This is a genomic window from Paraburkholderia sp. GAS334 (assembly GCF_050436625.1).
In the GTDB taxonomy this organism is placed as follows: domain Bacteria; phylum Pseudomonadota; class Gammaproteobacteria; order Burkholderiales; family Burkholderiaceae; genus Paraburkholderia.
Genome location: NZ_JBNDMO010000035.1, coordinates 1 through 46,232, shown reverse-complemented (window position 1 = coordinate 46,232; position 46,232 = coordinate 1). Strand labels below are relative to the sequence as shown.

Annotated in this window: 43 protein-coding genes and 3 pseudogenes; 24 read left to right on the top strand and 22 right to left on the bottom strand. The window is 59.2% G+C overall.

Annotated elements, in window-relative coordinates:
* Positions 1-946: 946 nt before the first annotated feature.
* Positions 947-2,275 (top strand): LLM class flavin-dependent oxidoreductase, encoded by a 1,329-nt coding sequence (locus P3T21_RS33605; RefSeq protein ID WP_429260238.1) that lies wholly within the window; start codon positions 947-949, stop codon positions 2,273-2,275.
* Between the two features lie 131 nt (positions 2,276-2,406).
* Positions 2,407-3,161, top strand: a pseudogene (locus P3T21_RS33600) (SDR family NAD(P)-dependent oxidoreductase).
* Between the two features lie 367 nt (positions 3,162-3,528).
* Here P3T21_RS33600 and P3T21_RS33595 read toward each other — a convergent pair.
* Positions 3,529-4,446: a LysR family transcriptional regulator gene (locus P3T21_RS33595; protein ID WP_429260237.1), complete on the bottom strand. Its 918-nt coding sequence runs from the start codon at positions 4,444-4,446 to the stop codon at positions 3,529-3,531.
* 210 nt (positions 4,447-4,656) lie between these two features.
* Here P3T21_RS33595 and P3T21_RS33590 point away from each other — a divergent pair, with 210 nt between their 5' ends.
* The 4 genes from P3T21_RS33590 to P3T21_RS33575 all read left to right on the top strand — a co-directional run bounded on the left by P3T21_RS33590 (position 4,657) and on the right by P3T21_RS33575 (position 9,072).
* On the top strand, positions 4,657-5,727 hold the full coding sequence (locus P3T21_RS33590; RefSeq protein ID WP_429260236.1) for an alpha/beta fold hydrolase: 1,071 nt from the start codon (positions 4,657-4,659) through the stop codon (positions 5,725-5,727).
* Between the two features lie 557 nt (positions 5,728-6,284).
* Positions 6,285-7,133, top strand: a complete 849-nt coding sequence (locus P3T21_RS33585; protein WP_429260235.1) for an alpha/beta fold hydrolase — start codon at positions 6,285-6,287, stop codon at positions 7,131-7,133.
* A 210-nt stretch (positions 7,134-7,343) separates the two neighbouring features.
* A complete protein-coding gene (locus tag P3T21_RS33580; RefSeq protein ID WP_429260234.1) occupies positions 7,344-7,847 on the top strand; it encodes a DUF427 domain-containing protein in 504 nt (167 codons plus the stop codon).
* Positions 7,831-9,072 carry an MFS transporter gene (locus tag P3T21_RS33575; RefSeq protein WP_429260233.1) on the top strand — a complete coding sequence of 414 codons (1,242 nt, stop codon included), beginning with the start codon at positions 7,831-7,833 and terminating at the stop codon, positions 9,070-9,072. The genes P3T21_RS33580 and P3T21_RS33575 overlap by 17 nt, the downstream gene beginning before the upstream one ends.
* A 346-nt stretch (positions 9,073-9,418) precedes the next feature.
* On the opposite strand, the pseudogene P3T21_RS33570 reads toward P3T21_RS33575, so the two are convergent.
* Together P3T21_RS33570 and P3T21_RS33565 are read right to left on the bottom strand one after the other, a co-directional pair.
* Positions 9,419-10,207, bottom strand: a pseudogene (locus P3T21_RS33570) (methyl-accepting chemotaxis protein); the annotation flags it as partial.
* A 248-nt stretch (positions 10,208-10,455) separates the two neighbouring features.
* A complete protein-coding gene (locus P3T21_RS33565; protein WP_429260232.1) occupies positions 10,456-10,989 on the bottom strand; it encodes a cache domain-containing protein in 534 nt (177 codons plus the stop codon).
* 874 nt (positions 10,990-11,863) lie between these two features.
* Between P3T21_RS33565 and dmpE the strand changes: the two genes are divergently transcribed.
* The 5 genes from dmpE (at position 11,864) to P3T21_RS33540 (ending at position 15,819) form a co-directional block, all read left to right on the top strand.
* On the top strand, positions 11,864-12,649 hold the full coding sequence (gene dmpE / locus P3T21_RS33560; RefSeq protein WP_429260241.1) for a 2-oxopent-4-enoate hydratase: 786 nt from the start codon (positions 11,864-11,866) through the stop codon (positions 12,647-12,649).
* A 43-nt stretch (positions 12,650-12,692) separates the two neighbouring features.
* Complete coding sequence (locus P3T21_RS33555) at positions 12,693-13,616, top strand: acetaldehyde dehydrogenase (acetylating) (RefSeq protein ID WP_429260231.1); 924 nt, start codon at positions 12,693-12,695, stop codon at positions 13,614-13,616.
* A 19-nt stretch (positions 13,617-13,635) separates the two neighbouring features.
* On the top strand, positions 13,636-14,664 hold the full coding sequence (gene dmpG, locus P3T21_RS33550; RefSeq protein ID WP_429260230.1) for a 4-hydroxy-2-oxovalerate aldolase: 1,029 nt from the start codon (positions 13,636-13,638) through the stop codon (positions 14,662-14,664).
* 202 nt (positions 14,665-14,866) lie between these two features.
* Positions 14,867-15,181 (top strand): hypothetical protein, encoded by a 315-nt coding sequence (locus tag P3T21_RS33545; RefSeq protein ID WP_429260229.1) that lies wholly within the window; start codon positions 14,867-14,869, stop codon positions 15,179-15,181.
* A 197-nt stretch (positions 15,182-15,378) separates the two neighbouring features.
* Positions 15,379-15,819 carry a GlcG/HbpS family heme-binding protein gene (locus P3T21_RS33540; RefSeq protein ID WP_429260228.1) on the top strand — a complete coding sequence of 147 codons (441 nt, stop codon included), beginning with the start codon at positions 15,379-15,381 and terminating at the stop codon, positions 15,817-15,819.
* Between the two features lie 174 nt (positions 15,820-15,993).
* Here P3T21_RS33540 and P3T21_RS33535 read toward each other — a convergent pair whose 3' ends face one another.
* On the bottom strand, positions 15,994-16,941 hold the full coding sequence (locus tag P3T21_RS33535; RefSeq protein ID WP_429260227.1) for a helix-turn-helix domain-containing protein: 948 nt from the start codon (positions 16,939-16,941) through the stop codon (positions 15,994-15,996).
* A gap of 413 nt (positions 16,942-17,354) precedes the next feature.
* Between P3T21_RS33535 and P3T21_RS33530 the strand changes: the two genes are divergently transcribed.
* The 4 genes from P3T21_RS33530 (at position 17,355) to P3T21_RS33515 (ending at position 21,209) form a co-directional block, all read left to right on the top strand.
* Positions 17,355-18,383: an amidohydrolase family protein gene (locus tag P3T21_RS33530; protein WP_429260226.1), complete on the top strand. Its 1,029-nt coding sequence runs from the start codon at positions 17,355-17,357 to the stop codon at positions 18,381-18,383.
* Complete coding sequence (locus tag P3T21_RS33525) at positions 18,380-18,748, top strand: NifU family protein (protein WP_429260225.1); 369 nt, start codon at positions 18,380-18,382, stop codon at positions 18,746-18,748. Before P3T21_RS33530 ends, P3T21_RS33525 begins: the two co-directional genes overlap by 4 nt.
* Positions 18,749-18,854: 106 nt before the next feature.
* Positions 18,855-19,667, top strand: coding sequence for a transporter substrate-binding domain-containing protein (locus P3T21_RS33520; protein ID WP_429260224.1), 813 nt, complete (start codon positions 18,855-18,857; stop codon positions 19,665-19,667).
* 294 nt (positions 19,668-19,961) lie between these two features.
* Positions 19,962-21,209 (top strand): MFS transporter, encoded by a 1,248-nt coding sequence (locus P3T21_RS33515; RefSeq protein ID WP_429260223.1) that lies wholly within the window; start codon positions 19,962-19,964, stop codon positions 21,207-21,209.
* A 101-nt stretch (positions 21,210-21,310) separates the two neighbouring features.
* On the opposite strand, the gene P3T21_RS33510 is transcribed toward P3T21_RS33515, so the two are convergent.
* Complete coding sequence (locus P3T21_RS33510; RefSeq protein ID WP_429260222.1) at positions 21,311-22,249, bottom strand: LysR family transcriptional regulator; 939 nt, start codon at positions 22,247-22,249, stop codon at positions 21,311-21,313.
* Between the two features lie 318 nt (positions 22,250-22,567).
* On the opposite strand from P3T21_RS33510, the gene P3T21_RS33505 reads away from it, so the two are divergent.
* On the top strand, positions 22,568-26,065 hold the full coding sequence (locus P3T21_RS33505) for an indolepyruvate ferredoxin oxidoreductase family protein (protein ID WP_429260221.1): 3,498 nt from the start codon (positions 22,568-22,570) through the stop codon (positions 26,063-26,065).
* Positions 26,066-26,674: 609 nt separating this feature from the next.
* Entirely contained in the window at positions 26,675-28,333 is a 1,659-nt protein-coding gene (ilvB, locus tag P3T21_RS33500; protein ID WP_429260220.1) for a biosynthetic-type acetolactate synthase large subunit, read from the top strand.
* 181 nt (positions 28,334-28,514) lie between these two features.
* Here ilvB and P3T21_RS33495 read toward each other — a convergent pair whose 3' ends face one another.
* From P3T21_RS33495 to P3T21_RS33470, 6 genes are all read right to left on the bottom strand, one after another.
* The gene (locus tag P3T21_RS33495; protein ID WP_429260219.1) at positions 28,515-28,727 is read right to left on the bottom strand and encodes a Tn3 family transposase; all 213 of its coding nucleotides are present in this window, start codon (positions 28,725-28,727) and stop codon (positions 28,515-28,517) included.
* Positions 28,728-28,863: 136 nt separating this feature from the next.
* On the bottom strand, positions 28,864-29,685 hold the full coding sequence (locus P3T21_RS33490) for an amino acid ABC transporter ATP-binding protein (RefSeq protein ID WP_429260240.1): 822 nt from the start codon (positions 29,683-29,685) through the stop codon (positions 28,864-28,866).
* A 20-nt stretch (positions 29,686-29,705) separates the two neighbouring features.
* Positions 29,706-30,365, bottom strand: coding sequence for an amino acid ABC transporter permease (locus tag P3T21_RS33485; RefSeq protein ID WP_429260218.1), 660 nt, complete (start codon positions 30,363-30,365; stop codon positions 29,706-29,708).
* Complete coding sequence (locus P3T21_RS33480) at positions 30,362-31,006, bottom strand: amino acid ABC transporter permease (RefSeq protein WP_429260217.1); 645 nt, start codon at positions 31,004-31,006, stop codon at positions 30,362-30,364. Before P3T21_RS33480 ends, P3T21_RS33485 begins: the two co-directional genes overlap by 4 nt.
* Before the next feature lie 21 nt (positions 31,007-31,027).
* Positions 31,028-31,417: a transporter substrate-binding domain-containing protein gene (locus P3T21_RS33475; protein ID WP_429260216.1), complete on the bottom strand. Its 390-nt coding sequence runs from the start codon at positions 31,415-31,417 to the stop codon at positions 31,028-31,030.
* A 17-nt stretch (positions 31,418-31,434) separates the two neighbouring features.
* On the bottom strand, positions 31,435-31,986 hold the full coding sequence (locus tag P3T21_RS33470; protein ID WP_429260215.1) for a transporter substrate-binding domain-containing protein: 552 nt from the start codon (positions 31,984-31,986) through the stop codon (positions 31,435-31,437).
* 375 nt (positions 31,987-32,361) lie between these two features.
* On the opposite strand from P3T21_RS33470, the gene P3T21_RS33465 reads away from it, so the two are divergent.
* Positions 32,362-32,994, top strand: coding sequence for a DUF1989 domain-containing protein (locus P3T21_RS33465; protein WP_429260214.1), 633 nt, complete (start codon positions 32,362-32,364; stop codon positions 32,992-32,994).
* Positions 32,995-33,033: 39 nt separating this feature from the next.
* Positions 33,034-33,558 (top strand): MarR family winged helix-turn-helix transcriptional regulator, encoded by a 525-nt coding sequence (locus P3T21_RS33460; RefSeq protein WP_429260213.1) that lies wholly within the window; start codon positions 33,034-33,036, stop codon positions 33,556-33,558.
* A gap of 11 nt (positions 33,559-33,569) precedes the next feature.
* Here P3T21_RS33460 and P3T21_RS33455 read toward each other — a convergent pair whose 3' ends face one another.
* The 8 genes from P3T21_RS33455 to P3T21_RS33420 are packed head-to-tail and all read right to left on the bottom strand — an operon-like array spanning position 33,570 to position 42,078.
* Positions 33,570-34,769, bottom strand: coding sequence for an amidase (locus tag P3T21_RS33455; protein WP_429260212.1), 1,200 nt, complete (start codon positions 34,767-34,769; stop codon positions 33,570-33,572).
* A complete protein-coding gene (gene hpxZ, locus P3T21_RS33450) occupies positions 34,766-35,143 on the bottom strand; it encodes an oxalurate catabolism protein HpxZ (protein WP_429260211.1) in 378 nt (125 codons plus the stop codon). Before hpxZ ends, P3T21_RS33455 begins: the two co-directional genes overlap by 4 nt.
* Positions 35,143-36,315: a DUF1116 domain-containing protein gene (locus tag P3T21_RS33445; RefSeq protein WP_429260210.1), complete on the bottom strand. Its 1,173-nt coding sequence runs from the start codon at positions 36,313-36,315 to the stop codon at positions 35,143-35,145. Before P3T21_RS33445 ends, hpxZ begins: the two co-directional genes overlap by 1 nt.
* Complete coding sequence (locus P3T21_RS33440; protein WP_429260209.1) at positions 36,312-37,016, bottom strand: SRPBCC family protein; 705 nt, start codon at positions 37,014-37,016, stop codon at positions 36,312-36,314. The genes P3T21_RS33445 and P3T21_RS33440 overlap by 4 nt, the downstream gene beginning before the upstream one ends.
* A gap of 29 nt (positions 37,017-37,045) precedes the next feature.
* A complete protein-coding gene (locus tag P3T21_RS33435) occupies positions 37,046-37,564 on the bottom strand; it encodes a (2Fe-2S)-binding protein (RefSeq protein ID WP_429260208.1) in 519 nt (172 codons plus the stop codon).
* Positions 37,561-38,388: an FAD binding domain-containing protein gene (locus tag P3T21_RS33430; RefSeq protein ID WP_429260207.1), complete on the bottom strand. Its 828-nt coding sequence runs from the start codon at positions 38,386-38,388 to the stop codon at positions 37,561-37,563. The genes P3T21_RS33435 and P3T21_RS33430 overlap by 4 nt, the downstream gene beginning before the upstream one ends.
* Complete coding sequence (locus tag P3T21_RS33425) at positions 38,385-40,784, bottom strand: xanthine dehydrogenase family protein molybdopterin-binding subunit (protein ID WP_429260206.1); 2,400 nt, start codon at positions 40,782-40,784, stop codon at positions 38,385-38,387. The genes P3T21_RS33430 and P3T21_RS33425 overlap by 4 nt, the downstream gene beginning before the upstream one ends.
* 31 nt (positions 40,785-40,815) lie before the next feature.
* Positions 40,816-42,078, bottom strand: coding sequence for an amidohydrolase/deacetylase family metallohydrolase (locus tag P3T21_RS33420; RefSeq protein WP_429260205.1), 1,263 nt, complete (start codon positions 42,076-42,078; stop codon positions 40,816-40,818).
* A 342-nt stretch (positions 42,079-42,420) separates the two neighbouring features.
* Between P3T21_RS33420 and P3T21_RS33415 the strand changes: the two genes are divergently transcribed.
* Entirely contained in the window at positions 42,421-42,948 is a 528-nt protein-coding gene (locus P3T21_RS33415; protein ID WP_429260204.1) for a MarR family winged helix-turn-helix transcriptional regulator, read from the top strand.
* A gap of 86 nt (positions 42,949-43,034) precedes the next feature.
* Entirely contained in the window at positions 43,035-43,214 is a 180-nt protein-coding gene (locus P3T21_RS33410; protein WP_429260239.1) for a transposase, read from the top strand.
* 108 nt (positions 43,215-43,322) lie between these two features.
* Here the strand turns inward: P3T21_RS33410 and P3T21_RS33405 are convergent, their stop codons facing one another.
* The 3 genes from P3T21_RS33405 to P3T21_RS33395 form a co-directional block, all read right to left on the bottom strand.
* Positions 43,323-43,745, bottom strand: coding sequence for a transposase (locus tag P3T21_RS33405; RefSeq protein WP_429260203.1), 423 nt, complete (start codon positions 43,743-43,745; stop codon positions 43,323-43,325).
* The gene (locus P3T21_RS33400; protein WP_429260202.1) at positions 43,667-44,062 is read right to left on the bottom strand and encodes a hypothetical protein; all 396 of its coding nucleotides are present in this window, start codon (positions 44,060-44,062) and stop codon (positions 43,667-43,669) included. The genes P3T21_RS33405 and P3T21_RS33400 overlap by 79 nt, the downstream gene beginning before the upstream one ends.
* Positions 44,063-44,143: 81 nt before the next feature.
* Positions 44,144-44,290 (bottom strand): hypothetical protein, encoded by a 147-nt coding sequence (locus tag P3T21_RS33395; RefSeq protein WP_429260201.1) that lies wholly within the window; start codon positions 44,288-44,290, stop codon positions 44,144-44,146.
* 86 nt (positions 44,291-44,376) lie between these two features.
* Between P3T21_RS33395 and P3T21_RS33390 the strand changes: the two genes are divergently transcribed.
* The 3 genes and pseudogenes from P3T21_RS33390 to P3T21_RS33380 form a co-directional block, all read left to right on the top strand.
* Entirely contained in the window at positions 44,377-44,721 is a 345-nt protein-coding gene (locus P3T21_RS33390; protein ID WP_429260200.1) for a hypothetical protein, read from the top strand.
* Between the two features lie 53 nt (positions 44,722-44,774).
* Entirely contained in the window at positions 44,775-45,617 is an 843-nt protein-coding gene (locus tag P3T21_RS33385; protein WP_429260199.1) for a transposase, read from the top strand.
* A 474-nt stretch (positions 45,618-46,091) separates the two neighbouring features.
* Positions 46,092-46,232 (top strand): annotated as a pseudogene (locus P3T21_RS33380) (IS630 family transposase); the annotation flags it as partial.

Below are 46,232 nucleotides of genomic sequence, written 5' to 3'. Positions count from 1 at the left end.
CCGACGGTGGACAACCCGCGACTCATCGCTCAATGGAGGCTAAACCGCACATCGATCGCAACTGCAAATCTGTCCGTCGAAGCGGGTCAACCTCATTCATAGACCGTCCAAAAACGCTGGCGAATGGATTGCCGTGCCACCGTGACCATGTGGCAGACAGGGAATCAACCTCGGGCCCGGATCTACAGGGTGCCGATGCGACAACGAGGTTGTGATCGAAATCCTCGTTGCTGACGTGCACCTTGGTGAAAGCGCCCCGAGATCTGCCAAACCGGAGTGATTTGACTCAGAAGCGACTGCCCACAGTGAGCTGTCATTTCGCAACCAATGCACGTACCGCCGCCAGCAAGCACGCGTGTCGCACTGCCACCGATGCTGGTAAGCGCGCCGTTGATCAAACTAAGTGATTGGTCGATTTTCGACTCCACTGCCTTGCGCATAAAAGGTATCGAGGCGATGGCTAATCGGGTCCGTTCTGAGGATGGAGGGCGCCACGCAGCCGTTCGTTCGTAATCTAGCGGCCTATCGGGAAAAATAGAAAGACTTTGTAGGCTGGGAGGCATGCCTAATAGGCATGGGCGCTGATGAGGCGGCTATGGACCTTTGTCATCAGTGGTCTTTCGTTGCCGTCGCAGACAACCGGGTTTGCCGGGAGCGGCTTACACCCGCCGCGCATCCATGCATGTCAGCACCTGCAGGAACTGGGCAGAGGGCAGCGCCGGCTGACATTCGTAACGATGTCCGCCGCCTGACTTTCAACTGCTGAGAGCTTTGCCAGCGATGGACTTTTTTGCGCAACGCCTGGTTGATGCGCGGAAGTTGAGTCGTACGACAACGTGATTCGCATGACGAATCATTCGATATGTGCGTCAATTTAGACACGCAAGCAGGTCTGGCGAAACGTGATTAAACTGGCGCCACCAGAATTCCGAAGGAATTGAATCACATGACACGTCAGCTCCGCCTCGGCGCCTTCATGCGCCCCACGACGATCCATACAGGCGCGTGGCGCTATCCTGGCGCTTATCCTGACGCCAACTTTAATTTTGCGCACTTGAAGCATTTTGCCCAGACACTTGAACGAGGCCGGTTCGACGCATTCTTCATGGCGGATCACCTTGCGGTTCTTAATATGCCTGTAGATGCGCTCAAATACAGCCATACAGTTACGTCATTCGAACCATTAACACTGCTCCCGGCGCTTGCAGCAGTCACCGAAAGACTGGGCTTGATAGCTACGGGGTCCACGACGTTCGACGCGCCTTATCACCTAGCACGGCGCTTTGCGTCGCTCGACCATATCAGCGGCGGCCGTGCGGGATGGAATCTTGTGACGACGTCAAATCCGGATGCCGCACTTAATTTCGGCCTCGACGAACACGTCGAGCACGACGAGCGCTATCGGCGGGCCCGTGAGTTTTTCGATGTCGTAACCGGTCTATGGGACAGTTGGGCCGACGACGCATTTATCCGTGACAAAGAAGCGGGCATATTTTTCGATCCCCAAAAATTGCACGTTCTTAACTATAAGAGCGCGAACTTTTCAGTGCGCGGTCCACTCAATGTTGCGCGTCCGGTTCAGGGTTGGCCTGTGATCGTGCAAGCCGGATCGTCAGAAGCAGGGCGGCAGATCGCGGCAGAAACTGCTGAGGTGGTATTCAACGCACCAGCCACTCTGGAGGACGGCAAGCGCTTTTATGCCGATGTCAAAGGGCGTATGGTGAAACTCGGACGCGATCGCGATCATATGAAGGTGCTGCCTGCGGCGTTCGTGGTTGTCGGCGACACGTTGGAGCAGGCGCAGGAAACACGAGAGCGGCTTGATACGTTTGTGCACTACGAAAGCGGAATTGCGTCGTTGTCGATAGCAGTGGGGCACGACGTGTCCGGTTTCGATCCGGACGGCCCGCTGCCCGAGATTCCGGAAACCAATGCGAGCCGCTCGACGCGGCAACGGATTGTCGATTGGGCTCAGAGTGATGGGTTGACGATCCGCCAGCTTGCCCAGCGGATGGGCGGTTACTCGGGATTGCAGATGGTCGGTACAGCCACAATGATTGCCGATCAGATGGAGCAATGGTTGCTGGAAGAGGGCTCAGACGGATTCAACGTGATGTTTCCATACTTGCCGGGCGGTCTCGACGACTTCGTTGGAAAGGTCATTCCAGAGTTACAGAAACGCGGCTTATTCCGGCGCGAATACGAAGGTGCGACGCTGCGCGAGAACCTGGGGCTGCCTCGGCCTGGGAACCGATTTTTTGAGCGACGGGATTAGTCAAACCGCAAGGCTGAACACTTCAAGTCGCCCTCGAGCTGAAACATGGCCGATAGCGGAAAAGCCGGGTGAATCGACCTTAATCACGTAGTTGGCGTTGGTGATGGTGGTAACGGCAAATGGAGAATTCGATGACCGAGCTTTTCAGTGAGAAAGATGAACCCACGCGCCTCGCATGGGTTGCCGGGGTCGGTGCGAGTGCCGGACTTGGCGCAGCGCTTGCCCGCCGGTTCGCTCGCGGAGGTCTCACGGTGATTGTGACGGGGCGCTCTCCAGAGCGTCTCGACGCGCTTGTCGAAGAGATCCGTGGCGCGGGCGGCCATGCCGTCGCATTGCCGGGCGATGTCACTAGCGAAAGCGATCTGGCCGCTATCGCGCAGCAACTGACGAGGTTCGGCACGCTGGAAGTGGCAATCTTCAATGCCTCAGGTGCTACGAGCGTGCCGACGCTTGAACTTAGTGCCGAGCAGTTTGAAGCGGCTTGGCGAGTATCGACGCCTGGCGGCTTCCTGTTCGCCCGAGAGTCTCTGCCGCGGCTTCTGGCGTCCGATCGAGGTTCGCTGCTGTTACGGGTGCGACCGCATCCACGCGTGGCCGCCCGCCGTTTGCGGCGTTCGCATCCGCCAAAGCTGGTTTGCGCTCGCTCGCGCAAAGCCTCGCACGCGAGTTCGGCCCGCAGAATATCCACGTTGCGCATGTGGTGGTCGACGGTGGCATCGACGGCGAGCGCTTGCGCACTTTGGCGCCGAAGCGAGTTGCGCAGCGCGGTCCGGGCGGCTTGCTGAATCCCGACGATATCGCTGACACCTACTGGTTTCTCCATCAACAGCCGCCTAGTGCGTGGTCGCAGGAGATCGATCTGCGACCATTCAACGAACCTTTCTAGCGTGGCGCGGACATCAATATGAATTGATATTCCCGTCGAAAGGGGGCGTCAGCCGCGGCGGCAGGACAGCACCTGATTGCGTAGACGGCATTCTAAAATCCATTTTCCCGAACCGACGACACGGCTTTCGCAATGTCGTGTGCATGATTTTGACAGAATCGAGCGCGTCCAGTGGTGGTCATTGCTTCGACGGCCCGAGGTCAATGCAGTGAATCTTTTCACCGCACAACGGCTACGGTCCGGTCATTACTAACGTGTGTGTCAGGTCTAGTCCAGCGCGATCGCCGCATCGGCGCCAGCGCTACGATATTTGCGTTCCGCACGACGACGTGAGGTAAGCATCCCTATAAGCCTCAAGCGATGAGCCTCACGAAGCCGTCCCGGTCCCCCAGATGGTGTTGCACATTTGGGCAACAAGTGCTCTCATCCACCGGTGGGCCGCCTCGCGATCATTGCGAGCGTGCCATGCGATCTGACAGTGAAATGGCGACATGTCGAACGGTACCCTGCATGTGTGCACTTCGTCCCGGAGAGCATGTGTTCGGATAACACCAGCAGGCAGTACGCATATCAGATCCGACGCGAGCAGCAGCGGAGGCACGCCGCCGAAGTTGTTTAGCGTAACGGCGACTTTGCGGCGTTTGCCCAGGCGATCGAGCGTCGCATCCACGACACCGACGGGATTTCCCGACAGCGACACCAGCAGGTGGTCAGCGCTGAGGAATGCTTCCTCGGTAAGCGGCGACTTGGCCAACTGATGGTCCCGCCGCATCGCGCAGATCCAGTCCTCGACAAACACTCGTTGAAGCCTAATCTCATTCCCCATTTCCGACAGGCCACTAAAACAAATGTCGATTTCGTTGTCGGTGAGCTGCTTTTGCGCACTCCGGCTCGTGTAGGGCACGGCATATAGCGATATGCCCGGCGCCTGCGCTTCGATGTACCGACGAAGGGGCGGCCACAAAGCGCCCGAAAGATAGTCGGTTAGAGCGAGGCGAAACGTGTGAGTGGACGTCGAGGGGTCAAACTGGGTCGGCGCAGCCGCCATGCGGATCGAAGCCAACGGCCCTTCAATATCCCGCCATAGAGCCTCTGCTTTGGCAGAGGGCTTGATGCCGCGTCCCGCCCGAATGAACAGCGGGTCATTCCAGACCAGACGCATCCGTGCCACCGCGTTGCTTACAGCGGATTGCGTAATCGCCAACCGGGCCGCCGCTTTGGTTATGGATCCCTCGGTCATTACCGCATCGAAGATTGCAATCAAATGCAGATCGACGTTTTTCAAGGCTGTAGCTCCTCTGATTCATCATTTTCAGTGATATTGCTCTTATAAATCATTCGTTAGACGAATCAATGCGCGAGCCGTATTGTCGAGCCATGAGGTTCGCTTCGCCAACCCCGGATATCTGCCTGGGCGAATCAAGAAGCTGCTCCCCTCAACGCCTACGGTCGTGACACGGTGGCGACGCTCGCGGCTACAACGACTATCCGTTCTATGTGCAAACCGCAGTGGAAGCATGACTGCCCTGATGCCGCAACCATTCCCTTCGCAATTCTCTCGAATCGTTCGACCCAAGAGACAAACATGAATCACACATCACGCCTTCACAACTTTGCCAAGCGCGGCGCGCTAGTCGGAGCAACAGCACTCGCCTTGGCATTGCCCTCTTTGCCCTCCGTCGCGGCCGCTCCTGCCCACCAAGGCGGCAAGCATAGCGAGCAAACGGCGGTCACAGCGACGACCCGTTTTGTTGAAGCTAACGGCATCCGCTTCGCTTACCGCCGCTTCGGTAAGCCGGGCAAGTTGCCGCTGGTGTTCAATCAGCACTTCTCCGGTAATCTCGACAACTGGGACCCGGCTGTGTTGGACGGTCTGGCCAAGGAACGCGAAATCATCATTTTCGACAACGCTGGCATTGGCGCCTCTACGGGCGAGGTGCCAAACACTTTCGCTGGCATGGCGAAGAATGCCGAAGCGTTCATCGACGCACTCGGGTTGAAGAAAGTTGATCTCCTCGGCTTTTCCATCGGTGGTATGGTCGCGCAGCAAATCACACTTGACCGCCCCGAACTCATCGACACATTGATTCTCGTCGGTTCCGCACCACGCAACATGGACGCCGGCGATGGCAAAGGTCACGTTACGCCTGAGACCAGTGCCGTCTTCGGCGCTCAATACAATCCGCCCGAAAACATGTGGCTGAAGGTGTTCTTCACCGACTCGGAGAAGAGTCAGGCGGCGGGACGTGAGTTCCTTAAGCGCTACGCGTCGCGGACGAAGAATCGCGACCTGCCGCCGAACGAGGAAGTCGTGCCTGCACAAGTCGCCGCCATTGCCGAGTGGGGCGACCAGCCCGGTGAGCGCTTTGCCTATCTGAAGGATATCAAGCAACCGACATTGGTCGTTAGCGGCACTCACGACGTGATCGTATATACGGTCAACTCGCTCTATCTGGCGCAGAACCTGCCCAACGCGAAGCTCGTGCTGTACCCCGACGCCAATCATGGTTCCTGGTATCAGTACCACAACGAGTTCGTTGCTGAAGCGAACCGCTTCCTGGACTGAGCGTGTGAGAGCCACGTTGCCAGTGACCGTGGACTTCGCGCCCGGAGGCCTGAAGATGTCAATGCTCGACGAGGCAGATGCATTGCGCCGTTGGGATGACAGCGTGTTCGGTCGACCGAGCGCCAAGACGTGATCGGGTAGGGCGGCCGGCGAGAACCCGCCGGCCGCCCTACAGATTTTGTTGGCATGGCCGGACATAGGTGGCTCAGATTTACCCGACATCACCTGAAAGCCCGGGCCTTCAGGCCGGGGATGCGAGACCCATCTACACAGGCAAGGTGGTTTGAACGGACTCTTGTCTATACGGACACCCGACCGCGCCGGCGCGGGCAGCCTCATTGGCACCAATTAGCAGTACCTGGAGTTGACGTGGTTCCATGGGTTCTTCTCCCTGCCATGCTTATCGGGCATGGACACCAGCTCACAAAGTCTTTCTCAAATGCGCTCCAGACGCCTAGATTTCGCACAGTAGCGAAGCGTCCCGGATCGACGGTGATTCCCAAAACGATTTCCTGGCCGCCCTCTGGTCCGGCTTCGACTTTCCAAGGAGTTCTGACATGACTGTTCACACACATCAAACAGCCCCCACCCAGTTCGTCGACGCCGGCGGTATCCGCTTCGCTTATCGCCGCTTCGGTTCCGGGAGTGGTGTGCCTCTGGTTTTCTTCCAGCACTTCATGGGCAACCTCGACGATCACGACCCGGCGCTGACCGACGCGTTCGCCGCTGACCGCGAAGTCATCCTCTTCAACAATGCCGGGGTCGCCTCATCCACCGGGACCACTCCGGACACGATCCGGCAGACTGCGCGCGATGCCGAGACGTTCATTGACGCGCTCGGCCTCGGCACGGTCGACATGCTGGCCCACTCGATGGGCGGCCTGGTTGCCCAACAGGTGGCGTTCGACCGGCCTAAGCTTGTGCGTCGGCTCGTCCTGGTCGGCACGGCGCCGCGTGGTGGAGTGGGCGTCGGTGAAGCGCCACCGGAGACCAGAGCTCTCTTCTCCAAGAAGTACGAACACCAGGAAGATATGTGGCTGCCGATCCTGTTCTCCCCCTCCGAGGCCAGCCAGGCCGCCGGCCGTGCCTATCTGGCGCGCATGATGGCCCGTAAGGATCGCGACGCGGCAGTCTCGATGGAGACTATCCAGGCCCAAGGCGCCGCCATTGCTGCTTACGGCGCTGAGAAGGACGAGACCTATGCCCACCTGAAGGAACTGTATCAACCAATCCTGGTCGTCAACGGCAACGACGACATCATTATCCCCACCATCAACTCCTATCTGCTACAGCAGCACGCTCCCAACGCGCAGCTCATCCTTTATCCGGATGCCAATCACGGCGCCCACCACCAGTACCCCGAGCTGTTTGTCCAGCACACCAAGATATTCCTTGACGCTAAATAGTTTTTGCAAGGAGTTCACTCGCGTTGGTTCCGGTGCGCTGACTGCGCGGGGCTATGACGAGGTGACGGGGTGGTGCTCGGCGATGTCGAAGGCCGTTGCCGACTGTGCCGTGGCCGCCAGGGCAGTCCGCGCAGGTGGTGACTGCGCTGAACCCATTGATAGCAAGCCTCGGTCCGGCCCCCATCCCATGTCACGGGTTTGCAAGGTGGGGTGGCACGCCCTTCATCATCCTTGAGGAGATTCGACAGTGAAACAACCACTATCCTCCAGCGCCAAGACGATGAGAGCACCAGGACCGGGCCGTCCATTGCGATCGAGCGCAATGCGCTGCGCGTCGTCACCTGCATGCGCAACGCGCCCATGCCGGAAGAGGCTAGTTGCACGACGGTTCAATACATTCCTCGCCAGGATGTGGATATGGCGTTGCTGGAGTGCACACACCCACGCCATCTACTGTGCCCCTACAAGGGCAAATGCTCCTATCACAGCGTGCCGGTCGGCGTCGCCCGCACCGCGAATGCGGTGTGGACGTATGAACACCCATATGACGCTGTCGCATGGATCAAAAACCAGGTTGCATTCCGTCCAGAGCGCGTCGAGGTGATTGAAGAACTCGACCATCGACATCCCCTCAACGCGATTTGCCGTCGCCACCTTGCAGGTGGACAGTGGTTCGACGCTCTAAAGGAAAATGAAAATGTCTGCTGCGAATGAAAATGAATCCGGGGCCCAGAACCCAGCCGACTCGGGCGCCGATACCACCAAGCCAACCGCGCGCCAATGGTTATCCGTGGTGTCGGTGGCCTTGACCGCCACTGTCTTTTGTGCCGCCGAGTTTATGCCTGTGGGTCTGCTGAGATACATCAGTGATGGCCTCTGGGTGAGCGAGGGAACGGCCGGAGAAATGGTCACCGCGCCGGGCATCCTTGCTGCCATTGCGGCTCCGGTACTCACGGTGGCCGTCGGTCGGCACGATCGCCGGCTGGTGCTGTGGGCGTTGGGGGCGTTGCTGGCGGCGTCGAGTCTCATCGCGATGCTGGCGCCCAACTTCCCGGTCTTGATCCTCGGCCGAGTGCTGTTCGGCATCGGACTGGGCGGCTTCTGGGCGATTGGCGCCGGCGTGGGCGGGCGGCTCGTTCCAGAAAAGCACGTCGCGAAAGCCACGTCAATTATTTTTGCCGGGGTCTCGATCGGCATGCTCGTCGGCGGATGGGCGGGTGCCCTGATCGGTGACCTGTTCGGATGGCGTGCAGCATTCGGAGTGACGCTTGTGCTTTCGGTCGTCGCGCTTGGCGCGCAAGTGATGTTGTTGCCGTCGATGAAGGTCGAGCTAAGCATCCGGCCGAGCGACCTCTTCGGCATTGTGTCAACGAGGAAGGGTAAAGTTGGACTTCTCGCCATGTTCTTCCTGCTAAGCGGACAGTTCGGCACCTACACCTACGTCACCCCTTTCCTCGCGAAGGTCTCGGGCTTCGACGGCCAGACTATATCGTCGATCCTTTTGGGTTACACGCTGATCGGTTTGCTCGGTAATTTTGTAGGCGGAGCGGCAGCAGGGCGCAACGTCAAGGCCGCGCTCAGTGCAGCGATTTTACTGTTCATCGTCTCGGTGCTCCTGTTGCCCGTACTCGGAAGTCGGCAAGCCGTCACGCTGGTGCTGCTCGCCGTGTGGGGGGTGGCATATGGCGCAATCCCGATCGCGTTACAAGTATGGATGGTAAAGGCCGCTCCCGATGCCAGCGAGGGCGCGATGGCACTGTTCGTCGCGAACTTTCAGCTCTCGATCGCTGTGGGTTCATTCGTAGGCGGCCTGGCGGTGGATGGTTTGGGCCTCCTGAATGCGATGACGCTAGGTGGCGCGGCCGCCGTGCTCGCGATCGCCATCCTCTGGGCCTTCGGAGGCTCGCCGGTCCTCCAGTCGCAAGTGGACGGGGGCTGAAGCTTTGAATGTCATTGAGCCGTTTGAGCATCCCCGGCGCATCTTACTTTCAGATGCGGGCAATCATTTTCAAATTGCCAGGCTCTAGCGTGTATGCAGTGACGATCGGGAAGTTGATGCAACGGTGTACATGGAGGTCCTCCGGTATCTGGGGGCAGGGCATCGCGTCAGATATTTCGGCGACGCGGCGACTGCCCTTTGGAGTTGCGGTCCAACCGGGAGGGCAGCCATGTCCTGCTGTAATTTTTCGCCCATCCGCGTGGATTCCGTGAGTGATGCAGGAGAGGGCATCCCGGGCTTCGGTGCCTTCACGGACCGGTCTCCCGCGCTAACGATCAACTATCCGTTACACGGGCGATCCCCTTTCATCGACCTTGAAGAATGCCACCGCTTCCCGCAGACCTTGGGCCTGCTGGGACATCGACTGCGCGGCCGCCGAGGCTTCTTCCACCAGCGCGGCATTCTGCTGGGTTACCTGGTCCATCTGAACGATAGCCTGGTTCACCTGCTCGATACCGGTGCTCTGTTCTTCCGATGCAGACGAGATTTCGCCCACGATGTCGGTCACGCGTTGCACCGACCGGACGACGTCGTTGATCGTATTACCGGCTTCCTCAACTAGCTTCGAGCCAGCGTTCACCCGTGACACCGAGTCTCCGAACAAGTCCTTGATTTCCCTTGCTGCCGTCGCGCTACGTTGCGCGAGCGTGCGGACCTCCCCGGCCACGACAGCAAACCCACGACCCTGTTCACCAGCGCGGGCCGCCTCGACCGCTGCGTTGAGCGCAAGAATGTTGGTCTGGAATGAGATCCCCTCTATCACAGTGATGATCTCCGACATTTTGGCTGAACTGCCGGAGATCGCATGCATCGTCTCAACCATGCGTCCGACCACATCGCCACCACGCTGCGCGATGCCTGAGGCCGTACCGGCCAGCGTAGCCGCCTGCTGTGCGTTATCCGTATTATGACGAACCGTGACGGTCAGTTCTACCATGCTTGAGGCAGTTTCCTCCAGTGACGCTGCCTGCTCTTCTGTCCGGCCTGACAGTTCCAGATTGCCCTGCGCGATCTGTGCACCCGCAGTTGCGACTTGCTCGGCGTTCTCGCGTACCTCTGACACGACTTGCAACAGGCCGTCGCGCATGGTCTTCAACGAAGCCATAAGGCTGTTCGTATCTCCAGGTCTAAGGTCAACGCTTACGCTGAGATCACCTTTGGCAATCTGCTTGCAGAGTTCTGCCGCATAGTCGGGCTCGCCACCTAGACTCGTCCGGATATTGCGGATCAGGACGAGCACGCCGGCCGTCAGAACGCTCACAACGATCGCCGCGAGTAACAGATTGCGCAGCAATGTCGCATGGAACGCCTCGTCGATGTCGTCTACGTAGACCCCGTGAAAACGTGCCAGTCCCAGTCGGATACCAGCGCGCTATAGGTAATCTTGCGCACGGGTCGATCGCTACCAGGTTTCGCCCACAAGTAGTCGGTGAAGTGATTGCCTCCGGGCGATGAGCTTTTGACGAGGTCAACCGCTATGTGAGCGCCTGTGGGATCGACAAGTCCAACCTGGGACTTCGACTCCAGGTCGGGTTTGGGTGGCACGAGGACCGCAGTGACGTTCGAGTCGTATATGCCAAAATATCCGCTATGGTCCGTTCCGTAGCGCAGCCCGCGGAGATTCTCGAGCGCCTGATGCTTCGCTTCGGCGACCGCCAGCGTATTGTCAACGGCTTTCTTCTGGTAAAAGGAAATTACGCCCAGTGCGGTGTCTATCTGCTGCGACAGCATGCTCTTGCGCTGCTCAAGCATGTCCGCTCGGGCCATCCATGCGTTCTCAACAACGAGGGCACCCAGGCCGAGCCAGAGAAGGGCCAGAATACCCCAGAGCTTCTGATTCAAAGTCAGTCGCTTCATGTGTGCCAATGTCTCCAAGGACGACCACCTTTTATTCAGGTCTTGCCGCCGGAACGTGTGATCTGAATTGTGTCGTGGAAAGGTTGCGGGATTAGCGGGTTCCCGATGGTGTATGCGTACCGTTCGTAATGACATTACGGCAACTACTTTCGAAACTTGAGCAAGAAAAGGAACTCAACCGTCGCGTGACAGGGCCGACTCGGCCGATGCATCGAACGCCGTGACAGTTGAATTCGATGGAAGGGTTTGTCTTCGTCGTAATGGATTTGCCTGGTAGTCCGTGGAGATTTAATTGGCGATTGACTCATGTTGGCACTGGTGTGTGCCGCCGCCCACCTCATCCGGTAACCGCCAGCAGGTTGCGCTGCGTCGACCCACTGGATCCATCACAGCAGACACAGCTGGTTCCTCAAATTGAAGGGGGAATAGCCTCTACAAGCGACTTCGCGTCGCACGGTAGATTTGTGCCTCAATGCCAGCAGGATCAACTTCTCTGCAAATGAAGATGGAGAGTGGTCGAGTTTGATTGTCAACTTCCTCTCAGAGATATTGATCTATTCAACAACGCCGCAATGGTCCCAAATTGCGCAATGCAGTCCCAATTCTGGAAAGCGGTTCAAGAACCCTATTCCTAGAATAGTTCCACGATCCCCTTTCCACTTCCGGCCGCCGACAAAGCGGCTTGCTATTCAACTCGGAGGATCCCTACGCTTTACCCGGAGACATGCTGGCGCACAGATTTCTCTCGTTCGGTGAATGAGGGCGCTCTTATGTGTCGCCAATTTAATTGGCCCTGGGAGGCTGAGCGCTGTCCGTCTCTATCCAGTCAGTCACTTCGACCCCTTTCCACCAATAGAAAGTACCCGTGAACTCCATAGACCAAGCGTTTGTTGATCGGATTGGTGACGAACTCTATGAGGCCCTTTTGGCCAGTGCGGTCGTTGAGCCGCTAACGACCCGGTTTCCCGAACTCGTGATCGAGGACGCTTACCGAATTCAGCAGCGCATGATCGAGCGTCGCCTCCAACGCGGCGAGCGCGTTGTTGGCAAAAAAATTGGCGTGACCAGCAAGGCTGTAATGAGCATGCTTGGCGTACATCAACCGGATTTCGGACGACTGCTCGACGGCATGATCTACAACGATGGCGATGAGATTCCCATGCAATCGTTGATCCAGCCGAAGGCCGAGGGCGAAATTGCATTCATTCTGAAGCACGATCTGATGGGGCCGGGCATTAGTGCTGCCGATGTGCTACGCGCTACGGATGGAGTGATGGCCTGCTTTGAGATCGTTGACTCCCGCATTCGCGACTGGAAGATCAAGATTCAGGACACCGTGGCCGACAACGCGTCTTGTGGCGCGTTTGTGCTGGGCGACCGCATGGTCGACGCGCGTAGCCTGGACTTGCGAACCTGCGGCATGGTGCTGGAGAAAAACGGTGAGGTAGTAGTGACCGGCGCTGGTGCTGCAACCCTGGCATCGCCGGTCAATGCGGTGGTGTGGCTGGCGAATACTCTTGGCAAACTGGGCATGCCGCTCAAGGCCGGCGAGATTGTGCTGTCGGGAGCGCTGGGCGCCATGGTGCCGGTGCGGGCTGGGGACAACCTGCGTGTGACGATTGGTGGCATCGGGAGTTGTGCGGTGCGCTTTGGTGGCTGATTGTTAACACTCGTAGAAAAAATTTGCGGAGAGGAGACTGGGCGTGGAAAAAATCAAATGTGCCTTGATTGGGCCGGGGAATATCGGCACCGACTTGCTGGCTAAGCTGCGACGCAGTGATGTGCTTGATCCGGTCTGGATGGTGGGCATTGACCCCGAATCGGATGGCCTCAAACGCGCCCGCGAAATGGGCATGAAAACCACGGCTGAGGGCGTCGATGGCTTGCTGCCACATGTCCTGGCCGATGGTGTGAAGATTGTTTTTGACGCCACCAGCGCCTATGTACACGCAGAGAACTCGCGCAAACTCAATGCCTTGGGCGTGATGATGATCGACTTAACCCCTGCGGCGATTGGCCCGTTCTGCGTGCCCCCGGTGAACCTGATGGAGCATCTAGGCAAGGGTGAGCTGAACGTCAACATGGTGACCTGCGGTGGGCAAGCGACGATTCCAATGGTGGCGGCAGTGAGCCGTGTGCAGTCGGTGGGTTATGGCGAAATTGTCGCGACAGTGTCGAGCCGGTCGGTTGGTCCCGGTACGCGTGAGAACATCGACGAATTCACTCGCACTACAGCAAGTGCGGTCGAAAAAGTCGGTGGTGCGAAAGAGGGAAAAGCCATCATCATCATCAACCCAGCCGAGCCGCCCTTGATTATGCGGGACACTGTGCATTGCCTAACCGAAACCACACCGGATCAGGAAAAGATCAGCGCCTCCATCCACCAGATGATGATCGAGGTGAAAAAGTACGTGCCAGGCTATCGCCTGGTCAACGGCCCAGTATTCGACGGAAACCGTGTCTCGGTGTTCTTGGAGGTTGAAGGTCTGGGCGACTACTTGCCCAAGTACGCCGGCAACCTAGACATCATGACGGCCGCCGCCGCTCGCACCGCCGAAATGTTTGCGGAGGAAATTATCGCCGGCCGCCTCACACACAAGCCAGTTGCCGCCACGGCTTTTGTGTGAACGCTCAAAGGGGAATCTAATGAATCCACGAGGTAAAAAAGTCATCGTTCACGACATGACGCTGCGAGATGGCATGCATCCCAAGCGCCATTTAATGACGCTGGATCAGATGAGGGACATCGCCTGCGGCTTGGACGCTGCTGGCGTGCAGCTGATCGAAGTCACCCATGGCGATGGGCTCGGCGGCAGCTCGGTCAACTACGGTTTTCCGGCGCACACAGACGAAGAATACCTGGGTGCGGTGATTCCACTAATGAAGCAGGTTAAGGTCTCGGCTCTGTTGATCCCCGGCATTGGCACGGTCGAGCACTTGTTGATGGCCAAGGATCTGGGCGTGAGCTCCATCCGCGTCGCCACCCACTGCACTGAGGCCGACGTGTCGAAGCAGCACATCGCGAAGTCGCGCGAGCTGGGTCTGGATACAGTGGGCTTTCTGATGATGGCCCACATGGCCAGCCCGGGGACGCTGGTCAGCCAGGCGTTGCTGATGGAGGGCTACGGTGCCAATTGCATTTATGTCACCGACTCGGCCGGGTACATGTTGCCCGACGATGTGAAAATACGCTTGAGTGCAGTGCGCGCAGCGCTTAAACCCCAGACTGAGTTGGGTTTTCATGGTCACCACAACCTCGCCATGGGTGTGGCCAACTCGATCGCGGCGATTGAGGCCGGTGCCAACCGCATAGACGCCGCGGCGGCAGGCCTCGGTGCGGGCGCCGGCAACACGCCAATGGAGGTGTTCGTCGCTGTCTGCGCGCGCATGGGTATCGAGACCGGTGTCGACGTGTTCAAAATTCAGGACGTGGCCGAAGACCTGGTGGTGCCCATCATGGACCAAATGATCCGCGTCGACCGTGACTCGCTGACGCTGGGCTATGCGGGGGTGTATTCCAGTTTTCTGCTGTTTGCCAAGCGTGCGGAGAAGAAATACGGTGTGTCGGCCCGTGACATCCTGGTCGAACTCGGCCGCCGCGGCATGGTTGGCGGGCAGGAGGACATGATCGAAGATACAGCCCTGACGCTGGCGCGGGCCCCCTTGGCCGACTAGCCGATGGATGCGGTGAAGGTACTCGAGAACGGTCAGAATTAATGAGCGAAACGATGGGTAAACTGCCGCCACTGAAATCTGATTCTGTCACTGGTCCGTCAGCCTCTCACTCATTCCGGGGTCAGGTTGATGGCAGCCGTTTGGGGAAAGGATCCAGCGACAAACGAGATGCCCGACATCCATTTCATTCAGAGGATCAATAATGACAGATCAAGCTCTCGACAACGCAACAACAACGATTCTGCGACGCTACAGTGTCAAACCAGGTGAGTGGGATGCGTTCCTTGAAGTTTGGCATCGAATCAGCAAAGTCCGGCAGCGTCATGGCTTCAAAATATTATTTGCTTTCGTAGATAAGGAGGAGAACATGTTTACGTGGGCGATTAGCTACAAAGGCGATATCGATGCAGCGGGTAAACGCTATTACGAGGATCCCGAGCGTGTTGAACTGAAAGTCGTTGAGAATTACCTTGCGGACCATAAGGTTTCGACTGTCCAGCCACTGGTTATCTCTTAACTCAAGCTGGATTGCAGAGCTGGGTGTAGATTGATACGGCGCGGATTGGAAACCGCCGATTAGCTTCTTGGTTAGCCGTGTTAAGTCTCGTCGAAAGTTCGATAGTCCCCTTACGGTCTCTCACTACAAGAGAGTCTTTGGAAATATCTTCATGGAAGCGCCTCGTGAAGGCACATCAATCGGTAAGGAGCAACAACATGCCAGCACTATCCCTCAAACAGGCCAACCGAATCTGTAACGCCGCGCTTGAACATGGTCGAAAGGCCGGGCTCGCGCCGCTCTGCGTGGCTGTGCTCGACCAAGGTGCACACATCGTAGCAGTTCAGCGCGAGGATGGTGCGAGCCTGATGAGGCCGGATATCGCAATCGGAAAAGCTGCAGGCACGCTTGCGATGGGATTTGGCGGTCGGGAGTTGGCCAGACGTGCGGCTGAGCACCCGACGTTCTTTACGGCCTTGATTAGTCTCGCAAACGGCCGCATGGTGCCAGTGCCTGGCGGTGTGTTAATCCGCAACGCTGCGGGAGAAATTGTCGGTGCAGTTGGAATTAGCGGAGATATCTCGCAGTCAGATGAAGCCTGCGCCGTGGCCGGAATTGTGGCTGCCGGCATGAGCGCCGACACTGGCGCTCCTTCATGATCGGCGACGCATAACGCAACGCAAGCGTGCGGAACACGCTTGCCATACACGGGGAAATACCGTCCTGTCGACGATCAAGCCGTGAATCGGCATGCTGCCTGTCCACGGTGACTTCGATGTTACGCCAGGTTGTGATGCGTGAGATTCAAAAATTGTCTGTTTCGGGCACGATAGCTACGTTTGAACTACAGAACTAAGCGTGCGGGAGCGTGATCGGTAAATGGTGGGGGCACATCCGACCAAACTTCGAAATGTATTGCTGAAGTGCGCATGACTCGAAAAGCCTAGCTCAAGAGCTATCTCTATTACATCCATGCTGGTAGAAGTCAGGAGCTCTTTGGATCTTTCTATTCTTCTGCTGACTAGGTAGCGGTACGGTGGCATACCGACAGACTTCCGAAAAGCGCGGCAGAAATAGTGCGGTGTCATATCAGAATTACGAGCAAGCTCCTCCAGCCCGATATCCCGGCCCATGTTCTGCTCGATAAAATCAAGAGACCGTTTCAATCTCCATTCAGCCAAACCCTTGAATTTGTCCTCGCGCTCAATTTGAGCATAACGGGTAAGAATGTGGGCAGCCACGTGACGTCCAGCTGTACCAATCAACAGGCTGGAGGCTTTGGAGCTAACGACACACTCCGTCAGTAGCCCAAGGGCGGTGTGTTTGATCAGGTTGTCGTCGACCACAAGCGGGGTAAGGTGTTCAAAACTCTTCGTGCCCATCCCCGACTCGAATGCAACTTCGTCTAATACTGCTTGACTGATAAAAAGCAATATCACGCGCATCTCGCAGTCCCAGGTCCATCGCTGATATGTGTTCGAGGGACTAATGGAGATCGTGCCAGCGCGTCTGATTTGCCGCTCTTTTGAATCATCGATTACACGTTCGATTCGAGGTGAACCGGTTTCCTGAAGCGCGATGCGACAGAAAGCCAGTGCGTCATGTGACCAGGTCCCTGGCACACATTCATATTGCTGAAGATGGATGCCTCCCGCAGACACATCAAACCTCAACCGCTGCCCAAAAGATGATGCGGTAGCGGAGACATGCTCCGGTCCTAGTGCCTTCGAACCTGCTCGCAAATCGCTCATTTCCTGCTTCGCTCCCAAAGCAAAACCCATCTGTGAGTCTCGCATTCCGCCGCGATATCGGCTGGAGACGTCGGCTCAATAACTTGCAGTCCGCTTCGCTCACGCGGGAGGCGACTACCCACCTGAATCGATACTTCACAACCTCTTCAACAGAGGTCCTGGAAGCCTTCGATCGCGCCACAGAAGATCATTCGATTCTACGCGTATGCAGACGAAATTGTCGAGGACCCCAGCTAAGCAAATCGTACGAATGATCGACAGAGAATTGGTTGCACTGCAGCACGTGGCTTTTTAATGCAGCAACAGTCCAAGATTGTGCAATGTTGTCCCGATTCTCGAAAGCGGTTCGAAAACCCCATGCCTAGAATATTTCTATAGACCCGCTTCTCGCCTGCGTTTCCCACGGCTGTGAAGCGATTTGCTATCCAACGGGGAGAAGTTTAATGCTTCATGACGATATCTTCATTTTCGACAACGCAGTGCACATGTACGATTTGTCGGACGAAAACGTATCACGGTCAGATGGGATTCTGGATCGTGGCGTCCATCTGAAGATTGCGCAACTTCGTCGTCCGAAAGGCCAGGAGAAGCTATATGGCAATGGGGATCCCATTGCTGGCTTCGCCCGGCAGTGGGGTGTTGAGGATCTCGGGCGGCTACTGTTCGAGGATTCGTGCACGGACATGGCTATGGCTCAGGCTGTGGTTCTCTACGACGTATACAAAAAGGGATTTGCGCCGGTTGAAGCGCAGTACGAGTTCGCTCGTGCTCATCCAGATAGGGTACTTTTTTGCGGGGGAGTTGACCCGCTTTATCCCAGCGTCGATGGAGCGCTTCGAGAAATGGAACGTCAGGTCCGGGAGCTTGGCGCCCGGTCATTCAAATTTTATAACGCCCACCTTGGAAAATCATGGGGATGTGATGATCCGAAGTTGGCGTACCCCTTATACGAGAAGGCTCGCGAGCTCGGCATCAAGGTGCTTCAATTCCACAAAGGATTCCCGATAACTCGCGCGCGCCTCGAGGATCTCTCGCCGCTGGATATTCAGCAGGCCGCGCTTGATTTTCCGGATCTTACATTTGCAATCCATCACCTTGCTCTCCCGTACTTTGAGGAGGTGGTCTATATCGCGGCCCGTTTTCCAAACGTTGTTCTCGTGCTGTCGGGCACCATGCACCTTCCCTTGGTCGCTCCGTGGCAATTCATGGAATACATGGGGCGGCTGCTGAGGGATGTCGGCTCAAGCAGGCTCATTTGGGGTTCGGAAGCGCCGCTTCTGGGGAATCCGCAGCCAATGATTGAGTGGTTCTGGAATATGCAGATAGACCCGGAGCTGCAAGCGCGTTACGGGTACCCGCAGATCACAGAGGAGGACAAGCGCAATATCCTCGGTGAAAATCAGGCTCGACTCTTTGGCGTCGATGTGAATCTCGCGAAACAGCAAGCCCGCGCACGGAGGGCATCGTCATGAAAGGCCCCACTACTTATCTCCAGGTGCGAGAGGCTTTGGATAGTGATGTGCGTCCCAATCTCAAGATTCACGGTGGGGACGTTGAAGTTGTCCAGGTCACCGAAGATGGCTGTGTTCAATTGGAGTTCGAGGGGGCATGCCGCGGGTGCGCGCTTCAATCGGTGACATTTGCCGTGGGTGTGCGACAGAGGCTGCTCGAGGTGCCAGGTGTGTCCGAGGTCACGATGAAGGGCGTCAAAGTCTCGTCTTTCGCCTTGGACCGAATCTCGCAATTTTACAAGGGCTATTCATTTCAAATGAACAAGCCGAGGGGGATATTGGTCGCTCAAAATCCGACGGCTGAAGTAGTGGCGGACAAGGGCTAGGGTCAGTGAATACCAATTTTCGGATCTCCCAAAATCGCAACGGCATTTTTTGTGCATTGAAAACTGAAGCTCTGACACGCCAGCATGCACAGTGAAAGGAGTTGTGATGAAAAATCTGATTTCGAGTGCGTCACTGTTGTCTGGCGAGAGCCACGGCGCTGCCGCTGAGCCGACGGGAAAGGCGCGTGAGATCGCCCCGACCGGCACCCTGCGTGTCGGCGTGGTGGAAGCGCCGAGTAGAGGCGTGTTTTTTGTAGCAAGAGATCGACCGGATGAGCCGGTGCGCGGAGTAACCGTTGATCTTGGCGCGAAGCTGGCTGATCAGCTTGGCATCCCGGTTTGCTACAACGTATTTCCGAATTCAGGCGCCTGCACTGAGGCCTTGCACCAGGGCGATATCGACGTCGCGTTTATGCCCGTCGATTCGTTACGCGCCAGCCAAGTCGCTTTCGGGCCAACCTATTTTCTTCTGGAAAGCACATACCTCGTTTCGGGACCGTCCGGAATTAGGCATCTGGCGGAAGTCGACCGTCCCGGTGTCCGGGTAGTCGGCATCGTCAACACCACGACCATCCGAGCAGCGACGCGAACGCTCACACACACAATTCCGACGCCGATTCCCAATGTCGAGGCCGCATTTCAGGCAATGCTCAAGGGGCAGGCCGACGCGGTCGCGCTATCACGCGACTCGCTCGCACCTCTCCTCACTGCGATGCCTGGCTCGTGCATCGTCGCAGGGGGATTCCAGCAAACGGCTGTATCGATCGCCGTTCCACCCGCCCGCCCTGCCGCGCTGGAATTTGTGAATTACTTTCTTGAGAACGCAAAATCAGACGGTACCGTTCGGCGCATCTTCGACTCATGGGGACTTCAGGACGAGGTTGTCGCGCCGGCGGGTCAGTGGACGTTGGCGCGTTAGAAATTCGTGGTCCCACAACAATAGCGGCGACTCCTTTATCCGCAATTTGGCCGTCAGCAGTGTTATTCGGTGGAGTTTTTCTGCTGACATCAGTGGCCAGGCATAGCTTCAATCGGTTCCTCGCTGCCCGATAGTCTTTGCGCCGCAGCTAGGTTCCATGGCACCATCAAGATTGTCTTAAATAACTGAAATATAAATAGGATAACTACATAAAAACCGATCCGAGAATCGGCGCAAATTGGCACGAAACTAGATCGCCATCTCGAATGGCCAATAAAAAATCGGAGACGAAACATGTTAGACACTGTCACACAAACCGTTGTAGCGCCGGGCGCAAGTCGCGCTAAAGCCTTGAGTGGGCCGGCATTGGCCCTCATTCTCGGTATCCTTGGTGCATCCTACGTGTTTAACGGGATGGACCGGCAGATGTTTCCTGCGTTGCTTGGACCGATCAATCGCGAGTACCACCTTGCGCTGTCTGAAGGTAGCTTCCTCACGACCATATTTGTGGGAAACGTTGCACTCTTCAGCGCGTTCAGCAGTTGGTTCATGAAGCGGTTTGGTCGGCGTGCGACGTTAGTCGGAGGACTGCTCAGCTATTCGCTCTTTACATTCATCACCCCGATGGCGACCAGTTTCTACGGTCTGGCAGTCTATCGGGCACTAACTGGCGCGGGCGAGGCGCTTCAAATATGCGCGATTTTTTCTTGCGTCGGTGCTTACTTCGGAGATCGACGCGGCGCGGCGATGGGTGTCATCAATGCTTCCTTCGGCTTGGGAGCCTTCCTCGGGCCTGTCCTCGGAACCCTGATCTTCTCCCGAACCGGGTCCTGGCAGATGCCGTTCTATGTTTTCGGCGTTGCAGGCATCGTAGCAGCGATCCTCGTGCAAATTATCGTACCGAAGCAGTTCAGTGAGGCAGCGGACACGGAGCGTGCGACCAGTGGTGTGGCTGCCATCGTGGGTCCGACACGCATTCTCAACCGGAATCTCATCATCCTCGTCACCTGTTTTTATCTTTTCGGGGTCGCGTTCTTCTCCTTTACTGCGCTGTATGCAGCCTATCTCCGCGTGCATCTCGGTTACTCAGTGGGAGAAGCTGGCATGACATTCGGGTTGTATGGGATTGGTGCACTTGGCGGCTTTGTAGGAGGCTGGCTGGGTGAGAAGTTCCGCACTCGGGGGATGCTTGGAGCACTGGCGGCTTTGGCAATCGTGAGCTATCTGATGTTTCACGGCGCAGCTTCCCACTATGAGCAAGGTATTCTGTCGCTAGGATTCGGACTGCTCGCATCAGGTTATCTGTATCCGCGATTTGTTTCCGTTATACAGCGTAACGTGCCGTCCGAGAAAGTCATCTACGCGGTATCGATCGGTATGACTTTCTTCTATGTTTCCGGGTTGCTTTCCGGTTATGCATTCGGTCGCCTGACTGAGGCACTCGGCTGGTCGAGCGCAGCTTCCCTCATGATGGCTGCGCCTCCCGCCCTGGCGTTTGTCCTGATGCTGTTCTATCGACCCGGAATGGCGCGAGGTGCATAGGGCGAATTGTGCACGTTATTCATTGAGTGCGTGACTTGTGTGTCACGCACCAGATCACGCATGCGACGACGCTATCGGGTTGGTTAGCCACGGCCTTTTCGCTAGGAGAAAAACGCAGCATCTTTCTCAAGCTGGGGCGATATTCGACTTTCAACCCACTCCAGCCACGCGGAAGTCTTTGCGCCCATGAATTGACGCGATGGCAATAGAGCATAGGCACCGATGTCTGGCGACCGCCAAGCCGGCAAGACCCTTCGCAGTCGGCCTGCACGAACCGCATCTATCACGGAGAACAGCGGCAGCAAGGTGATGCCGGCGCCTCGGAGCGTCACATCGAGCAAAAGTTCCGGCGTATCCGCAACCAGCCGGCCATGCAGGGGCAGTTGTTGTACGGTTCCGTTGCCCGTGGTCAGACGCCATTCAGGGGTGATGGATGGATTGACCAGCCGTAGGCAGGCGTGATCTTGAAGGTCCGAAGGAGAATTGGGTTCGCCATGCTGCTCGAGATAGGCCGGCGACGCGCAGACGACCGCGAAAGTAGTGCCGAGTCGCCGCGCGATCAAACCCGAGTCTGTCAACGCTTCTGCCAGGTAAAGGCTCACGTCTACGCCGTCAGCGAGCAGATTGGGTACGTATTGTGAAGTGCTGTACTCAAGGGTCAACTGCGGATAGCTGGCGCAGAAATCGGCCAGAAAGGGGGCGACGTAGTGCTGACCGAAATTAGCCATGCATTGCACGCGTAGTCTGCCACGTGGCATCGTGGCAGTACCCAACGCATTCGCTTCGGCTTCATCGACAAGCGCCAGGATCTGGCGGCAGCGTTGGATATATTCGACACCTGCGTCAGTCAATGCGCGCTGCCGAGTCGTGCGTTGCAACAGTTTTGTTTGCAGTCGCTTTTCGAGCTCCGTCACCAGGCGGGATACCTGCGCTGTAGTGAGTTCCATCTGCTCAGCCGCGGCTGTGAACCCTCCTGCGTCGATGACCCGCACAAAGGCTCGCATCGCGTGCAGAAGACCATTTTCCAAGTTCTTACGCATTACGCAAATATGATTTCCATGTACGTCTATTGTTGCAGGGAGTTCTGGATTCCACAATACAAAAACTAGCGGACGGGGAAATGAAAAACGAGCCGCAGCGTCGGCAGATTTCGAACACTAATGATTGTCGACGATCTGGCTTTCCCTCCAACTCCACTGCAGGTCAATAGAAGAAGACGAGCCCACGTCAGACGTTCTCCTGAGGACTGTGGCTCACCGGTGAATAAGGTTGCGCATCGTCGCTTGCGATCGCCTCAGGGTGCCAGGGCCCGGCTTTGCGGAAGTTACACAGTTGTCGGTAACCAAAGGAGACTCGCGATGGAACTCGCATACAACTCACTTGTAGCAATGACACCGAAGGTGATGTCACTCGACGACAAATACATGTGCGACGAAGGAACGGCCTATATGACCGGCGTTCAGGCGCTGGTGCGTCTGACGCTTGCACAGCATCGCCGCGACGAACGGAACGGTCGCCGAACCGCAGGCTTTGTATCGGGGTATCGCGGATCGCCGCTCGGGAGTTTCGACACTTCGCTCTGGCAGGCTGGCAAGAACCTCAAGTCGCATAACATCGTGTTTCAGCCTGGCGTGAACGAAGACCTCGCTGCTACCGCAGTATGGGGAAGCCAGCAAGCCCAACTGGCCGGACAGGGCAAGTTCGACGGCGTCGTTGGCTGGTGGTATGGCAAGGGTCCAGGTGCTGACCGCTCGGGCGACGTACTGAGACATGCGAATCTCGCTGGCACGGCAGAGTGCGGCGGCGTCGTGGCGATGTATGGTGACGACCATTCCTGCAAGTCATCGAGCATCCCCCATCAATCGGAACACGTGATGATGGGGTGCGCGATCCCGATCTTCTATCCGACCTCAGTCCAGCAAATCCTCGACTTCGGCGTGCACGCAGTAGCCATGTCGCGCAGCGCAGGGTTATGGACCTCGATGAAGCTTGTGAGCGAGATCGTCGAGACCTCCGCGTCAGTTGACGTGACGCTGCGCCGTGTGCAGCCAGCCGCCTTTTCGGACTCGTACGTGCCGCCCGGGGGGCTCAATATCCGTTGGCCCGATCGCTCGCTTGCGCAAGAAGAGCGGCTGTACCAGCACAAGTTGCCTGCCGCGTTGGCGTACGCGCGAGCGAACGCCCTCAACCGTGTAACCTGGGACTGCGCGCAAGCGCGCATCGGCATCGCTGCCAGCGGTAAGGGTTATCTGGACACCGTGGAGGCGCTGCGACTGCTGGGCCTTGAAGGTGAGCCGGCTCGACGGATCGGTCTTCGGCTGTATCAAGTCGGGTTAATCTGGCCGTTGGAGCCTCATGGCGTACGTGAGTTCGCTGCTGGCCTGCAAGAGCTGATTGTTGTCGAAGAAAAACGCCCCATCCTCGAATCGCAAATCAAGGACGAACTTTACGCATTGCCCGACCATTTGAGGCCACGTGTGATCGGTAAGGCGTCAGAGGGTAAGGGCGAGTGGAGCACTCCGCAGACAGAAGCGCCACTCATCAGCCACTACGAGCTTCAGCCCGAGCCCATCGCCAAGATGCTGGCGGCGCGCTTGCTGCGATTCGAGCTACCCGAGGATCTCCGGCAGTTGATCCAGCAGCGACTGCAGAGCCTCGAGCACGCCGAGCGCGAGTCGCGGCGCGTCATTGATATCGCCGAGCGCAAGGCCCACTTCTGCAGCGGCTGTCCACACAACTCATCTACGGTCCTGCCGGAGGGAAGCCGCGCAATGGGTGGCATCGGCTGCCACTTTCTGACGCTGACGATGGACCGCGGCACCGAAACCTTCACCCAAATGGGAGGTGAGGGCGCCAATTGGGTCGGTGCTTCCCCGTTTACCAACGAGCCGCATGTCTTCGCCAACCTCGGGGACGGTACGTACTTTCACTCCGGCTTCATGGCCATCCGGCAAGCTGTGGCCGCCAAGGTGAATCTCACCTACAAGATCCTCTATAACGATGCGGTCGGTATGACCGGCGGGCAAAGTGTGGACGGAACGTTAAGCGTGCCCCAACTCACGCGGCAACTGGCTGCCGAGGGTGTCGGGCAGATCGTAATTGTCAGCGACGAGCCGGGACTGCTGAGCGAGGCCGAGGGATTGGCGCCAGGCGTGACGGTTCGTCATCGGACGGAGCTGGATAAGGTGCAGCGGGAACTGCGCAGGGTGCCAGGCGTGACGGCACTCGTATACGCCCAGACCTGTGCAAGCGAGAAGCGCCGCCGTCGTAAGCGCGACGCCTATCCCGACCCCGCCGAACGCGCCTACATCAATCCGGATATCTGTGAGGGATGCGGCGACTGCTCGAAGAAATCCAACTGCTTATCGGTTGAGCCGGTCGAGACTGAACTTGGCACGAAGCGTCGCATTAATCAGGATAGTTGCAACAAGGACTTTTCGTGCGTCGAGGGCTTTTGTCCAAGCTTTGTGACCGTGCACGTGCGGGATGTCAAGCGCGCGGGTGCATCAGAGGGGCTGCCAGAGGGGTGGCCAGTCGAACCGAGCATCCCTGGGTTGGCGTCGCCGCTGCGCATCGTGGTGGGCGGCGTGGGCGGCACGGGGGTAGTGACCATTGGTGCGCTGCTTGGTATGGCGGCCCATCTGGAGGGTAAGGCTGTACGTGTGATGGACATGGCCGGGATGGCGCAGAAAGGGGGTACCGTCTACTCATATGTGCAGTTGGCCGCGAGCGATGACGATATCTCCGCGACCAAGGTGGCCAGCGGCCAATGCGACCTGCTCATCGGTGCAGACGCCGTCGTTGCGGGGCATAGCGCGACCGTTTCGCGCTTGCGCCCAGACGGCCTTGCCATCGTCAACAAAGACGGATCACCCACCTCAGACTTTATTCGCGCCCGAGACTGGTCCGCTCCTGTGAACGACCTGCTCGCCCGTTTGAGAGGGAAAGTCACCGAGGGGCGCGTCTTGCCAATGCCGGCGGCGCAACTGGCTACGCGCGTCCTCGGGGACGCGATCTTCGCCAACTTGCTCCTGCTAGGCGTTGCCTGGCAAAGCGGCCGGATGCCGTTGGCGCGGGCGAGCATTGAGCGTGCCATCGAACTTAACGGTACGGCTGTCGCAAAAAATCGCGAAGCCTTCCGACTTGGTTGTCACCTGGCGGCGAACCCTTCATTGGCAGACCGACTGCTGGCGACGCAGCAAAAGCCGCGCGCATTTCAGACGTTGGCCGAATTGGTCGAAGACCGCGCTCAGCGTCTGGAGCGATATTGGAATGTCGGCTATGCCAGCAACTACAAACGCTTGCTGCAGCGCATCGACGCCGCGGTGCCTGCACCGGTAGCAATGACAGTCGCCATGCAGCTGTATCGGGTGATGGCCTACAAGGACGAGTACGAGGTCGCTCGATTGCTGGTATCACAGGACTTCGGCCGGGCCATTGAGCACGAATTCGGCAAAGGTGTCCGTGTTAGCTATCACCTCGCGCCGCCTGCGCTCGGCGCTGGCACCGACGCGCGCAAACGCAAGTTTGGTTCATGGATTCGTTGGCCCATGGGCGTTCTGGCGCGCCTGCGGTGGCTGCGGGAAACCCCGTTGGATCTCTTGGGCCGAAGCGCGGAGCGTCAGCGCGAACGTGCATGGCGTGATCGATACATCACATTCGTCGAGTTACTCGGTTCCATGCCGTCCGGACTCGATCAGGCGACTGTTGCGGCGATTGCCGGGTTGCCGGCCGATGTCCGCGGCTTCGGCCACGTGAAGCTGCAGGCGATGGACGCCGCGTCCGCCCGCTGGGACGAGCTGGAGAAGCAGTTGCGCGCCGCCCAATGGCCCCAACCATCCAAGGAGGTTGCATGAAATTCTTGTTCTGCGCACGACGCTTGGACCGGTTTTCCGCGATTGGATCCGGTCAACGTGTTACGGCGCCCCATGTGCAGAGGGGACAACACGTCGTCAAATTCAACAACGGTAAGTCGGACCAGAGGGCGCCCCTGACCGCCAACGGCCGCCACGTTTTCGCCAACACGCAGAAGAGATCGACTGCACACGCCTGTTCGATAAAAAACACAAGCATACCTAATCGTATTCAGATGAATGGTACGCTGGTGAGACGTAGAGCTCATGCTGTTCGATAAGCCATGCAAATTCGATCTGGGTTCAGAGTCCGCTTCGAAGCTACCCGACTTCGAGCGCGTGCAAGTCAAGGAGGGCGTTGCAGTTGGCGCCCTGCTAGAGCCTTGCGTATGTCGCCAACAGATATTACACTCAATCCACTTATTTTATTGGTTGTTTTTCCCATGGCCCTGTTCAAGCAGTTCGTCCTCGTAGTAGTACGTTCCGTCGTTAGCGACGCGCCGTAGGGGACGCTGCATTCACTAAAACCCCTGCCGGTGCAAAACCGGCAGGGGTTTTTTGTTTTCTATGCCGGTATTGCGCTAGCGGGTCTGTCAACACAAGGACCTCAACATGCAACTCAACGGCGCAGAACTGATCACCCGATTTCTTGAGCAGCAAGGCGTGAAGTCGCTCGCTGGCATTCCTGGTGGCACCGTATTACCGATCTACCGCGCTTTGGCGGACTCCAGCCTGAATCACATTCTGGCGCGCCATGAACAGGGGGCAGGTTTTATCGCGCATGGTTTGGCGCGCGTCACAGGAAAGGCGGGTGTGTGCGTAGTCACGTCCGGACCCGGCCTCACGAATATGGTGACCGCCCTCGCCGACGCGAACGCAGACTCAGTGCCGTTGGTGTGTTTAGCTGGCCAAGTGCCGCGCGCCCTGATCGGAACAGATGCATTCCAGGAGGTGCGCAGTGCACGCATCGTGGAATCCATCACGAAAGCCCGTTTCGAGGTTCGCTCTGCAATCGATCTGGTGGAGCTGTTGCCTGAGGCATTTCGTACAGCGGAGAGCGGGAGACCGGGCCCGGTACTGCTGGATATTCCCAAGGACGTGCAAAGTGAAAGCTTGCATCTGTCACGTCTGCCCGATCCGGCGCAACGAGACGCCCCTCTCGAACCGGACGCGGCGCAGATTATCGAAGCGGCGCGGTTGATCGACGCCGCGGCTCGGCCGGTACTATACCTCGGCGGTGGCGTGACGCAAGCGCGTGCCCGAGATACCGCGCAGGCCCTCGCGGAACGTGCTTCCCTGCCAGTCACCACGACGCTAATGGCGCTGGGAACGCTGCCGCCGAATCACCCGCTAGCGCTTGGTATGCTCGGCATGCACGGCGCGGTCTACACCAACCGCATCCTGGACGAGTGCGATCTGCTAATCTGCATTGGCGCACGCTTCGACGATCGCGCCACCGGCCGCGCGGATCTGTTTTGCCCGGGGGCACGGGTCATCCACATCGACGCGGATCCACGCGAATTGGGGAAACTGCGCAAGCCACAACTTGCGATTCACGCCGACGCTGGCGCTGCGCTGCGCGCCTTGAATGAGGCTATAACGCCGAAGATGCGCACCGACTGGCTGTCGCGTGTGAACAATCTGCGCCGCGAAGCGCCGCTGCGCCTGCCCGGAATTGACGACGTGCGACGACCCTATGGTCTGATTCGCGCCGTGTCACAGCTGGCGCAGCCGGACACTGCCATCACCACCGACGTGGGAAAACACCAGATGTGGGTCGCACAGAGCTATCCATTCATACGCTCGGATCGGTGGCTCACCTCCGGCGGTCTCGGAACAATGGGTTTCGGGCTTCCGGCAGCTATCGGTGCAGCGCTGGCGCTGCCACAAGCCGGCGCGGTGTGTTTCAGTGGCGATGGCAGCCTGATGATGAACGTGCAGGAGCTAGCTACTCTGGCCGAACTGGGCCTGAACGTGAAGATCGTGGTAATGGACAATTCTGCGCTTGGACTGGTGCGACAGCAGCAGGAATTGTTCTACCAGAAGCGCCATTTCGCTTCGTTGTATGAGCGGGCACCCTCGCTCTGCGTGGTCGCACGAGCTTTCGGCATACCGGCCTATGACCTGGCTGACGCGAGAGATGCCAACGCGATGCTCCGCGAAGCCTTCACACGCAACGGCCCAGCCTTGATCCGAGCGCCGGTGGCGGTGGCGGAAATGATACTTCCGATGGTAGCGCCGGGCGCTGCAAACACCGAAATGATCGACTGACGCATCGGGCGGCTTTGTAGGTCTTTGTCTCTGTCGAGGCACTTGAGGAAGCGGAAATAAGGCGCGTTAAGAGTCCGGAATTGGGCGCAGCGGTCTGAATTTGTCTGCCTGATGTTTCCGGCTTCTGGCGCCAGACGCAATCGCCGGCGAGGTTTATGTGTGCCCAACCACGAGGCGAAAGTTACGGCAGGAGCTCCGAGTCGTGTCGCGTGCCTCGGGCCTGCCTTGCCTGGACGGCTCGCTCGATCTCGACGGTGTTCCACAGCAGGATGGCGGCGGTGGCCGGATGCGGTCCACTTACGCGATAGAGCGGCGACTCAAAGCTGTGATCGCGGATTTCCCCGTGGCGACAGAAGAGAACCGAACGTGCGAGCCCATTGCGATCAATCTTCAAGATCATTCCAAGGCGGCACCGTCGGCAGCTTTCGACGCGGCACGCGAATCGCCGGGTATCACCGTCCGGCCCCTTAGGCAATCGGACGATCGTTCCCAATCGCGCGCAAGCACGGGATCAAACGCCCATCTCGACTTCAAACCGAAGCGTTGCCGCCATGTCCATGAAATCGGGCGAGAAACTGCCTTGCACGCAGCGAGTCCGGCGAGCCGAAAAATTTGGCTGGCGTCGCCGTTTCGACAACCTGGCCGCCATCCATGAACACGATGCGATCCGCTACCTGCCGCGCGAACTCCATTTCGTGCGTGACGATCACCATCGTCGCACCGTCATTGGCAAGCGACCTCATCACGCTCAGCACTTCGCCAACCAGCATCGGATCGAGCGCGCTGGTCGGTTCGTCGAACAGCAGCACATCCGGTTTCATCGCAAGAGCGCGGGCAATGCCGACCCGTTGCTTCTGACCCCCAGAAAGGCGTGAGGGAAACTGGTCGTGCTTGTCCGCAAGGCCGACGCGGGTAAGCAGTTCGATCGCTTCCTCGCGCACGGTCGCGCGGTCGCGTTTGAGCACGTGCAGCGGTGCCTCCATCACGTTTTCGATGACGCTCAGGTGCGGCCACAAAGCAAAATGCTGGAAGACCATGCCGATTCTGGCGCGCATTTTCGCCAGATCGGCATCGCTCATCCTGATACGGGTGTTGTCGCGCACGCCCATCCGTTGCCCGGATACATGCACGCTGCCTGCGTCGGGCACTTCGAGCCAGTTGATACAGCGCAGCAACGTCGACTTGCCGCATCCAGACGGTCCTAACAGGCAAACGGTCTCGCCCTGCGCAACCTGCAATGACACGTCTCGCAGAACGTGGTTTTCGCCAAACGACTTGGAGATGCCGACGAGCCTAAGGACTTTCGGCGACGTATCGACGGGGGGCAGATTTTCCGTTTCGGTGTCAGGCATTGTCAAAGGCAAGGTCGGGGTCACGCTCGACGCTCCTCGGCGAATTTGTTCAGCATCCCGGTGCCGGCTTCGATTGCAAGGCAGAGACACCAGTAAAGGAGGACCGCCGCGACGAACGCAGCGAACGGAATGAAGTAGGTGGCCTGAATGCCCGTCATTTCATGGGTCAGTTCGCCGACGGCGATGACGGTCAGAAACGCACTGTCCTTGACGATCTGGATTAACTGATTGCCGACCAGGGGCATCGCGCGCAGCATGACCGGCGGCAGGATGATTCGTCGTAACAGGGTGAGGCCGCGAAATCCGAACGCCTTGCCCGACTCGATCAACGATGCCGGAAGTTCGAGCCACGCGCCGCGCAGCAACTCTCCCATGTAAGCCGTGTTGTAGAGAATCAGCGCGACTGCGCCGGCCGACCAGTTCGACATGTTGATGCCGAGTGTCGGCAAGCCGAAGTAGATCAGGTAGACGAACAGCAGAAACGGCGCGCAACGCATGGCATCGACGTAGGCGGCGGCCGCGCGGCTGACCGCCTTGTTCTCCGACATGAGCAATGGCGTGAGTAGCGCGCCCAGCACGAGCGACGCCACGCCGGATATGACCAGAAGGATCACCGTGTTGAGCAGGCCAGCCAGCACGATGTCGCGCTGCTGCCAGATGATCAGGAAGTTGTTGATCAAATCATGCCTCCGGAGCGAAGACGTTTCTCGACCACGCGTTGCAGCCTGATGAGCGCGAACACGATCAGGCCGTAGAGCGCGAGCGCGAAGATGAACGGAGGCAGCGGCTCATACGTGTTCGAGCCGACACGCAACGCAGCACGCGTAATCTCGACAATGCCGATCACTGCCACTGCCGGCGTCGACTTGATCTGCAGCGTCATTTCGTTGACGAGACCGGGCAGACTCGCGCGGCAAACCTGCGGCATCACGATGCGCCGTATGCGGGTGAAACGCGGCATCGCGAACGACAGCGCTGCATCGTATTGATCTCGTGGAAATTCGACGAGTGCGCTGCGCCATATCTCGCAGTTGAAGGCCGACGTGCTGATAGTCAACGCGACAATCGCGGCGGGCAGCGGATCGAGCGACAGTCCGAGTTGGGGCAAGGCGAAGAACACCAGCAAGGCCAACGTCACGGTCGGACACGACCGGATGACGCTGACATAGGAGTACACGAAGCGATTGAGCACCGGTACTTTCGCCCAGCGAATCAGCGCCAGCGCGAGCCCGAGCGGAACACCGAGCACGATGCTGACGAGCGACAGCGAAATGGTCGCCAGCGCACCTTGCGTGATGCTCCAGTAATCGTAAGCGGTCATTAAGCGGGCTCGCGAGCGAGGTCAGTTGATGGACTGCGGCATCGATTCGAAGCTGGCGCCGAACCACTTCTTCTGAACCTGGTACATCTCACCGCTCTTGCGCAGGTCGAGGAGCACGCTGTTGACCATCTGCAGCGCCGCCGTGTCGCCCTTCTTGACCGCCCATGCGATATACACTGGATTGCCGATCTTTTGACCGATTACGAATGTGTCCGGACGCGTCTTGATCAGCGAGTTGAGATTGATCTGCGTGTTGGCGACGGCGTCGAGCCGGCCGACTGCGAGATCCTGATAGGTCTCCGGATACGACTGATATTCGACAATCTGCTTGAGGCCGCTGCCGCCGTGGGTTTTTTTCAGTTGTTCGTCAAATGCTTTCACGTCGCCCAGCATTGCGCTGCCGGTCTGCACGCCGATTACCTTGCCGATCAGGTCGTCGGTGGATTTAATGGGCGATCCCTTCTTGGTCGCAAAAAAGTCGTCGATTCCGCCAGCGGCGCGGTGAAATCGAAGGTGCCCTTGCGCTCCGGCGTGACGAGAACCGCGGTGACGGCCATGTCGTACTTGCCTGTCGTCACGCCAGGCAGAATGCCCGACCACGGCATGATCTGCTGTTTCACCTGTACAGGAAGCTTCTTCTTCACTAGCGCGAGCATCTCGTTGTCGTAGCCGGTGGGGGCACCGTTATCGACGAACTCGAACGGCTTGAAATCGTCTTCAGTCGCGACCGAGATATAGCCGCGCGATTTGATGTCGTCGATGCTGGCAGCGGTTGCGATGTGCGCAGCGCCCGCAAAGGCGGCAATAGCGAACAGTGAGCGCAGAGACGACAGCGCGAGCCGCCGGAAGCCGGTGCGGAAAGTCTTGTCCGTTACGACGCTTTGGATGGTGAGAGACGACATGTATACCCCTCTTGGCTGTAATGACTCGGATGGCGCGCGAAGCGTGCGCTTTGGTGGCCGAACGACCGTCTCGTTCATGCGCAATCGAAAATTCGTATGCACACTGACAAGTTGTGTCGTATCCAATGCAATTCACATGCCAGTTCGACGAACACAGTGCGATGCCGATGTGAGCGTCGTGTCAGACGGATAGGTGCTTCGATAGAGGGCAGTTTTCGCACCAAGTAAACACTTAGGCCGTTGATTTAAGGGCGTTGTGCACTCGTTTGGATCGGTGGCGAGGCCAATGCGCCGACGTGCAGTGGATCGTTTGTTCCTCATCGAATCACATTGCCAATAGGGAAGAGTTCTTCCGTTTTTGCTGATAGGATGCATACTGATGAATCGATTTTCGGTTGACGGATTGGGTAGGGAATAGGGAGGCTTGACGAAATGAAAGAGGGCGGCGATCTCATGTTGCAAGAACCGGCTTATCGCGAAGTCATCGAGCCTGGCGGACGCTGGTCGAAACGGCTGGAAACGGGCGACTACTTGCGTATCGTCGATCTGGATGGACAGCAGGCGGTCGACTTTCTTTGCTACTCCGGCGAATTGCCGCTCGACCGGCTCAACGTGCCGAACACGGTGAAATTGAACCGCTCGTTGTACGTGACCAAGGGCACCACGATCTATTCCGATCGCGCGCGCAAGATGTTTTCGGTGCTCGAAGACACGTGCGGCTTTCACGACACCCTCGCGGGGTGTTGCAGCCATGAGATGGACTTCCTTCGCTATGGCGTGCACAACAAGCTGAGCTGCCGCAGCAACTTCGTGCAGGAACTGGTGAAGTGGTCGCTGGCACCATCCGAGATTGTCTCGAACATCAACTTCTTTATGCGCGTGACCTTCGGCCAGCAAGGCGAGGTCGAGATTGCGCCAAGCCCGTCGAAGGCTGGCGATTACGTGGTGTTGCGTGCAGAGATGCCCGTCATCGCTGTGCTGTCGAACTGCCCGCAGCAGAACAATCCGTCGTCGGGCTTCCGGCCCACGCCGGTCGAGGTTACGGTGTGGAGCAATGCGTCAGAAACTTATCCGCAAGCAACTTAAAGTAACTTAAGGCAACTCATGGTGGCTAGTCCGAATAGAGTGAAACCCGGCAGGGCAGGCGCGAGCGACAGCGCGCCCAAGGACTGGCGTCATACCGCGCTGGATGCGCGTCCAGGCTTCCTGATCCGCCGGCTGCATCAGATCCATGTCGCGCTATTCGTCGAAGAGTGCGCGCCGGAAGGTATTACGCCAGTGCAATACAGCATTCTCACCGCGCTGGAGCAGATAGGGCCTTCCGAACAGATTGCGTTGTCGCGCGCTGTCGGTCTCGATCGCGCGAATACCGCCGACGTGATCGGGCGGCTGGTCGAGCGGCGGTTCATTCAGCGGCGCGTGTCGAAGACGGATAAACGCAAGAAGGTGGCGGAGCTGACGGAGATCGGACGGGCGTTGCTGGCGCGGCTCGAGACAGGTGTCGCGCGGGCTCACGAGCGGACGCTCGCCGCGCTGCCGCCCGAGGATCGCAAGCGCTTCATGACCTATCTGACGTTGCTCGTCGAGACCAATAACGATCTGAGCCGAACACCGGTCGGTGGCGTCGCGAAGAAAACCGACGACGACTGACATTGCCGCTTTCATAGCGAGGCGTGAATCGCGCGTGCGACAGCAAGCACGCCTTCGTCATCGCCTCGCGGTCCGATGACCGACAGGCCGAGCGGCGCGCCATCGAACGTGGTCCACGGCAGATTGACCTGCGGCAGGCCCGCGAGTCCGGCAATGCACAGCATCTGCTGCGCGCGTGTCCGGATGCTGTCGACTTCCGAGTTCGATGCATCGGTGTGCGGTGCGATCCAGGGCAGCGTCGGTATCAGCCAGTAGGTGCCGGGCATGCTGAACGCGCGAGCCATCGCTCGACTGGCAGCAACACGGGTGGATTGCGCGCGTTGAACTTGCGCGGAATCGATCGTCAGACAGGTTTCGAATCGCGAACGCACATCCGCGCCGAAACTATCGAGGTTTTCGCCTGCCCACGCGCCGTGCCGCTGTGCGATCTCGGCGCCCTGCAAAACGCGGAACGCTTGCGCCCAGTCGCTCAAAGCCATATCGTCCGACGCTGGCTGTTCAACTACGCCGAGCTTGCGCATGGCGACGCCGAATGCCGTGTGCACTACCGGGTTCGACACGGCAACCAGTCCTTGTGGCGCATGGAGCTGCACGTCGCCGGCTTCTTCGTTGACGACGGTATGCGCCAGCACCTCGAGCACTCTCGCCAGCGTCGCGGCATCGCGCGCGAACCATCCGACCGTATCGAAGCTATGCGCGAGCGTCAGGCAGCCGTCGTCCGCAATGCGTCCGTGTGTCGGCCGGATGCCCCAAATACCGCAGTAACTGGCGGGCAGTCGAATCGAGCCGCCGCAATCGGTGCCGAGGCCGATGTCGGCGAGGCCGGCGGCGACCGCGACGGCCGATCCGGATGACGAGCCGCCAGGAATCCGGTCCTCAGCGGCAGGGTTCACCGGGGTGCCATAGTGCGCGTTGATGCCGGCGAGACTGAAGGTGAGTTCGTCGGTGACGGTCTTGCCTATCCATGACGCGCCTTCTTCGAGCATCATTCGAACGGCGAGCGCAGTCCGCGTGGCCGACTTCTGCTGGTCGAGCCACGCGAGGTTGCCCGCGCCGGCGCGTAATCCCGCGATATCGAAGACGTCTTTGACAGCGAGCCGTTTGCGCGCCAGCGCGCGACCTTTTGCAGCAATCGAAGACGGCATCTCCCCGAATCCGTCCGCCACGAATGCGCCGTTCAGTCCCGGTTGTAGAAGGCCGGTGTGCGTCATGCGTCCATCCAGCTCACGTGTGCTGCAACCACGCGCCAGGCCCCGTCGATCCGGACCCAGCTCTGCGACTGACGGCCGAGGCGCGGCTCGCCATCTCGAGAGAAGACGATGCTGGCGGTCGCGAAGCCATCGCCGAAGACAGTGATGGATCGGCTCACGATCGTGCGCATCAAGCCCTTGCCGGGGCGTTGTGCGCGGAACTCACGAATCGCGTCGTAGCCTTGCAGGTTTTCGGTCGCGCCGTAGCGCAGCGTATGCGGACTGTTCCAGAACAGGGCGTCGAGCGTTGCGACATCGTTCGTTGTCAGCGCGGTTTCGTAGGCGTCGAAAGCTGTTTCGACGGCGGCGAGGGTGGCGGGTTCATTGATATGCATCACGTTTCGAGAGATTGAACAGCTGACGCAAACAGACTTGCCGGCGCGGCGAAGAGACCGCGGCCCAGCAGACCGGCGCGGCCATCGGCGCCGATCATCGCGATCGCCGCAAGCGGCGCGACGCCGTGCAGGGTGACGCGGGCAGCATCGAGGCCGCAATGGAGGTCTGTGAAATGCGGGTGGGTACCCGCGTACAGTTGGGCTTGCTCGCGTTGCCATTCGGGCGGCAGCCACGCGGCGAAGGCGCTCGCCGGTTCAGGCGCGAGCGCGAGCGCCTGCGCTCCGAAACCGGCTACATCGATTACGCCGCTGTCTCCGGTCAACGGAGCGGCAGCGAGCTTGAGCGCTGGATTGATGGCCGGCCCTGCCGGCGCAGCTGCAGCGGCGGTGTGCCAGTGCGACGGGCGGCCCGCCAGCTGAATGCCGACGTCGATGCCGTTTCCCGCGAGCGACACGACGAGCGTCGATGCCGGATCCGCATTCCGCGCGGCAGCCGACGTCATCAGGCGACACGCGGCCATCCACAGCGTGAGGAAGAACAGCGGCGTCTGCTGCAACATCGCATGGATAGACGAATCGGTGAGCCGTGCTGACAATACGTCGTAGAGCGCTGCGCTTGCGGCGGTCGTGCGGGCGTGCAGATCGTCGCCGTTGTCGAGGCCGTGGCGGGCGAGCGAGAGGAGATCGACGGGTTCGCCGCGCAGCGCTGTGTCGAGTGCCGGCGCGAGAATCGAGTCGCGCCATTTCACGCGGTCGAGAATCGCGGGGTCGCGTGAGCCGAAGCGCAGTTGCGGCCCCGCGCCGCTGCCCAGCAGCGACCAGGCGGCGCCAGTCGGATCGCCGGCTTCGACAAGCGCCGTGCTGCCCGAAATCACGGCTGCGAGAGGCGTAACCACGCCATAGGACTGGGCGCTTACAAGTTTCACGCGGCCGGTGGCGATCAGGCGTTCGGCATCCTGCTCGCTTGCCGCCCAGCCTTCATACAGACAGCACAACACCGCCGACGACAGCACCGGCGGGGGTGGCCTGCATGGGTCTTCATACGGAGGGCCTGCATGCAGCAGCGTGAACTCGGGCAGCCCAACGGCATTGCGTGCGAAGCGCACAGCGCGCCATTGAGGACGAACCGCTTGCAGGCGCTGAAGCGCGGCATTCTGGACTGGGGATGTCATCTGCGGGCTCCGACGCCGAACAGTCCGCAAACACGCGACCACAGGATTTTCCAGAACATGTTGCCGAGGTTGAGCGGGGCATTAGCCGGCGGCTTCGCAGCCGGGTTGGCCGTATGGGTTGGTGCGACGTCCGTAAGCTGCACAACGGGTGGAACTGTTGTGGCGGGCGTCGTCACCAGGTTGGGGGGCGAAACGGTTGCCAGTTCCGGCTCGGCAACAGGCGCAGTAGTCGTAACTGCGACTTGCGAAGCCGAGAGATCCAGCCGGGCCTTGAGGTTCGCAGCGAAGGCTTCGGTCATCCGTGTGGCGAGTTCCTTCACGATGCCGCCACGCGAGAACTGCGCAAGGCTACCGGCGATCGCGTAGTCCACCTTCACGTCGACGCGCGTCTCGCAAGGCGTCGGGTCGTCGAGTGAGAACGACGCTTCCCCCTTCACGCGCGATGCGCTCTTGCGATCCACGCCGCCGCCGATAACACTGCCACGCCAGGCTGTGTCGTCCAGCTTCATTTCGCCGTCGCCGGTAAAGCTTGCCACGATTGGCCCGAGTTTGACGGTCATGGCAAGCTTCAGCCGGCCGTCGTCTGGTGGCGCGGTCAGCGACGCGCCGGGCAGACACGCTACGATCCCGGGCGTATCGCGAAAACAGGCCCATACGACATCGCGTGGGTAGGGCACAGTAAAGTTTTGCTCAATTTCCATTCGTGGTCCGGTCTCTTGAGGCTGGGGGATCAGGTTGCGGCAGTCGCGGCGAGTGGTGCACTCTGACTCGCCCGGTACGCATCCAGTACGCGCCGGATCGCTCGCACGATACCAACATAGCCGGTGCACCGGCAAAGGTTGCCCGACAGTTCGAGGCGCACGCGGTCGTCGTCTGCGTCGGGCAGTCGGGTGACGATATCGCGCGCCGTCATCAACATTCCCGGCGTGCAGTAGCCGCATTGCAACGCGTGCTCTGCCGTGAAGGCGTTGCGCAGTTCGTTCATCACGTCGTCGCCGTCGAAGCCTTCTATGCTCTGCACGTCGGAACCCGAGCACGAGACCGCCGATGTGATGCAGGAGCGAGTCGGCATGCCGTCGACCATCAGCGTGCACGCGCCACACACGCCCTGTTCGCAACCGAGGTTCGTGCCGCACAGCATCTGATGCTCACGCAGGAAATCCGCGAGACTCGTGCGCGGTTCGACGGCGGCCAACACCTGCTCGCAATTGATCCGGAGTTCGATCCGTTGAGTGACAATATCGGTCACTGCTGCTTCCTGTTTTCGCGGACTATTGCCGCAGCCCGTTCAAGCGCCACGCGATGCACCTGGTATTCGTAGCTCCCGGTTTCGAGACCCGCTGCGTCGAGATGCGGATCGAGCAGCGCTGCATTGGGGTTGTCGAGCAACGCGCGCGCGTTCTCGATCACATGCGGCGGCCCGTCGATTGCGCCGATCACGGCGCGGCAAACGCCGGCCGGCGCATCGTCGATGAAGACCGCAATCGCTTCCGCGAACTCGCCGGGCTTACGATTGAACTTGTAGTAGCTCCAGCGCGCGGCAGGCGACAGGCGCCGAAAGCGCACGCCGGTGAGAATCTCGTCGGCCTCCAGCGCGGTCGTGAACGCGCCGCTCATCCAGCCGGCTGCCGTCAACGAGCGGGTCCCATGCGGGCCCGCGACGAGAAATTCCGCGTCGAGGGCATACATCGTGTTAATCCAGTCGGCAGCCGGATCGGCATGAGCGAGACTGCCGCCGAGCGTGCCGCGATTGCGCACAGCGCGATACGCGATGCCGCGCGCCACGTAGGGCATCAATCCCTGAGTGCCGTCGTCAATCTTGAGATCTTCGATCTCCGCGTGCGTCACGCATGCGCCGATCCGCGTCCGGTTGCCTTCGCTGCCGCATTCGTGCAACGCCGTGATACCGCGCAGATCGACCAGCGTCTCGGGTTGCGTGAGACGCAGATTCATCATTGGGCCAAGCGACTGGCCGCCGGACACGAACTTCGCCATTCCATCGCTAGCGCCAACCAGCGCGATCGCGCTATCTCCGGTGACGGGCTTTGCATAGTCGTACATCGCGGCTTTCATGCTGGCATCCCCTTGGCGGCGCGGGCCGGCGTTGCCAATCGCATAGCTTCGACAATGACACGCGGCGAGATCGGCAACTGGTCGACCTGAACGCCGAGCGGCCGCAGTGCATCGTTGACGGCATTCGCGATCGCGGCCGGTGAGCCGATCGCGCCGCTTTCGCCGATGCCTTTCTGCCCGAATTCGGTGTACGGAGCGGGCGTTTCCATGTGTTCGATACGGATAGCGGGGACTTCCGTGGCGCCGGGCAGCAGGTAGTCGGCGAGGGTAGATGCAAGCGGCTGGCCGTCTTCACTGTACGGCATCGCTTCATAAAGGGCCGTGCCGATTCCCTGCGCCGCACCGCCGAATACCTGCCCATCGACGACCATCGGATTGATCAGCACGCCGCCGTCCTCGACGATCACGTAATCGAGAATCTCGGTCTTGCCGAGTTGCGTGTCAACGGCCACGACGACCGCATGACACGCGTAGCTGAACGTGCCGGTATCGCGTTTCGCCTGATACGACGTCGACACTTCCAGGCCGCGCGGATCGACGTCGGGCGGCAGCAGTTGTGGCGCGAGATACCACGTCCGCGCAATGTCGGCGATGGTGCGGCGACCTTCCGCACCGACGACTGCGCCGCGTTCCCAACGCACGGCGTCGAGCGATTCCCTCAGCAGCCATGCGCCGATTTTCATCATCCGCTGTCTGAGCTCCTTCGAGGCTTGCCCTAGTGCGCCGCCAGCCATCACGATCGAGCGCGAGCCCCATGTACCGGTCGAGTAAGGCGTCACACCGGTGTCGCCAAGTACGATGCGTACGCGTTCCGTGTCGATGCCGAGCACCTCGTGCGCGATCTGCGCGAGCGTCGTCTCCATGCTCTGACCGTGTGAATGCACGCCGGCCCGCACTTCGAGAATCCCGTCGGGGGTGAGGCGAATGACGGCCGGCTCGTAGCCCGGCACCATCGGAATGCCCCAGCCATGATAGACCGAGGTGCCGTGTGCGCCTTGCTCGCAGAAGATCGCGAGACCGAAACCGATCCTGCGACCATCGGGTTCGCCGCGCCGTTGACGCGCGCGTATTGTGGGAAGATCGATGGCGGCGATGGCGCGCCGTACGGCCTCCGGATAGTCGCCGCTGTCGAAGTGCTTGTTAGTGATGTTGTCGTACGGCATTTCGTGCGGTTCGACGAGATTGCGCAGGCGCACTTCGTAGGGTTCGATGCCGGCTTCCACGGCGATCGCATCCATGACCGATTCGATCGCGTAGCACACGCCGGTACGGGCCACGCCACGGTACGGCAGGATGGGCGGCTTGTTCGTCGCGACTGACCAGGTGCGGCAGCGATAGCGGTCCATCTTGTATGGGCCGGGCAGAATGCTGCCCACCTGCGCGGCCTCGAGGCAGGCGGAGAACGGATACGACGAGTAAGCGCCTGAGTCGACGCTCGCCTCGCACTCGACGGCAATAAGCCGCCCGTCGAGGTCGGCATACGCGGTGATGTCGTAGTCGTGCTCGCGGCAGTTGGCGTTGGCTGTCAATTGTTCGCGGCGATCTTCGATCCAGCGGACCGGTTTCTCCAGATGCATCGCAAGCCAGCCACAGCAGACTTCTTCCGGCAACAGGATGCCCTTGTAGCCGAAACCCCCGCCGACATCGGGCGCGATCACGCGGACCTGGCCTTCATCGAGACCGAGGCAATGCGCGAGGCCCGTGCGGGTGATGTGCGGCATCTGCGCCGACGTGTGGATGATCAGTTGAGAGAGGCGTCTATCCCAGTGCGCGACGACACCGCGACCTTCCATCGGCGCCATGCTTTGGCGCGAGGTGCGTAGCTTGCGGTGGACCTTGATCGGCGCATCGCGGCGGATCGCGTCGAGGTCGACGTCGGGCTTCGCATCGACAAAGGCTTCGAGGAAGACGTTGTCCCCCCAATGCTCGTGCACGAGTGCGGAGTCTTCGCGGCGAGCGTCGAGCATGTCGACGACAGCGGGCAGTTCTTCGAAGTCCACGAACACCTGCGCTGCGATATCTTCCGCGGCAGCGCGCGTCGCGGCAACGCACATCGCAATGGTTTCGCCCACCTGCCGCACTTTGCCGCTGGCGAGTACGGGCTGTTCGGACGGCTTGAAACCCGGCAGCCCCGAATTCGCTACAATCGGTTTCACATTGTCGAGATCAATCAGCGTGTAGACCGATTTTTCCAGACCGGCCGGCTTCTCTATTCCAACGATCTGGCCATGTGCGATCGGACTCCGCACGAACGCGACGTCGACCATGCCGACCATCCGGATATTGCCGACGTATTCGCCGCGGCCATGCAGGAAGCGGTCGTCTTCCTTGCGCGGCAGCGACGCGCCGATGCCCTGCGGCCGGTCCGGCGACTTGACTGTGACTGCGCGTTTCATCGTTTGCCTCGTGAAGAGAGCCGGGTCAGCTTTACGCGGCTCGCGCAAGCGGCAACTGCGACGCGTTGGCGTCGTAACGGACGCCGTCGCGGACACAGAAGAGCGGGGCAAGCATGCGGTCGGTGATCACCTGGGTGCCTTCGTTGTCTTCGAGTACCCAACGGCCACGGCGGTCGTCCAGCACGCTGATGTCGGCGACGCCGCCCACCTTGAGCGTGCCCAGAACGCCTTCCATGCCGATCATCTTCGCCGCATTGCTGGTTGTCATTGCAACGACATGTTCGAGAGGAATAGCGAGCGCCAGCATGCTGGTCATCGCGCTGACGAGGCTAAACTGGGTGCGGCCAAGGAATGAGTGCTCTTCGTCGGGATGGCTGTCAGGTGTGCCCGCAGGCGAGGGCACATGCGTGTTGTATCCATGCATGTCTGCACCCAGCGTGTCGGGAATCACGCCGCTGTCGAGCACGACACGAGCGGTCTTGAAGCTGAAGTGCGAGCCGTGACCGACGTCAATCTTGAGGCCGCGTGCGACCGCTTCATGAACGAGCGGATGCAACTGGCCGTTCTCTTCGACAAACCCGCCTGGATGACGGCTGAACGGATGAGCAAGGATGTCGCCTGGCTTCAGGGTCTCGACGACCTGGTTGAAAATCGAGTCGGGGTTCACCGGCATGCCACCACGTTCTGGTTTGGGCCAGAGCTGCCCAAAGTGAACGTAGACTGGCAAGGCAGTGTCACGGCCAATTTTCGATGCGATCTTCATCACGTCGAGTCCCCAGCGCGCGAAGCCGCCGATCTCGGCATGCGCCTTGATACCCTTGACCAGATCGGCGTTGGCGAGCGCCGACTTGACGGTCGCTGCCGCATCGAGACAATCGGGACGGTACAGGTCGGGATAGTAATGACCTTCAAGGCCGCCGACGAGATAAGCCGAAATAAAGGCGAACACGCGGGTCGCGGCTCGCTCGGCGACGAAGTTGCGAAAGCCCGGAATCGTGATGCAACTCGCTCCGCCTTGATCGACGATGGTAGTCACGCCGGACTGCACACCGCATTGATCGGCATTCAGGCCAAAGCGGCCGGTCACGTATTGATAAACGTGACCGTGCGTATCGATCAGACCGGGCAAGACCAGCCGACCGCGGCAATCGATCACCTCGGCCGAAGGTGCCTGGGCGACGAGTCCGGCGCCGATCGCGGCGATCGACTTGCCGTCGACGAGGACGTCGAGCGTGGCGTCGATGCCGGCGGACGGATCGACCACGCGGCCACCTTGAAGTAGAAGCTGGGACATGTTCTGTGTGCGTTTCCGGGACGAGATGCGTGGTGTACCGCAAATAGTGTGCCGGTTTGAAGTCACCGCTTCAATTATTTGGAAAACCCTTTTGCATCAAGGTGAAAACGTCAATATGGCCAGCAGATGTGTGCCATACCACGGATTTTTCCGAGCGACTTCGCACCAAAATGACGACTCTGAGGCGGGTTTGCACCGGGTTCTAGCCCGGTGCTATTTTTTGGTGAATTGTGTGGTGTGCCACAGATTTGAAACGGGGCGCGTCGTTCGCATAGAATGCTGCCATTGAGCGCGCGGTTCGCGCGTCTACGTCAGTTCACCAGTCACGCCAGAGCCCACACCATGTCGACCTTGATCATTCCGGAACTGGACCTCGAAACAACCCGTGCTGAGCTTGAGCGGCTGCAGGCAAGATCCCCGTTGTTTGGGCGGCCTGGTTTTCTGATCCGGCGCCTGCATCAGATTCACGGGGCGTTGTTCGCTGAGGAGACTAGCGAGTTCAACATAACGCCCGTGCAATACAGCTTGCTGACCACGCTTGAAGCGCTAGGCGAAATTGACCAGAACACACTGGCCGTCGAGATCGGCCTTGAACGTTCGAGCGTCGCCGAAGTGATTCCGAGGTTGCATGCGCGCGGCCTCGTCAACCGAAAGCAGGCCGCGCACGACAAACGCCTTAGGCTCGTACGGCTCTCTGCCCAGGGCAAGCGGCTCGTGGCAAAAATGGCGCCGGCTGTGCAGCGCGCGCACGATAGAACGATCGAACATCTGTCATCTGTAGAGCGCGATTTCTTCATGTTGCAAATGATCCGGCTCGTGGAGGCCAATAATGAGCGGACCGTCGTGCCGTTGAGGTTGCCGGAGAGTTAGCGGCGGGCGACGCTCCGGCTTCGGTCCGATCAGACGCACGCCTGTGCGGCTGGAGTTGAAGTGGACTCCCATTCGGTGTCGAGAAACTGCGTTCGCTGGACAAACATCTGTATCGCTCCCGAAATCTCATCGAACACTTCTTCTGCCGCATCAAGCAATTTCGACGCATCGCCACTCGCTACGGCAAGCTCGCACAGCGCTTCTCATCGTTTGTCGCTCTGGCTGCTACCGCCGTCTGGCTAGCCTTGAATGTCAACAGACCCTAAACAAAAGTCAAGCGAACTCGCAAAAAAAGTGATTTGCTCGTCCCGAACCTAGTCAATAGCATGTGAACCTGAAAGGCTTTTTCTTTCCTCTGGTATCGGAATAAGTGTTCACGAAAAATTGACCTGGCGTTTCGAGCCGTAGCCGTTCAACAGTTCGGCGAGTTCAGCGTCGATGGTTTCTTTTGTCCATGTGACGAAGCGTAGCCAATGGTACTTGAAATGTTTCCAAACGTTCTCACTCAGATTGAGCTCGGGACTGTATGGCGGTAGATAGAAGAGGAGCGTTTTGTGTTCAATGAACCAGTGACCCAGCGTAACCCGGATGATGCTGTGATCGATGCTCGCGTTATCGAGCACAATCACGGTGAGTTTGCCGTCGTCCTTCAGGAGCCGCGCTTCGATGAACTCGACGACACGGCGTCCCTTGACAGTGCGCGTGTGCGAGGCATGGATCAGCGCATTCTTGCCGAAGTCGAGCGCGCCAATGATGGAGCGCCTGCAGTGGCCGTTGGGTTCAATGGCATCGGGCAAGCCGCGTGGCGACCAGCCGCGCTGAACCGGTGATGCGCGCAAATGCCCGCTTCCTCCAGGTAGAACAGGGGGCATTGCCCGTCGCGTGCGGCGACCTGAAGTTTGTCGAGCGCGGCCTGCTTCGAATGCCTCTTCGTCACGCTTTCTTTCAGGGCGTAGCGGTTGCGCTTGAACGAGGTGCCTTCGCGTTTAAGTGCCTCCCCGAGCGTTTCGATGCGGCACGGCAGCGCCTCGCCACGAACCTCTTGCACGCGTTGCGCAATGTGGCAAAGGGTCAACGGTTCGGCACGGGCTATTTCCAACACCGTGGCGACCATCGCTTCAGAAAGGGCTCGTGGCCGGCCGCCGTTACGGCCGCCCATGAAGGTGCATACGCCGTCGTCGTGCCATGCGTGAGCCTATGAGCCCATGGTGTAGACCGACTGGTCACTGACGCCGAGCTGCTCTGCGATGACCTTCGGCTTGATCTTCCGCCCAAGCTGCAACAGGCCCGCTGCACGCGTGCGTGCATCCCGGTGCCTGTGATTGATCGGAAGCTGTCGCAATGTGATTTCCTCGACTTCAAGAGGCTGCCTGGTTAGCCAAATCCAAACAGATTTACCAGGAACACTTAACTGGTCGCATACGATGAATGCGCACATCAATCGTCCCTTATCTGGGTGTTGTCATGATCCCCTACCTGTCTGAGCGAGAAAATTCTATCGAGCATGTCAATGATATGTGCTTGCACCTTTTCGATCTGTGGTGCGAAAGCAGAAGCGTCGTGCCGCTGACGCATCTGTTAAGAGGCTGGCCGTTGACGAACAGCGATCCCGAGGCCCTCCGACGCCTCGGCAACGCGCTGCGCGATCTCAGACGGCAACATCTGTACGACGCCAAGAGTGATTGGTTTCAGGACCTCTGCGAGCTATCGGATTGCGTCGAGGATCTGCTTGCCCTGTCGTCCCTATCAACGTGGGCGATGAGCAGCGCGTAGCGCAACCGGAGACACCAGGTCCCGCGCAATGCAATGGGTATGTGGAGGGCAGGATGCATTTCAATGAAATCAGTGACGAAGAATGGCTACAGCTGGCGCCCGTCCTGTCGGATGCTGCCATCGGTCATGGGCAACGCGGCCGGCCCCGCGCGCAGGTTCGCGTCGTGGCAAATGCCGTGCTGTGGATACTCACCAGCGGTGAACCGTGGTCCCGGTTGCCGAGCGCCTTTCCGTCGGTACCGACGTGCCGGCTCCGCTTCGAAAAATGGCGGTCGACCGGCGCCCTTGCGGAAATGCACAGAATCCTCTCGGCCGCCGGACGGAAGTTTCGTTGCGGCCCGGACGGCCTGCTTGAACTCCGCCATGTCACGCCACGCGCCGTTGATCGTCAGCCCAAGGACGGAGGGCTTCGCCAGGTATTCTGGAAAGACCAGGCGTCGTGGCAGACACCGCATGGCACACGGCAGCCCCGTCAAGCAGTGGATACGTTCACCCAGATCGCACTGCAGTTCCCAAATTCTTCGCGTACCGTGCCTGAGCGCATCCAATCCCACGCTCCGGTCGAACGCCCGCCGTCCATCGATCGGACTGTCTCGCCCTGGATGGGCCTTGCGTCGAATGGTAAACGCGAATTCGACCCGCGCGGCTACGTCATCTACCTTGCCGCCGATCCCGTCGCTAACGCCCGGTTTCGCGGATGGGCCGAGATCGTACGGGATGCACGGCGGGTCGCTCGTTCCGGGCTGATTGGCCCGAGCTTCAAGAACGGCGAGGCGGCACAGCAGTACGCACTCGAATGGGCCCGGCGATGGATCGACGAGGCAAGCGGTAAGAGCGGGGACGACGTCAACGAAGTCGAGAATGATTTCTGGCAGCGAAAAGTTCAGTCCGGGTAAGCAGTCCATCGACGGCGCGCCCGTACGGCTGGAGCTCGAGTCAACAAAAAGCTGTGAGGGGCGGTACGTCTGTATTTCTTCTACTGCAGCCGTTCAAGGTGGCGCCTTCGCGTGTCAGCGCTTCCCCACGGCTAGACCAGTTTGACATCATTCCCTTCGGGTACATCGACTGATCGTTGGCTTCGACGCCGAGAATCTCATTGAAGCTGTTGTCCCGAGGATTGTCGTTTCCCGAATAGCCAATTTGTCCTGCGCCTACGGCGCGGACGGAACCACGCTTGAGAATGATTTGTTAGAGCATCGTCTCGTGCAGTTGTACTTGCACACGCTTACAAACGGTGTACTTGTCTCCGTGGACAACTCCAAAATGAGTATTCTAGAAAAGCAAGGCTAGTGTCATGAGTTAGAAATTCATTGAAAGATGTCAATCCCGTAATAAAGTGTCTTGTGTGGCACTTGATACGGGAGGTAACGATGAGCGGACGGCCCAAAGGAGAACTCGTGCTGAGCGAATCGGAACGCGAACAACTGCAAGCGCTGACGATGCGACGCAAGACGGCACAGGCCCTGGCATTGCGGGCGCGCATCGTGCTGGCTTGTGCCGATGGTATGGAT

Excerpts from the sequence above, each read along its gene's own strand:
- P3T21_RS33605 (WP_429260238.1), top strand. The coding sequence starts at position 947 with ATGACACGTCAGCTCCGCCTCGGCGCCTTCATGCGCCCCACGACGATC.
- P3T21_RS33590 (WP_429260236.1), top strand. The coding sequence starts at position 4,657 with ATGTGCAAACCGCAGTGGAAGCATGACTGCCCTGATGCCGCAACCATT.
- P3T21_RS33585 (WP_429260235.1), top strand. The coding sequence starts at position 6,285 with ATGACTGTTCACACACATCAAACAGCCCCCACCCAGTTCGTCGACGCC.
- P3T21_RS33575 (WP_429260233.1), top strand. The coding sequence starts at position 7,831 with ATGTCTGCTGCGAATGAAAATGAATCCGGGGCCCAGAACCCAGCCGAC.
- P3T21_RS33565 (WP_429260232.1), bottom strand. The coding sequence starts at position 10,989 with ATGAAGCGACTGACTTTGAATCAGAAGCTCTGGGGTATTCTGGCCCTT.
- dmpG (WP_429260230.1), top strand. The coding sequence starts at position 13,636 with ATGAATCCACGAGGTAAAAAAGTCATCGTTCACGACATGACGCTGCGA.
- P3T21_RS33545 (WP_429260229.1), top strand. The coding sequence starts at position 14,867 with ATGACAGATCAAGCTCTCGACAACGCAACAACAACGATTCTGCGACGC.
- P3T21_RS33540 (WP_429260228.1), top strand. The coding sequence starts at position 15,379 with ATGCCAGCACTATCCCTCAAACAGGCCAACCGAATCTGTAACGCCGCG.
- P3T21_RS33535 (WP_429260227.1), bottom strand. The coding sequence starts at position 16,941 with ATGGGTTTTGCTTTGGGAGCGAAGCAGGAAATGAGCGATTTGCGAGCA.
- P3T21_RS33530 (WP_429260226.1), top strand. The coding sequence starts at position 17,355 with ATGCTTCATGACGATATCTTCATTTTCGACAACGCAGTGCACATGTAC.
- P3T21_RS33525 (WP_429260225.1), top strand. The coding sequence starts at position 18,380 with ATGAAAGGCCCCACTACTTATCTCCAGGTGCGAGAGGCTTTGGATAGT.
- P3T21_RS33520 (WP_429260224.1), top strand. The coding sequence starts at position 18,855 with ATGAAAAATCTGATTTCGAGTGCGTCACTGTTGTCTGGCGAGAGCCAC.
- P3T21_RS33515 (WP_429260223.1), top strand. The coding sequence starts at position 19,962 with ATGTTAGACACTGTCACACAAACCGTTGTAGCGCCGGGCGCAAGTCGC.
- P3T21_RS33510 (WP_429260222.1), bottom strand. The coding sequence starts at position 22,249 with ATGCGTAAGAACTTGGAAAATGGTCTTCTGCACGCGATGCGAGCCTTT.
- P3T21_RS33505 (WP_429260221.1), top strand. The coding sequence starts at position 22,568 with ATGGAACTCGCATACAACTCACTTGTAGCAATGACACCGAAGGTGATG.
- ilvB (WP_429260220.1), top strand. The coding sequence starts at position 26,675 with ATGCAACTCAACGGCGCAGAACTGATCACCCGATTTCTTGAGCAGCAA.
- P3T21_RS33490 (WP_429260240.1), bottom strand. The coding sequence starts at position 29,685 with ATGCCTGACACCGAAACGGAAAATCTGCCCCCCGTCGATACGTCGCCG.
- P3T21_RS33480 (WP_429260217.1), bottom strand. The coding sequence starts at position 31,006 with ATGACCGCTTACGATTACTGGAGCATCACGCAAGGTGCGCTGGCGACC.
- P3T21_RS33470 (WP_429260215.1), bottom strand. The coding sequence starts at position 31,986 with ATGAACGAGACGGTCGTTCGGCCACCAAAGCGCACGCTTCGCGCGCCA.
- P3T21_RS33465 (WP_429260214.1), top strand. The coding sequence starts at position 32,362 with ATGTTGCAAGAACCGGCTTATCGCGAAGTCATCGAGCCTGGCGGACGC.
- P3T21_RS33455 (WP_429260212.1), bottom strand. The coding sequence starts at position 34,769 with ATGACGCACACCGGCCTTCTACAACCGGGACTGAACGGCGCATTCGTG.
- hpxZ (WP_429260211.1), bottom strand. The coding sequence starts at position 35,143 with ATGCATATCAATGAACCCGCCACCCTCGCCGCCGTCGAAACAGCTTTC.
- P3T21_RS33445 (WP_429260210.1), bottom strand. The coding sequence starts at position 36,315 with ATGACATCCCCAGTCCAGAATGCCGCGCTTCAGCGCCTGCAAGCGGTT.
- P3T21_RS33440 (WP_429260209.1), bottom strand. The coding sequence starts at position 37,016 with ATGGAAATTGAGCAAAACTTTACTGTGCCCTACCCACGCGATGTCGTA.
- P3T21_RS33430 (WP_429260207.1), bottom strand. The coding sequence starts at position 38,388 with ATGAAAGCCGCGATGTACGACTATGCAAAGCCCGTCACCGGAGATAGC.
- P3T21_RS33425 (WP_429260206.1), bottom strand. The coding sequence starts at position 40,784 with ATGAAACGCGCAGTCACAGTCAAGTCGCCGGACCGGCCGCAGGGCATC.
- P3T21_RS33420 (WP_429260205.1), bottom strand. The coding sequence starts at position 42,078 with ATGTCCCAGCTTCTACTTCAAGGTGGCCGCGTGGTCGATCCGTCCGCC.
- P3T21_RS33415 (WP_429260204.1), top strand. The coding sequence starts at position 42,421 with ATGTCGACCTTGATCATTCCGGAACTGGACCTCGAAACAACCCGTGCT.
- P3T21_RS33400 (WP_429260202.1), bottom strand. The coding sequence starts at position 44,062 with ATGGTCGCCACGGTGTTGGAAATAGCCCGTGCCGAACCGTTGACCCTT.
- P3T21_RS33390 (WP_429260200.1), top strand. The coding sequence starts at position 44,377 with ATGCGCACATCAATCGTCCCTTATCTGGGTGTTGTCATGATCCCCTAC.
- P3T21_RS33385 (WP_429260199.1), top strand. The coding sequence starts at position 44,775 with ATGCATTTCAATGAAATCAGTGACGAAGAATGGCTACAGCTGGCGCCC.